This window comes from Rhizobacter sp., assembly GCF_046595475.1.
Classification (GTDB): domain Bacteria; phylum Pseudomonadota; class Gammaproteobacteria; order Burkholderiales; family Burkholderiaceae_C; genus Rhizobacter.
The window spans coordinates 55,680-112,105 of the sequence record NZ_JBKJOQ010000107.1; the positions used below are offsets into that span (position 1 = coordinate 55,680).

49 protein-coding genes (1 of these 49 only partly in view) are annotated in these 56,426 nt (G+C 65.4%); 12 read left to right on the top strand and 37 right to left on the bottom strand.

Annotated features, from left to right (window positions below; translation table 11 throughout):
* Positions 1-1,084, bottom strand: the 5' portion of a protein-coding gene (gene dbpA / locus AC30QB_RS19365; RefSeq protein WP_489547901.1) for an ATP-dependent RNA helicase DbpA. 302 nt of this gene lie to the left of the window's left edge; only the first 1,084 of its 1,386 coding nucleotides appear in the window; it begins with the start codon at positions 1,082-1,084; its stop codon lies beyond the left edge, outside the window.
* Positions 1,085-1,138: 54 nt separating this feature from the next.
* Here dbpA and AC30QB_RS19370 point away from each other — a divergent pair, with 54 nt between their 5' ends.
* Complete coding sequence (locus AC30QB_RS19370) at positions 1,139-3,388, top strand: helicase-related protein (RefSeq protein ID WP_489547902.1); 2,250 nt, start codon at positions 1,139-1,141, stop codon at positions 3,386-3,388.
* The gene (locus tag AC30QB_RS19375) at positions 3,388-4,230 is read left to right on the top strand and encodes a PA4780 family RIO1-like protein kinase (RefSeq protein ID WP_489547903.1); all 843 of its coding nucleotides are present in this window, start codon (positions 3,388-3,390) and stop codon (positions 4,228-4,230) included. Before AC30QB_RS19370 ends, AC30QB_RS19375 begins: the two co-directional genes overlap by 1 nt.
* A gap of 13 nt (positions 4,231-4,243) precedes the next feature.
* Here AC30QB_RS19375 and AC30QB_RS19380 read toward each other — a convergent pair whose 3' ends face one another.
* From AC30QB_RS19380 to AC30QB_RS19405, 6 genes are all read right to left on the bottom strand, one after another.
* Positions 4,244-4,444, bottom strand: coding sequence for a type II toxin-antitoxin system antitoxin (locus AC30QB_RS19380; RefSeq protein ID WP_489547904.1), 201 nt, complete (start codon positions 4,442-4,444; stop codon positions 4,244-4,246).
* Between the two features lie 24 nt (positions 4,445-4,468).
* A complete protein-coding gene (locus AC30QB_RS19385; protein WP_489547905.1) occupies positions 4,469-5,359 on the bottom strand; it encodes an SPFH domain-containing protein in 891 nt (296 codons plus the stop codon).
* A 136-nt stretch (positions 5,360-5,495) separates the two neighbouring features.
* On the bottom strand, positions 5,496-6,059 hold the full coding sequence (locus tag AC30QB_RS19390; RefSeq protein WP_489547906.1) for an OmpA family protein: 564 nt from the start codon (positions 6,057-6,059) through the stop codon (positions 5,496-5,498).
* Positions 6,060-6,149: 90 nt separating this feature from the next.
* Positions 6,150-6,950 (bottom strand): PP2C family protein-serine/threonine phosphatase, encoded by an 801-nt coding sequence (locus AC30QB_RS19395; RefSeq protein WP_489547907.1) that lies wholly within the window; start codon positions 6,948-6,950, stop codon positions 6,150-6,152.
* A 17-nt stretch (positions 6,951-6,967) separates the two neighbouring features.
* Positions 6,968-8,884 carry a type VI secretion system-associated FHA domain protein TagH gene (gene tagH / locus AC30QB_RS19400; RefSeq protein ID WP_489547908.1) on the bottom strand — a complete coding sequence of 639 codons (1,917 nt, stop codon included), beginning with the start codon at positions 8,882-8,884 and terminating at the stop codon, positions 6,968-6,970.
* 158 nt (positions 8,885-9,042) lie between these two features.
* Positions 9,043-10,380, bottom strand: a complete 1,338-nt coding sequence (locus tag AC30QB_RS19405) for a lytic murein transglycosylase (RefSeq protein ID WP_489547909.1) — start codon at positions 10,378-10,380, stop codon at positions 9,043-9,045.
* Positions 10,381-10,587: 207 nt separating this feature from the next.
* Here AC30QB_RS19405 and AC30QB_RS19410 point away from each other — a divergent pair, with 207 nt between their 5' ends.
* Complete coding sequence (locus AC30QB_RS19410; RefSeq protein ID WP_489547910.1) at positions 10,588-11,517, top strand: LysM peptidoglycan-binding domain-containing protein; 930 nt, start codon at positions 10,588-10,590, stop codon at positions 11,515-11,517.
* 130 nt (positions 11,518-11,647) lie between these two features.
* Here the strand turns inward: AC30QB_RS19410 and AC30QB_RS19415 are convergent, their stop codons facing one another.
* Entirely contained in the window at positions 11,648-12,436 is a 789-nt protein-coding gene (locus tag AC30QB_RS19415) for a hypothetical protein (RefSeq protein WP_489547911.1), read from the bottom strand.
* On the bottom strand, positions 12,433-13,485 hold the full coding sequence (locus AC30QB_RS19420; RefSeq protein WP_489547912.1) for a polysaccharide deacetylase family protein: 1,053 nt from the start codon (positions 13,483-13,485) through the stop codon (positions 12,433-12,435). Before AC30QB_RS19420 ends, AC30QB_RS19415 begins: the two co-directional genes overlap by 4 nt.
* Before the next feature lie 270 nt (positions 13,486-13,755).
* Between AC30QB_RS19420 and AC30QB_RS19425 the strand changes: the two genes are divergently transcribed.
* The 6 genes from AC30QB_RS19425 to AC30QB_RS19450 all read left to right on the top strand — a co-directional run bounded on the left by AC30QB_RS19425 (position 13,756) and on the right by AC30QB_RS19450 (position 19,152).
* Positions 13,756-14,256, top strand: coding sequence for a hypothetical protein (locus AC30QB_RS19425; RefSeq protein ID WP_489547913.1), 501 nt, complete (start codon positions 13,756-13,758; stop codon positions 14,254-14,256).
* Positions 14,256-14,792 carry a hypothetical protein gene (locus AC30QB_RS19430; RefSeq protein ID WP_489547914.1) on the top strand — a complete coding sequence of 179 codons (537 nt, stop codon included), beginning with the start codon at positions 14,256-14,258 and terminating at the stop codon, positions 14,790-14,792. Before AC30QB_RS19425 ends, AC30QB_RS19430 begins: the two co-directional genes overlap by 1 nt.
* Positions 14,789-16,159, top strand: a complete 1,371-nt coding sequence (locus AC30QB_RS19435) for a hypothetical protein (protein WP_489547915.1) — start codon at positions 14,789-14,791, stop codon at positions 16,157-16,159. Before AC30QB_RS19430 ends, AC30QB_RS19435 begins: the two co-directional genes overlap by 4 nt.
* A gap of 65 nt (positions 16,160-16,224) precedes the next feature.
* Positions 16,225-17,274 (top strand): hypothetical protein, encoded by a 1,050-nt coding sequence (locus AC30QB_RS19440; RefSeq protein ID WP_489547916.1) that lies wholly within the window; start codon positions 16,225-16,227, stop codon positions 17,272-17,274.
* Positions 17,275-17,288: 14 nt separating this feature from the next.
* Positions 17,289-17,564: a DUF2277 domain-containing protein gene (locus AC30QB_RS19445; protein WP_489547917.1), complete on the top strand. Its 276-nt coding sequence runs from the start codon at positions 17,289-17,291 to the stop codon at positions 17,562-17,564.
* Positions 17,565-17,574: 10 nt separating this feature from the next.
* Positions 17,575-19,152, top strand: a complete 1,578-nt coding sequence (locus AC30QB_RS19450; RefSeq protein ID WP_489547918.1) for a caspase family protein — start codon at positions 17,575-17,577, stop codon at positions 19,150-19,152.
* 17 nt (positions 19,153-19,169) lie between these two features.
* Here AC30QB_RS19450 and AC30QB_RS19455 read toward each other — a convergent pair whose 3' ends face one another.
* The 10 genes from AC30QB_RS19455 to AC30QB_RS19500 all read right to left on the bottom strand — a co-directional run bounded on the left by AC30QB_RS19455 (position 19,170) and on the right by AC30QB_RS19500 (position 28,504).
* Positions 19,170-19,631 carry a GNAT family N-acetyltransferase gene (locus tag AC30QB_RS19455; protein ID WP_489547919.1) on the bottom strand — a complete coding sequence of 154 codons (462 nt, stop codon included), beginning with the start codon at positions 19,629-19,631 and terminating at the stop codon, positions 19,170-19,172.
* 189 nt (positions 19,632-19,820) lie between these two features.
* Entirely contained in the window at positions 19,821-21,074 is a 1,254-nt protein-coding gene (locus AC30QB_RS19460) for a TIGR02270 family protein (protein WP_489547920.1), read from the bottom strand.
* Positions 21,071-22,060: a hypothetical protein gene (locus tag AC30QB_RS19465; RefSeq protein WP_489547921.1), complete on the bottom strand. Its 990-nt coding sequence runs from the start codon at positions 22,058-22,060 to the stop codon at positions 21,071-21,073. Before AC30QB_RS19465 ends, AC30QB_RS19460 begins: the two co-directional genes overlap by 4 nt.
* 35 nt (positions 22,061-22,095) lie before the next feature.
* Positions 22,096-22,569 (bottom strand): hypothetical protein, encoded by a 474-nt coding sequence (locus AC30QB_RS19470; RefSeq protein WP_489547922.1) that lies wholly within the window; start codon positions 22,567-22,569, stop codon positions 22,096-22,098.
* 54 nt (positions 22,570-22,623) lie between these two features.
* Positions 22,624-23,127: a hypothetical protein gene (locus AC30QB_RS19475; RefSeq protein ID WP_489547923.1), complete on the bottom strand. Its 504-nt coding sequence runs from the start codon at positions 23,125-23,127 to the stop codon at positions 22,624-22,626.
* Positions 23,120-23,506: a PAAR-like domain-containing protein gene (locus AC30QB_RS19480; protein WP_489547924.1), complete on the bottom strand. Its 387-nt coding sequence runs from the start codon at positions 23,504-23,506 to the stop codon at positions 23,120-23,122. The genes AC30QB_RS19475 and AC30QB_RS19480 overlap by 8 nt, the downstream gene beginning before the upstream one ends.
* Positions 23,507-23,508: 2 nt before the next feature.
* Positions 23,509-24,579, bottom strand: coding sequence for a beta-ketoacyl synthase N-terminal-like domain-containing protein (locus tag AC30QB_RS19485; RefSeq protein ID WP_489547925.1), 1,071 nt, complete (start codon positions 24,577-24,579; stop codon positions 23,509-23,511).
* Entirely contained in the window at positions 24,579-25,595 is a 1,017-nt protein-coding gene (locus AC30QB_RS19490; protein WP_489547926.1) for a DUF2169 family type VI secretion system accessory protein, read from the bottom strand. Before AC30QB_RS19490 ends, AC30QB_RS19485 begins: the two co-directional genes overlap by 1 nt.
* 15 nt (positions 25,596-25,610) lie before the next feature.
* Positions 25,611-26,165, bottom strand: coding sequence for a DUF6484 domain-containing protein (locus AC30QB_RS19495; protein WP_489547927.1), 555 nt, complete (start codon positions 26,163-26,165; stop codon positions 25,611-25,613).
* A gap of 35 nt (positions 26,166-26,200) precedes the next feature.
* Positions 26,201-28,504: a type VI secretion system Vgr family protein gene (locus tag AC30QB_RS19500; protein ID WP_489547928.1), complete on the bottom strand. Its 2,304-nt coding sequence runs from the start codon at positions 28,502-28,504 to the stop codon at positions 26,201-26,203.
* 173 nt (positions 28,505-28,677) lie between these two features.
* Here AC30QB_RS19500 and AC30QB_RS19505 point away from each other — a divergent pair, with 173 nt between their 5' ends.
* On the top strand, positions 28,678-29,532 hold the full coding sequence (locus AC30QB_RS19505; RefSeq protein WP_489547929.1) for an alpha/beta hydrolase family protein: 855 nt from the start codon (positions 28,678-28,680) through the stop codon (positions 29,530-29,532).
* A 21-nt stretch (positions 29,533-29,553) separates the two neighbouring features.
* Here the strand turns inward: AC30QB_RS19505 and AC30QB_RS19510 are convergent, their stop codons facing one another.
* The 17 genes from AC30QB_RS19510 to AC30QB_RS19590 form a co-directional block, all read right to left on the bottom strand.
* Positions 29,554-30,903 (bottom strand): tetratricopeptide repeat protein, encoded by a 1,350-nt coding sequence (locus tag AC30QB_RS19510; protein WP_489547930.1) that lies wholly within the window; start codon positions 30,901-30,903, stop codon positions 29,554-29,556.
* Positions 30,890-33,604, bottom strand: coding sequence for a type VI secretion system ATPase TssH (gene tssH / locus AC30QB_RS19515; protein WP_489547931.1), 2,715 nt, complete (start codon positions 33,602-33,604; stop codon positions 30,890-30,892). The genes AC30QB_RS19510 and tssH overlap by 14 nt, the downstream gene beginning before the upstream one ends.
* On the bottom strand, positions 33,597-34,649 hold the full coding sequence (gene tssG, locus AC30QB_RS19520; protein ID WP_489547932.1) for a type VI secretion system baseplate subunit TssG: 1,053 nt from the start codon (positions 34,647-34,649) through the stop codon (positions 33,597-33,599). Before tssG ends, tssH begins: the two co-directional genes overlap by 8 nt.
* A gap of 187 nt (positions 34,650-34,836) precedes the next feature.
* Complete coding sequence (gene tssF, locus AC30QB_RS19525; protein ID WP_489547933.1) at positions 34,837-36,714, bottom strand: type VI secretion system baseplate subunit TssF; 1,878 nt, start codon at positions 36,712-36,714, stop codon at positions 34,837-34,839.
* Positions 36,715-36,798: 84 nt separating this feature from the next.
* Positions 36,799-37,320: a type VI secretion system baseplate subunit TssE gene (tssE, locus tag AC30QB_RS19530; RefSeq protein WP_489547934.1), complete on the bottom strand. Its 522-nt coding sequence runs from the start codon at positions 37,318-37,320 to the stop codon at positions 36,799-36,801.
* Positions 37,317-38,114 (bottom strand): type VI secretion system accessory protein TagJ, encoded by a 798-nt coding sequence (locus AC30QB_RS19535; protein WP_489547935.1) that lies wholly within the window; start codon positions 38,112-38,114, stop codon positions 37,317-37,319. Before AC30QB_RS19535 ends, tssE begins: the two co-directional genes overlap by 4 nt.
* Positions 38,115-38,118: 4 nt before the next feature.
* The gene (locus AC30QB_RS19540; protein WP_489547936.1) at positions 38,119-38,637 is read right to left on the bottom strand and encodes an Hcp family type VI secretion system effector; all 519 of its coding nucleotides are present in this window, start codon (positions 38,635-38,637) and stop codon (positions 38,119-38,121) included.
* A 49-nt stretch (positions 38,638-38,686) separates the two neighbouring features.
* Positions 38,687-39,175, bottom strand: coding sequence for a hypothetical protein (locus AC30QB_RS19545; RefSeq protein WP_489547937.1), 489 nt, complete (start codon positions 39,173-39,175; stop codon positions 38,687-38,689).
* Between the two features lie 94 nt (positions 39,176-39,269).
* A complete protein-coding gene (locus AC30QB_RS19550) occupies positions 39,270-39,749 on the bottom strand; it encodes an Hcp family type VI secretion system effector (RefSeq protein ID WP_489547938.1) in 480 nt (159 codons plus the stop codon).
* Between the two features lie 93 nt (positions 39,750-39,842).
* Positions 39,843-41,336: a type VI secretion system contractile sheath large subunit gene (gene tssC, locus AC30QB_RS19555; RefSeq protein WP_489547939.1), complete on the bottom strand. Its 1,494-nt coding sequence runs from the start codon at positions 41,334-41,336 to the stop codon at positions 39,843-39,845.
* A 40-nt stretch (positions 41,337-41,376) separates the two neighbouring features.
* The gene (tssB, locus tag AC30QB_RS19560) at positions 41,377-41,889 is read right to left on the bottom strand and encodes a type VI secretion system contractile sheath small subunit (RefSeq protein WP_489547940.1); all 513 of its coding nucleotides are present in this window, start codon (positions 41,887-41,889) and stop codon (positions 41,377-41,379) included.
* A gap of 109 nt (positions 41,890-41,998) precedes the next feature.
* The gene (gene tssA / locus AC30QB_RS19565) at positions 41,999-43,006 is read right to left on the bottom strand and encodes a type VI secretion system protein TssA (protein WP_489547941.1); all 1,008 of its coding nucleotides are present in this window, start codon (positions 43,004-43,006) and stop codon (positions 41,999-42,001) included.
* Between the two features lie 91 nt (positions 43,007-43,097).
* On the bottom strand, positions 43,098-46,952 hold the full coding sequence (locus AC30QB_RS19570) for a beta strand repeat-containing protein (protein WP_489547942.1): 3,855 nt from the start codon (positions 46,950-46,952) through the stop codon (positions 43,098-43,100).
* A 36-nt stretch (positions 46,953-46,988) separates the two neighbouring features.
* The gene (locus AC30QB_RS19575) at positions 46,989-48,596 is read right to left on the bottom strand and encodes a ShlB/FhaC/HecB family hemolysin secretion/activation protein (protein ID WP_489547943.1); all 1,608 of its coding nucleotides are present in this window, start codon (positions 48,594-48,596) and stop codon (positions 46,989-46,991) included.
* Complete coding sequence (locus tag AC30QB_RS19580; protein WP_489547944.1) at positions 48,593-50,665, bottom strand: CHAT domain-containing protein; 2,073 nt, start codon at positions 50,663-50,665, stop codon at positions 48,593-48,595. The genes AC30QB_RS19575 and AC30QB_RS19580 overlap by 4 nt, the downstream gene beginning before the upstream one ends.
* Positions 50,666-50,833: 168 nt before the next feature.
* Positions 50,834-52,528: a hybrid sensor histidine kinase/response regulator gene (locus tag AC30QB_RS19585; RefSeq protein ID WP_489547945.1), complete on the bottom strand. Its 1,695-nt coding sequence runs from the start codon at positions 52,526-52,528 to the stop codon at positions 50,834-50,836.
* 112 nt (positions 52,529-52,640) lie between these two features.
* Entirely contained in the window at positions 52,641-53,252 is a 612-nt protein-coding gene (locus AC30QB_RS19590) for a response regulator (protein WP_489547946.1), read from the bottom strand.
* Between the two features lie 264 nt (positions 53,253-53,516).
* On the opposite strand from AC30QB_RS19590, the gene AC30QB_RS19595 reads away from it, so the two are divergent.
* Positions 53,517-54,323 (top strand): hypothetical protein, encoded by an 807-nt coding sequence (locus AC30QB_RS19595; RefSeq protein WP_489547947.1) that lies wholly within the window; start codon positions 53,517-53,519, stop codon positions 54,321-54,323.
* Between the two features lie 180 nt (positions 54,324-54,503).
* Positions 54,504-55,961, top strand: coding sequence for a flavin-containing monooxygenase (locus AC30QB_RS19600; protein ID WP_489547948.1), 1,458 nt, complete (start codon positions 54,504-54,506; stop codon positions 55,959-55,961).
* 26 nt (positions 55,962-55,987) lie between these two features.
* Here AC30QB_RS19600 and AC30QB_RS19605 read toward each other — a convergent pair whose 3' ends face one another.
* Positions 55,988-56,386, bottom strand: a complete 399-nt coding sequence (locus tag AC30QB_RS19605; protein ID WP_489547949.1) for a hypothetical protein — start codon at positions 56,384-56,386, stop codon at positions 55,988-55,990.
* Positions 56,387-56,426: the final 40 nt, after the last annotated feature.

Sequence of the window (56,426 nt, forward strand, 5' to 3'; positions counted from 1 at the left end):
TCATCGCCTTCTCGATGTTGCCCACGCGGCCCATCTCATTCATGCTGGCCAGCGTGAAGGCCCAGCCTTCTTCGTCGGCGCGGCCGGTGCGGCCTATGCGGTGGGTGTGGGTGTCGGTGTCTGCCGCCACGTCGACATTGATCACGGCCTCAAGCTGGGCGATGTCGAGCCCGCGGGCGGCAATGTCGGTCGCCACCAGCACGCTGCAGCTGCGGTTGGCAAAGCGCACCATCACCTGGTCGCGGTCGCGCTGGTCCAGGTCGCCGTGCAGCTCGAGCGCGGCAAAGCCTTGCCCGCGCAGCACCTGCGTGAGGTCGCGGCACTGCTGCTTGGTGTTGCAAAAGGCGAGGGTGCTTACCGGTCGGTAGTGGTTGAGCAGCAGAGACACCGTGTGCAGTCGATCGGCCTCACGCACCTCATAGAAGCGCTGGCGGATCTTGGTTTGCGCATGCTGCTGCGTGAGCTTCACCTCTTTGGGCTCGCGCATGAAGGCCGCGCTGAGCTTGGCTATGCCCTCGGGGTAGGTGGCCGAGAACAGCAGCGTTTGCCGCTGCTTGGGGCATTGCTTCACGACGGTGGCGATGTCGTCGAAGAAGCCCATGTCGAGCATGCGGTCGGCTTCATCGAGCACCAGTGTGTTGAGCGCGTCGAGCTTCAGGTTGCCGCGCTCCAGCAGGTCCATGATGCGGCCCGGCGTGCCCACCACGATGTGCGCGCCATGCTCAAGGCTTGCAAGCTGCGTGCGCACCACGGCGCCACCGCACAGGGTGAGCACCTTCACATGGTCTTCGGCCCGGGCGAGGCGGCGCACCTCTTGGGTAACCTGCTCGGCCAGCTCGCGCGTGGGGCACAGCACCAGCGCCTGCACGGCAAAACGCCGCACGTTGAGGTTGGCCAGCAGAGCCAGAGCAAAGGCGGCGGTCTTGCCGCTGCCGGTCTTGGCCTGGGCGATCAGGTCGTGCCCGGCCAAGGCCAGCGGCAGGCTGGCGGCCTGGATGGGCGTCATGTCGGTGTAGCCCAGCTGCACCAGATTGGCACGCATGGCAGGCGGCAAGGGGAGGGAGTCGAAAGAATGGGCGGTCATGGGTGATTATCGTTGGCAGCAGTTAGAGTCTCGGGGCCTTACTGCCGACTCTTCATGCCCACGACCCCGCACAAAAGCCTGCCCGACACCCACAACCTGCCCAACCCGCGCCACGGCAAACGGGTGCCAACTCACATCGACAAAGAGCAGCTCGCACGCATACGGCAAGCCGCCTATGTGCTGCCGCAGGTGGTGAAACCAGGCGACTACATCGCCGAGCGCAGCGCCGGCTTCGAAGAGCATCTCGACAAACTGGGCCTGGTGCTGCTGCAAAAAGCAGTGGCCGGCGCACGCCCCAGCCGCTGGATTGCCCCCGATCTGATGGACAGCGCGCTCGCACACCTGGACGCCGTGGGCACAGGCCCGACCGTGCGGCCGCTGATGCAAGAGCGCACTGCTGCGCTCGAAGCCCTGGGGGTGTCGCGCGACGCTGGCCGCTGGACGCGCCTGATCAGCCACACGCTGCAATTGGCCGAGCCCGGCTGGCGCGTGCCGGTGCTGTTTCGCGTGCCGGTCGATGCCGCGCCGGTGTGGGCTTTTTATCGAGCTGGCGACAAGGAAGCGTTGTTGGCCGCGCTGGGCTCACCACCCCAGTACCCGCACGCCGCCGACCTGCTGGCTTACCTGGAAGCCCTGCTGGCGCGCAGCCGCGCCCACAAGCCGCGGCACATCGAGTCTCTGCTGCCGCGTCTGCAGTCAGAGTGCGCTACGCCCCAGACCGCCACCGACATCGCCGAGCTGAAGGCCGCCTGCACGCGCGCGCAAGACCGCTGGGAGCACCGGGTGACCGAGCTTGAAACACTGGAGGGGCTGAACAGCGAGCTGGCCTTCCAGGGCTACCCCGACACCTTCGAGAAGGCGCGTCACCTGCAGCGCACGGTCACGCTTTACGTCGGCCCGCCCAACAGCGGCAAGACCCACGCTGCCTTCGAGCGCCTGGCCCAGGCGCATGACGGCGCCTACCTCGCACCGCTGCGGCTGCTGGCGCTGGAAGGTCGCGACCGCCTGGTCGGGCGCGGCGTGGCCTGCTCGCTGTTGACGGGTGAAGAAAACGTGCCCGCCGACAACGCGAGGGTGGTGTCGAGCACCATCGAAATGGTGGGCACCAACAAGCCCATCGACGTGGCGGTGATCGACGAAGCGCAGATGATCTTCGACCCTTACCGCGGCTGGGCCTGGACGCAGGCCATCGTGGCCGTGCCGGCCAACGAGGTGATCATCATCTGCTCGGCCTACGCCGTTGCGGCCATCGAAAACCTGCTGGGCCTGTGCGGCGAGCGCTGCGAGGTGCGGCATTTCGAGCGCAAGCAGCATGTGCAGATGCTGGCCCACCCCGTGCCCATCTCGGCGCTGAAGCTGGGGGATGCAGTGGTGGCCTTCAGCCGCCGCGACGTGCTGATGTTGCGCGACCAGATCGCCGCCAGCGGCCACCCGGTGTCGGTGATCTACGGTGCGCTGCCGCCCGAGGTGCGGCGCCGCGAGGCCGAGCGCTTTGCCACAGGTGAGTCGCACATTCTCGTCGCCACCGATGCCATCGGCATGGGCCTGAACCTGCCCATACAGCGCGTGCTGTTCAGCACCATGGTCAAGTTTGACGGGCAGGCCGACCGCACGCTGAGCGAGTCTGAAGTGCACCAGATCGCGGGGCGAGCCGGGCGCTATGGCATGCACGAAGAAGGCTTCGTGGGCGTGCTGAAAGAAGCCGAGCCCTCGGCGGCGCGGGTGCTGAAAGAGCTGCTGCCCAAGACGCCCCGCGCCCCGCGCGACTTCAAGGCGCCGGTGGCACCTAACGGCTGGCATGTGGACACCATTTCGTCGCGCCTGCACAAGACCAAGCTGCGCGAAGTGCTGGGTGTGTTCATGGAGCAGCTCAAGCTCGACGACGCGCACTTCGCTGTCGCCGAGCTGGAGCAGATGCTCGAGCTGGCTGAAAAGCTCGACCAGAGCGCGGGCAAGCTCACACTGAAAGAACGCTTCATCTATGCGCAGGCGCCGGTCGACACGCGCACCGAGTCGCAGGTGCAGGAGTACCTCGACTGGAGCAGCAGCCACGCGCTGGTCGGCAAGGCCGGCAGGCCCTGGTTTCTGGACGCAGTAGACAGCCACAGCCGCCTCGATCGCATGGAGCAGGCGCTGCGGTCATGCACCTTGTGGCTGTGGCTGGATCTGCGCTTCCCCGGGGTCTATGGCCACCTGGAAGAAGTGATCGCCTTGCGCAGCCTGCTCAACGACGGCATCGAGCGCCAGCTCAAAGGCAAGCGACCGTTGGCGCAGGTCAGGCGCGGTCAGCGCAGGATGCACTGATGAAGGCCCCCGCGCGGCTGCAGTCGCTGATCGAAGAAGGCCTGATCGACACCGTGGTGCGCCAGCTCATGAGCGGCAAGGAAGCCATGGTCTTCGTGGTACGCAGCGGTGGTGAAACCCTTTGCGCCAAGGTCTACAAGGAAGCGACACACCGCAGCTTCAGGCAGGCTGTCGACTACACCGAGAACCGCAAGGTCAAGAACACCCGCCAGGCCCGCGCCATGGCCAAGGGCACGCGTTTCGGCCGCGAGGCGCAAGAGGCCGCCTGGCAGAGCGCCGAGGTCGATGCGCCCTACCGCCTGGCCGCCGCCGGCGTGCGCGTGCCCAAGCCACATAACTTCTACGACGGCGTGCTGCTGATGGAGCTGGTAGCCGACGAAGGCGGAGACGCCGCGCCGCGCCTCAACGATGTGGTGTTCACCTCGGAACAGGCCTTGGCGCATCACGCCACGCTGCTGGTTGAGGTGGTGCGCATGCTGTGCGCAGGTGTCGTGCACGGCGATCTGTCTGAGTTCAACATCCTGCTCGCCGCTGACGGCCCCGTGATCATCGATCTGCCGCAGGCCGTAGACGCCGCCGGCAACAACCACGCGAGCCGCATGCTGCTGCGCGACGTGGGCAACCTGCGCAATTTTTTCGGGGGCTTTGCGCCCGAGCTGCTTCACACGCAATACGGGCCCGAGATCTGGGACCTGTACCAGCGAGGGGCCTTGACCCCTGAGGTGGCGCTCACCGGCCGCTACGAGCACCAAGCCGGCGCGGTTGACCTGGGCAGCGTGATGCGCGAGATAGACGCCGCGCGTGACGAAGAGGCCGCGCGGCGCCTGCGCATGCAGCTCTAGTCGTAGACAGTGCTCAGCGAGGCGGTTTGCGCGCCGCCGCCGCAGGGGTGCCTTGGGCCACCTTGTTGCCGGTGCGAGCCTTGAGCGCATCCCTGAGCAGGTATTCCACCTGCGCGTTCACGCTGCGCAGTTCGCCGGCCGCCAGGCGCTCGATCTCGGCCCAAAGCTGCGGGTCTATGCGCAGCAGGAACGATTTCTTGTCAGGGCTGGCCATGGGCGGAGTACTGCGTCAGCGCAATCAGTTGTACAGCGTGCCCGCGTTGACCACCGGCGTGGCGTCGTGGTCGGAGCACAGCACCACGAGCAGGTTGCTGACCATTGCGGCCTTGCGTTCGTCGTCGAGGTGGACCAGCCCGCGCTCAGTCAGCCCCTTGATCGCCAGCTCGACCATGTCGACTGCGCCCTGCACGATCTTGCTGCGCGCGGCAATGATCGCTTCGGCTTGTTGCCGGCGCAGCATGGTGCCGGCGATCTCGGGTGCGTAGGCGAGGTGGGTCAGCTTGGCGTCGACAACCACGATGCCGGCCTGTGCGAAGCGCGCCTGCAGCTCGGTGCGCAGGGCCGCGGCCACCTCGTCGGTGCCCGAGCGCAGGGTGATCTCGCGGGCGGTGTTGGCGGCGGGGTCGTTGATGTCGTCGTAGGCGTAGCTCAGCGCCAGGTGGCGCACCGCCGATTCGGCCTGGGTGAGCACATAGGCTTCGAAATCCTCGACATCGAAGCTGGCCTGCGCCGTGTCCTCGATCTTCCAGACGATGGCAGCGGCAATCTCGATCGGGTTGCCACGCAGGTCATTGACCTTGAGCTTCTCGCTGTTGAAGTTGCGCGCCCGCACCGACACCTTCTTCTTCGCGTAAAACGGGTTGGCCCAGCGCAGGCCGTCACCGCGGTCGGTTCCGCGGTAGCTTCCGAAGAGGGTGAGCAGCACGGCCTGGTTGGGCTGCAGCATGTAAAGGCCGGCCAAGCACCAAAGGCAGCCGAGCATGCCGACGCCAAACAAGGCCGCCAGCATCGGTGCCGGGCGGCTCAGCAGCAGAAAAGCCGGAAAGATGGCGAGCACCAGCGCCATGCCCAGATAGACGAAACCATTGCGCGACGAGGCAGCGCGCTCGCGTGAAGCTGTCTTCTCCATGTGACTCTCTCCCAAAGTGCTGCTCGCCGTGGCGGCTGCAGGCTTCGAGGCCGGCTGCGGACGATCCGCAGTGGCTTCAAAGTGATATCACTTTAGTATCGAGTTGTGGCGCCGTCAAGCGGCGCCGGTCACAAGCTCATTGCGTGTTGGTGACGATGGTGACGCGGCGGTTTTCGGGCGCGGCTGGCACTTGGCGGTTGAGCAGGTCGGTGTCGCCCTTGCCTTCGGCCTTGAGACGCTCGGCCGCGATGCTGTGGTTGGCGACCAGATAAGTGCGCACGCTCTCTGCGCGTTGCTGCGACAGGGTCATGTTGGCCTCGTGCTGGCCGCGCGGGTCAGCATGGCCTTCGACGTTGAAGGTGTAGTCGGCCAGGCGGTCGTTCTTCAAGGCGGCGGCCACCACGTCGAGCTGCTGCTTGGCGGGGGCAGTGAGGTCAGACGAATTGGTCTCGAAGGTGATGAGCAGCGAGGCGCTTGGTTTTTTCTTCGGCGTGATCACCGAGTCGGTGCTGCGGCTCACCTTGAGGCTGCGCGTCAGCACCGGCTCGGGTGCCGGGGTCAGGGCGTCCAGCAGGTTGCTTTCGGTCACCTTGTTGCCCTTGAGCAGAGTGGTTTCTTCGGCCCAGGTGTTGGCGCAGCTGCCGGCCAGCAGCAACACGGTGGCGATGATCTTGGCGGTGGGGGTGAGGTTCAGACGCATGAAAGGTCTCCTGGCATCAAGCTGAGCGCATGGTGACCGATAGCGGGCAAGAGGGGAAGCGACCAAGGTCACCCCGACGCGTGACTGAGGTCACCCGATGATCGGACCGGGCACGGTGTCGCCCCACAGGCTGGACATGCGGGTGATCTCGGCCGGGTCGCCGATCCACACCGCAATGGCGCTGTAGTTGTCTTGACGCGGCTGGGCGGCGAGGCGGATCGCATCGGCCATGTGGTCTAGCCACTCTTGCGGGTTCTTGGCGTTGGCAAACGAGGTCTCGATGGCGCGTTTGTCGAAGTGGTCCCACCAGCCGTCGGAGCACAGCAGGAAGGCGTCGCCGTCTTCCACCGCGACGAGGCTGTCGATCGTGTTGGGCTCAAGGCCATCGTCGGCGCCCATCGCAGCGAGCAACTGATTCTTTTTCGGGTGGGTCAGCGCTTCTTCGGGGGTGAGGTAGCCGGCGTCGACCATGCGCTGCACCACGCTGTCGTCCTGCGTCACGTGCAGCACGCGGCCGTGGCGCAGCATGTAGAGGCGCGAGTCGCCCACGTGCGTCCACACGGCCTCTTCGCGGCGTGCGTCTATCCACAGGGTTACCAGCGTGGCGTGCATGCGGTCGCGGCTGCTCTTGTCCTGCTTTTGCACCAAGGCCTCGTTGGCATCGCACACCAGCTGGGTGAGGTAACCGGGTGACGCCTGCGTGGCGGTTTGCAGGCCGAGCTCGGTCATGCGAACCACGATGTCAGAGGCGATGGCGCCGCCACGGTGGCCGCCCGCACCGTCGGACAGGACGGCGTACCAGAACGACCCGCTCTGGCCGTGGCGCATGTCGTCTTCGTTGTGGCTGCGCCCACCCACCTCGCAGCGGGTGGCGATTTCAACCTGCAGCATGCCGGTACGCCTCTTCTTCAAACAGGGTGCCGGGACGCGTCCAGCCGATCCAGCTGCTCTTCGTAGGCTTCGATGAAGGCCTTGCCGAAGAGGTCGTGAAAGTCTTCTTGCGCATCGTCGCGCACGCGCTTGAAGTGCTGCAGGTAGAGCTCCCAGAGCTTGGCGCGGCGGTTCATGGGCAGCACGCTGTCGAGCACGCTGTTGCCGGCCAGTTTGCTTTCCAGGCGCGCGGGCTCAAAGCGGTCGAGCACGCCGGTGAGCGCGGCCCGCATGCCGGCCATGGTGCCGATGGCGTGGCCGAGCAAGTCGTCCATCACGTCGTTGACCGCGACCGGGCCCATCATGAAGCCACGCATGGGCGGCTGCAGCAGTTGCTCTATGGCCGCGCCTGCATCGGGCGAAAACTTGAGCGGGTTGTTGTTGCGCGCCTGGATGGTGGTGACGTCGGCCTTCAGCTCTTGCTTGGCTGCGGCACGTACGGCCACCAGCTTGATGGTGCCGTCTATCGAGTGGTGCAGCACCTGGCCGATCACCTTCATCAGCTCAGGCGTGAGGCCTTGCGGCAGCTTGATGTCGACGCCGGCACCTTCGCAGAAAGCGGCCCACAGCGGGTCGTTTGCAGTGCTGTGCGATGCGGCTTTGGGCAGGGCGTCGAGCGGCGCTGGGGCAGAGTCGAATACCGGGCGCGACGGCTTCACGCCGGGCACAGTGCCGGAGGGCGTTTCGTCGAGCACGCGGGCCACGGGCGGCGGCTTGGGCGTGGGGATGATGACGGTGCTGGCAGGCGGCGCGGGCAGGGGTGCGGGCGGCTTGGCGGCGACCGGCGCCGGTGGCGGTCGTGCGGGCTTGACGGCCGGCGGCACGTAAGCCGCCTTCATCTCGGGGGTGTGGTTGAAGCTGGCCGGCATCTCTGGCGCCGCGGGGGCGGCCGGGCTGTTGCCGCCGAACATGGCCAACGGGTCTTTGCTTTCGCTTTGGCTGCCCGGTGCGGTGCCGGGTTTGGGGGCAGACAGGAAAGAGGCCAGCGGGTCGCTGCCCGGCGTGGCGGGTGCGTTCAGGCCGAACATGGCGTCCAGGCTGCTGCCTGCCGGTGTCGCAGGGGTGCCGAGCAGGTCACCCAGGCCGAGATCGGCCTGCAAGGCGGCGGGGGACGGGTGGGGGCTGCCGCTCATGAACGAGTCCATGGCGGTGTTGACGGGGCCAGGTGGCGGCGAGGCCAGATCGGCGAAGGGGTCGAAATCGTCGGGCAAGCGTGTGGCACTGGCGGGCGGCGCCATGGGTGCTGGTACCGGGGCGGCTGGTGGCGGAGGCACCCGCACATGCACGGCGGTGGTCGGCGGGTTGGCGGGCTGGCTGCCCATCAGGCCGGCAAATGGGTCGACAGCAGGGTCGTTGGCGCCGGGTTTGGCGGCGCTGCCCAAGAGGTCGGCGAAGGGGTTGGAGGCCGAGGTGGTGGGTGCTGATGAGGCCCTGGGGGCGGCCGTGGGTGCTGTGGTGGGCCCGGTGGTCGAGCCCAAGGGCGCCGTACGCGGCCGTGGGTTGGTGCGGGTTTCGCTGGCCGAGGCCTTGATCACGGTGCGCGCGTCGACCGGCGCTTCGGTGGCCGGCTCGGCTCTGTCGGCCACGGTGGCGCGCATGCCATAGCCGCCGACGACGATCTCGTCGCCCTGGGTGAGGGTGGCGCCTTCGCCAGGGTTGACCGGCCGGCCGTTGACGGTGATGGCGTTGGCGCTGCCCACGTTGCGTATGGAAAAAGCGCCATTGCTGAACCACACCTCAGCCTGCAGGCGCGAGATGTGGCGCTCGGGGTCAGGCAGGGTCAGGGTATTGGTGTCAGAGCGGCCGATGGTGCCGCCGCGCTCGTCAAAGTGCCCGGTGATGGCCTGGGACAGGGTTTCATTTTTCAGTGTGTGGGCGCGAATCACGAGATTCATGGGGGCTCCAGTGGCAAGGGCTGGTCTTCCTCAAGACATGGCTTGCCAGAGTTGCCTTTATCCGTTGTGCGGTGACGAATGGCAATCAACGAAAGTCATGCGGGACTGCGCGCGGTTTGTGCCACGTGCGAAATTGCCCATCTCGGTCGTTCCCGTGTTTATCGGGGGCAGACCGGCTCGGCTGGCGCGGTTTCGCGCAGTTGCTTGAGCAAAACGTCGGTGGTGCGCCCGGTCGCCGCCCAACCCAGCCGAGTCTCTTCTTCAGAGATGGCCAGGCGCGTTTTCGTGCCGGGGTTGCCATCGACCCTGACTTCGGGGTGCATGGCCGACAGCAAGCATTGCAGCTCTTTGATCTCGGCACGCGACAGGCCCCGTTGTGCGCTGGCCCAGGCGAGCGGCGGCGTGGGCACGCCTTTCAGGCTGTCGGCGAGCAGGCCGACGGCATAGGCGTAGCTGAGCGAGTAGTTGTACTTGTAGTGCGCTTCGAAGTTGGGCGAGGCCAACAAGTAGGGGCCTTCGGCGTCGTCGTTCAGGCTCAGCAGCACGAAGGGCGTGTCGGCGGGCACGCCGGGCGCGGGCTGGCTGAGCACCACACCGCGCCGCTGCCACTCGCTCAGCGGGCGGCGGTTGGCATCGAGCAGCTTCTTGGCCACGCGCGAGTAGAGCGTGCCGCCGAAGGCTTTCTCGCGCAGGGCGATCGAGCGGTTGAAGCTTGCCGGCAGCGTGACGGCCAGGGCCCAGGGGCGGCCGGGCTGCCAGCCATCGGCGCGCACCTTCTTGGCCGTGAGCATCAGGGCGTCGGGCACGCTGTGGATGATGTCGACCTTGCCGTCTTGGTCGCCATCGGCCAGCTGTTCACCGGGCTTGCCCCGGTGGGCGAGGTAGGTGGCGGGAATGAACTGCGTCAAGCCAAAGGCACCCGCAAATGAGCCGAGAAAGTCTTCTGGCGATACGTCGCCCAGGCGCAAAACCTCGATGGCGGCAAACAGCTGGCGTTGTGCGCCTTCCTTGGCGGCAGCGCTGGCCGAGACGGGGCCGCAGGCGCGGTTGGTCAGCGCGTCGATCACGCGGTAGCTGCCCTGGTAGCGGCCGAAATCGGTCTCTACCCCAAAGAAGGCCACCACCGTCTCGGGGTCGACACCGGTCTGCGCCTGGATGAATTGCAGCGGCTCACGCCATTGCGCCAACACCTCGCGCCCCTGTGCAATGCGCTGGTCGTCGACCAGAAACCCGATGTATTCCCAGGTCGGGTTGATGAACTCGGGCTGAGGCTGGCCCGGCTCGGCCAGCTTGGGGTCGTAACGCACGTCAGCCACGAATTGGTCAAAGACCTGCGGCGGGATCTGGGCTTGCGTGCGTGCCTTGGCGCGCAGCTGGCGCAGGCAGGGTGCGATGTCGGGCTCGGCGGCCAGGCAGGGCAGGCTCATCGGGCCGATCAGGCCCAGCAAAACAAGTGCGGCAATTTTCATGGTGAGGTTGATGGGGTGCCGGGCCATGCTAACTGTCATCACTCGGGTGACGGTGCCTTCTACACAGCGGCCTCATGGGCCCGTGCAGATTTGACTGGCACGCCGGCGGTGGTGATGCGGCCGTGGATGGCCCGCAAAGTTCGGCACTTTGACTGCGAAACGCCGCGCGCCGCCAGCACCGCGCCGTGGGCAAGCATGCACAATGGGCCGCTCCTGCAGCCCCCACACTTCAACATGAACGCATCTACCCGCAATCGCTCGGCGCCGGCAGTTTCTCTTGTGTTGGCTGCCGCCCTTTGCGCGGCGCTGGCGGCCTGCGGCAGCAAGCCCACGGCCCCTGCCGCGCCACCCCCTGCGCCGGCCGCCGCGCCTGAGCCGCAGCCCCTAGTCGCCCCCGTTGCGGCACCCGCCCCGCCCACGGCTGCGCAGCAGCAGCAAGCCCAGAAGGCAGCACAAGGCGCCATCGAGTTGCTGGAACAGGGCAACGAAGAGCAGGCCCGCAAGGAGCTGCAGCAAGCCCTCTCGCTGGACCCCGCCAACAAGCTGGCCCTGAGCCTCATGCGCCAGATGAGCGATGACCCGGTCGCGACGCTCGGCAAGGAATCCTTTCCCTACGTGGTGCACAGCGGCGACACCCTCTCGCGCATCGCGGGCCGCTTCATGGGTGACATCTATTCCTTCTACATCCTCGCCCGCTACAACGGCATCAAGGTGCCGCGCCATGTGGCCGGTGGGCAGACGATCCGCATCCCGGGCAAGGCGCCGCCTGCGAGCGCGTTGACGGCAGCACCTGGTCGTGCAGACTCACGGCGGGCCGAGCCTGCTGAAGCCGCCGCCCCGGCTGCGCCACCTGCTGCGGCGGAGACGGCCTTTCGCAGTGGCGAGGCGGCTGCCAAGGCCGGCATGCTCGAAAAGGCGCTGGGCGACTATCGGCGTGCAGCCGGCCTCGGTCACCCGTCGGCCACGACCCAGGCTGATGCCACGGCCAAGCGCCTGATCGACATCCATGCACGCAATGCCCGTGCGGCGATGGCCCGCCAGGACGCCGACGGCGCCATTCGTTCCTGGGATGAAGTGCTTGAGATCGACCCACGCAACGAGACCGCCCGGCTCGAAAAGCAGAAGGCCTTGCGCCTGAAAGACAAGGCCAAGGCGCCCGGCTGAGCGCCTGACTCCGTTCGGGCTGAGCTTGTCGAAGCCCGCGTGCCCCTGGGCGCAGGCACTTCGACCCGCTCATTGCGAACTGAAAGTGGGTTGTCGCGGAATGGGGAAATCTCAATAACGCTGCGCTGCCCTAACGTCGTGCCGCGCTTGCCGGCTTGGCTGGTGCAGCGGCATGCTGCGCTGCGCAACCTGGGTGCTTGGGCGACACCTGCAGGCAGCGCTTGAACACCGCATCCGCATCCTTCGCCGGCAGCGACTGCGCCTTCTTGTAGAGCAGGTCGGCCAACAGGTCTCGCGCGGCGTGGTCGCCAGGCACCGCCTTCAGTTGCCCGGCCATCAGCTCTATGGCTTCGTCGAGCCCGCCCTGGTTGGCCAGCGTGGCGGCTTGTTCCATCAGCGGCGGGTTGCCGGGCACTGATGGGTCGCTGCGCCTGTGCGCCCCTTCGGCAGGGGCCAGCGTGCGGCCGGCCTTGAGCAGATGGTCTTGCCTCAGGCGCGTGCGCTCGATGGCGCGCAGGGCCTCGGCAGCTTGGCTGTTTGTAGGCTGCAGTGAGACCACACCCAGGTAGAGCTGCTCGGCCTGGGCGGCGTCGCCATGCTTGTGCTCCTGGCTTGCGCGCGCCAGCAGCTCTTGCACCCGGGTGTCGATGCGGCGCTGCAGGCTGGCCCGCTGGGCACCGTATTCGCCGGGTCGCAGCAGGGCGAGCACTTCCCAGGCCTGTGTAGCTTCGAACCAGGCGCCTTGCTGTTCGAGGGCAATGGCCCGCTCCCATTGCTGCTTCTCGAAGGCGCGTATGCCCTCGGGTTCGCGGGCCGCGCGCACGGCGGGTGGGCCGCTGAGGCCGGAGGGCGTGCTGCTGGCGCAGGCACCCAATAGCGCGCCCAGCCCCGCCATCACAAGGCCGAGCGTGGGCTTCATGGCTGCGCAGGCGCCAGGCCAAGGGGTCGACTTATTTGCAAGCGAGCTTTGAATGCCTCGATATCGTGGGTGCCGTAAATCATGGTTCGGCGCAGCATCAGCGCCTGCCCATAGAAAGGCGTGCCGCCAGGGTTGACGGTCACGCCCAGCAGATAACGATTGCGTGCCAGCGCATCGAGCACGGTTTCATTGGCATCGCCATAGGGATAGGCGAACTGCGTCACCGGCAGCTTCAGCCGGCGCTCGATCTGCTCGCGCGGCACGCGCGCTTCGGTGTCCATGCGCTGCCGGTAAGCGGCCTCGCTCTCGTCGCGAAAGCGGTTGATCAGGTTGACGTGAGTCTTGGAGTGCGCCTGTATGTCGATCAGCCCGGTGGCCGTCATCTCTCGCATCTGCGCCCAGGTAAGGGCGTCGCCGGCGCCCACGAAATCGGTGTACAGGAAGACTGTGGCTGGAAAGGCGTGTTTCTTGAGCAGCGGGTAGGCGTAACGGTAGTACGACGCGTAGCCATCGTCAAAGGTGAGCACGACAGAGCGGGGTGGCAGGGCCTGCTGGCTGTCGAGGAATGCGGCCACGTCTTGCAGGCGCAGCACGTGGTAATCGTTTTGCGCCAGCCAGTCGAGCTGCTCGGCGAAGGCGGCGGTCGACACCGTCATGCGGCTGGTCGAGTTGCCCACGCGGTGGTAGCAGAGGATGGGAATGGTCTGGTAGCGGTCGTGCCGTACACCCGTGGCATTGGCCGGCTTGAGCGGCACGATGACCGGGTAGCCGGCATGCGCCTGGCCGCCCGAGTTGGCGTCGGCCACTTCCCAGTCGCGCTGCCCGCTGCCCAGGAAGCGCGCGGCAATCGACGCATTGGAGTCTTGCGCTTGCGGCATGTACAGCAGCCACCGATCGTTGCGCGCGAGCACCCCGTCGTTCGCGGCCGTGCTGGGCAAAGCCGCCGCCGCCGGCTCTGGCGGCGTGCTGGCGCATGCGCACACGAGCAGCGTGGTGCAGCAGACGAGCCGACGGGTGAGCAAAGGCAGGAGCACAGAGAGCGGTTGCACAGGGTGAGCGTTTGAGCTTCGCAGGTGTCGCCAGTGGCAGGCGCAGGCCGAATCTGCTTTATGAGCCTACAACAGTGTGGGTGCAATCAACGAAAGCCATGAGCGCCCCCATTACCTTTGTCATGTAGCGGGGCGTGGGCCCAATGCGACACTTTCAGGTGCAGTCGCTGACACACCATGAGCGAGTTCTTGTTGGCCAGCCACTGGGCATGTCGACTGCGTTGCCCGGCCGCCCGACTGCAACCCGCTCGCAAAGAGAGAACCTGCTCCATGAAAAACAAACTTGGCCTGCTGGCCTGCCTGCTCACGCTGAGCTCTGTCGCCTCGGTGGCCCAGGCTGAAGAAAAACGCAATGCCGTTTCCTTGTCGGGCAACATTTCGTCGGCGAGTGATTTCTCGCAGGCCAATGTGAATGCGGGCTACGAGCGCCTGCTGACCGACAAGATTTCGCTCTCGGCCAATGTGGTCTACCTGAAATCGAAATTCGGTGGCACCAGTTTTGACAGTACCGGCCTCACGGGTGGTGTGACCTACTACCTCGGGCGCCCGATGCAAAACTCGACCATGCTCGTCTACGGCAAGGGTGTGGTCGGAACCACGCATACCAGCGGAGCGGGCAGCGAGACCTTGTTCGGTGCCTTTGGCGGCCTTGAGCAGCCCATCGGCGAAAGCACCAGCTTGTTCGAGGAGTTGGGCCTTCAGCACACGAAGTTTGCTGGTGAGACGCTGAACCAGGTGGTCTTCAATTTCGGCCTCAAGCTGCGCTTCTGATGGTTGCCGCCCGCATTGTTTTTGCGGGCGCAGTGGCCGCCCTGGCGGCCGCTTGTGCCTCTCAACCGGCCTCGCCCTGGCCGAGCTGGGTCTTGCAGCCTGAAGCCGCGGGCGGCGTCTCGGCAGCCGAGTGTGTAGAGGCCAGTGGCAACCTGTCGCTAGACCGCAGCCAGGCGGCCACGGCGGCGCGGGTCACCATGGCGCGCAACCTCGAAGTCAACATCCAGGCGAGCGACGAGCTTTACACCTCGAAGACCGGCAAGCAAAGCAGCCAGTCTTTCAAGTCGTCTGCCAAGGTACTCACGGAAAAAGCATTGGCCAACACCCGCGTCACCCGCATCGAAGAGGTGACGGCTGGCAAAGGCAAGTGGCTTTGCGCCGAGGTGTCGCTCGATGCCAGCGGCACGCGCAGCCTGGTCAAGCAGGCCGTCGAGACGGCGGGCGCTGCGCCCTCGGCCGATGTGGAAGAAATGCTGCTGCAGCAGTTCCGCCGCCGCTCGGTGCCGGCGCAAGTGGTGCGGAAGAGCACGCAGTGAAACGGCTGCTCGCCCTGGCTTGCGCCGCCCTCGCAGCGCTGGCGTGTTTCAGCGCTGAGGCGGCCGCATGCAAAGTGGCGGGCGACGGTGACACCCCGCCTGCCTGGACCACGCCACAAGCCACCGAAGACCCCGCCGCCGTGAGCGCGGTGGGCTCGTCCACCATCGATGGCGACCGCCTCAGCGAGGCGCTGGCCGCAGCACGCACGCAAGCACTGAAAGAGCTGGCCGAGCGCATACGCGTGTCGGTGAGCTCCAGCGTCAAGCTCAACGACAGCAAGGTGAGCGAGGGTGGCAAGCAGGTGCTGCGCTCGTCCATCGAGTCGGTGGCCGAAGCCACCACCAGCGTCACGCTGCAAAACGTGCGTGCCGACCAGCAGTGGGTGGATGCCCGCCGCTGCCTGGCCTGGGTGCGCGTGTCGGTCAGCCGCGCTGATTTCGACCGCGCCCGCAAGCGCGATGTGCTGCTGGCGCTGGGCAAGCAGGTGAGCGCCATGCTCGCCACTGCCGAAGACGCCACCCGGCCGCTGCTGCAACGCGAGAGCTCTGCCGCGGCCGCCGCCTCATTGCTGGGCACGAATGATTTCAGTGACGTGCCCGAAGTGTCGGCCGCCGCGCTCAAGGTGCGCCTGGGCGGCGTGAACAAGATGCTGGCGAAGATGAAGCAAGACGAGGGTCGCTTGCTGGCGCTGGCGCAGGCGCATGTCGAGGCCTATGCCGACTTCAAGAGCAACACCAATCCGGTGGAGCGGCTGGCCGCTGCCGGGCGTGCGCTGCGGCCGCTGCGCACGCTGCTGGCGGCTGCGTGGGTGCCCGATGAATCAGCGATAGGCTTCGCCCCTCAAGCGCGCTTGGTCTCGCTGCTCAACGAGGCGGGCTACCCCTGCCTGTCGCGCAAGGCGGCAGACGACAAACAGCCGGGCTGCCCGCCGGCCGACGTGGCGCAGGAGCGGCAGAAGGAATATTTCGCGGGCCGACAGGTGCAACTGAGTTGCAGCCTGCGGCTCAGCGGCAAGGCGGCGCCCTGGGTCAAGGCCTGTGCGTCGCTCTCTGAATCACTGGCCAAGCTTGGGGCTCGTACCGAAGTGGGTGCCAAGGCTGACACCAAAGCGTCAACAGGCACCACGCAGATCCGCCTGATGGCCGACGGCCGCGTGAACACCCGCAAAGACCCTGAAGACAAAACCCCTGGCTACCGCTTCGAAGGGACGGTGAGCAGCCAGGTGCGTGGGCTCGACAGCCCCATCGACGATTCGTACCAGGCGCTCACAGGCTGGAACCCGGTGTCGGATGCGATGGCCACCGACATCCTCGCCATCAGCGCTGCGAAGCGCCTGGTCGAGCGCATTGGGCAGAGCTGGCAGTGATACGGCGCCTCGTCTTTTCGCTACTGGTGTGCACCGCGGCGAGTGGCGCTTGGGCCGCCGACGGCGTGCGCGTTTCGGTCGCGGCCTACATGGCCGAGCCCAAGTTCGCAGCCTACGAGAAGGTCGCACTCGCCCGCGCCGAAGAGCTGCTGGGCGACTCGAACTACGTGGTGCTTGACGAGGCCAAGGCCAAGCAGATGAAGAAGGGCTGGGTCGACCTGGCCGACCCGGGCCACGTGATCACCGCTGAAGAGTTCATCAAGCGCGCGGGCAAGTACGACATCGAGAAGTTGGTGCGCGTGGGCGTGAGCGTGAGCGTGAAGCCGGTACTGGGTTTGTTCTACACGGCCACGGCCACGGCTGAGATACGCATCGTCGACAAGGCGGCCCAGGTGCAGGCCTTCACGCTAGACGGCATGGGCACTCGCGGCATCCCGCCGTCTGATGGCCTGACGGAAGGCGCGGCGATCAACAACGCGATTCAACGCGCGGTAGATGGTGCAGCTCAGCGCGCTGGGCTGACCGTGCTGAGCCCGGCCGTGCCCAAGGCCGTGCCCTTGGTACTGGAGCCAGTGGCGACCGCGCCTGCCGAGGCCGAGCTGGCATCTGCATCGGGCGATGTGAGCGCAGAGCCGGCGTGGGCGGCGTCAGCCAAGTTCGCCAAGGAGACCTGGCGCGGCGAAGACAAGGCTTGCCTGGCCGTGTCGCCCGATGGCCAGGTGGGCGCTGTCGGCGGCTATACCTGGGCCATCAATCGGCTGGGCGGCATGTCGCGCACTTACGGCGGGCGGGTGCATTTGATCGACATCCGCCAGGCGCAGGAATTCAACGTGCACACGGTTCACCCGACAGGCACGCGAGAGGCCGGCGAAGACAGCAGCTCGGCTCCGCTGGCCTGCGGCTTCGTGGGCAACTGGCGTTACCTGGTGGTGGCCACGGGCAACGTGCTGTCGTGTTACGACGTGGAGCGCGGCACCGAGACCTGCCGGCTGCCCCTGAAGGGCGGCATCACCAAGGGCCAGCTGAGTGTGGGCCGCGTTGGATCGAGCGCCTACATGGCGCTGCAATCTGACAAGGGCAAGGCGTACTACCGCGTTGCCGTGGGCAACAAATAGGGCAAGGGACGACCATGTGCAGAAACATCAAGACGCTGTTCAACTTCGAGCCCCCCGCCACCGAGCTGGAAATACGTGACGCCTCGTTGCAGTTCGTCAGAAAGCTGAGTGGCTTCAGCGTGCCCTCGAAGGCCAACGAAGCCGCGTTCGAGCGCGCCGTGGAAGAGGTGGCCGCGTCGGCGCGCGCGCTCATCCAGTCGCTGGTCACCACTGCCGAGCCGCGTGACCGCGAAGTCGAGGCCGCGCGGGCTCGCGCGCGATCGGCCGCCCGGTTCGGCGCTCGCAACTGAGCAGCCTGGTGTGGCGCGGTTTCTCCACCTCCTGATGGGCTGCGCTGGCTTGCTGCTGTGCGCGCTGGCCAGCGCGCAAGTGCCCAAGCGCGTAGCCTTGCTGGTGGGCAATGCAGCCTACGCTGGCGCGCCCTTGGCCAACCCGGCAAACGACGCATCTGACCTGGCCGCAGCACTGAAGGCGCGCGGCTTCGACACCGTGGTGGCACTCAACAGCTCGCGCACCGACATGACGGCGCGCATACGCAGCTTCGTCGACAAGGTCGAGCCTGGCGCAGTGGCCTTGTTCTATTACGCCGGCCACGGCATGCAGGTGCGCGGCAAGAACTACATCATTCCGGTCGATGCCAAGGTGCAGTCAGAGGCCGACGTGCTCGACCAGGGCATCGAGATCGATTCCATCTTGCAGCGGCTGGAAATGAAGGCGGCGGCCATCAACCTGGTCATCCTCGACGCCTGCCGCAACAACCCGTTCACCCGCTCTTATGGTGGCGGCCTGGCGTCGATTGACGCGCCCAAGGGCACGCTGATCGCATTTGCCACCTCGCCCGGCAAGGTGGCGCTTGACGGCAAAGGCCGCAACGGCGTTTTCACCAAACACCTGCTGGCCAACATCGGCCTGCCGGGCTTGAAGGTGGAAGACGTGTTCAAGCGCGTGCGCATTGGCGTGACCGAAGAGTCGCGCGGCCAGCAAGTGCCGTGGGAGAACACCTCGCTCACCGGCGACTTCTATTTCATCGCGCCCAGCGGTGAGGCCGCGGCCATCGCGGCGCCCGATGCCGAAGTGCAGCGCATGCAGGTGGCCATGAGCACGCGCAACAAGGCCGCCTTGCTCAAGTACCTGGAGCTTTCGCCCACCGGCAAGCTGCGCCCGCAGGTGGCCGCTGCATATGAAAGCGTGATCGCCAGCGAACCCACGCGCAGCGCCGTCGAGCCCATCTATGTGCGCGACTGCCCCGACTGCCCGCGTCTGGTGAGCTTGGGGGGTACGCGTGCGATCGGCGCCTTTCCGGTCACGGTGAACGACTACGAGACGTGCGTGCGCGCCAACGCCTGCGACAAGCGCGACGTGGCCGAGCTGGGCGCCGACAAATACCCCGCCATCAACGTGAGCTGGCATGACGCGCAGAAGTACACGCAGTGGTTGAGTCAGCGCACGAAGCAACGCTACCGCCTGCCGACCGAGCCCGAGTGGGTGGCGGCAGTGGAAGAGGGACGCTACGTAGGCGAGGGCAAGGCGCGCCAGGTGGTTCCATTTGTAGACTGCCGCTCGGGCAACGGCTACGACCGCTCGGCGGCCATCGTGTCGGCATTCCCGTGGCGCGAATCGGCCTGCAACGATGGCTTTCCGCAGACCTCTCCAGTGGGCGTGTTTCTGCCCAACGCCATTGGCATGTACGACTGGGCGGGCAATGTGTGGCAATGGACGGGGAGCTGTGCCGACCCAAAGAAGCAGCCGTGCGAGAAATACGTGTTGAAGGGGGGCAGTTGGGCTTCGCCTGCGGCGGCGTTGGCGCCGTCAGCTGTGTTGTCGGCCGAGCCTGAGTTGCAGGGCAGCACGATGGGGTTTCGCGTTTATCGCGAGTGAGCGCCAGTGACGTTGGCTCAGGCGCGGAGCATGCCTCGGTAGGGGCCGGGGTCAGAGTCTCCGATGGGCACTGCGCCCGCCACGCGGCGAAAGAAGTCCACCGGTCCGACCCAGCCGGCCACTGCATAGGCATAGCCAGCGTTGCGCATGTCATGCAGGCTGGCGAGGAGCAGCGCTTCGCCTACGCCCTGCGATCGCGCCTCAGGCAGCACGCCGATGGGGCCGAACATGCCGCGCGCGGTGGCGTCGTAGCAGGCGAAGCCGATTGGGGCACCGCCTTGTGTGGCGACAAACAGGCTGACAGGGCGGTTGACCAAGGCCGCATGCGCTTCGCTCGCCCAGCCGCTGCCGAACTGCGCAGTGACCCATTCGACCAGCAGGCCATGCTCGGGGCCGAGGGGCTTGCGCACCGCGATGTCTGGCGTCACAGCGCGTGCCGCCGTGGACGGCAAGGCGTAGAGCTTGATCAGCATGTCCATGGGTTGAGTCAACTCAGCGAGCCGAGTGCATCCACAGCCACAGGGCCACTGCACTGAAGAGGGCGCCTACGATGAACCACGCTTTGGCCTGGGGAGCGATGCGACCAGCTCGCAGAGTGCGCCAACCGGCAAGCAGCAGAAATAGCGGCCCCAGCACGGCGAAGATCCAGCGCGGCTCGATATTTGGCATCAACTCACCACCTTCGCTAGCAACCGCGCCTGCCGGCTCGAAGGCGCTGCGCAATTGAACATCACGCTTCCCGGTTGCAGCAGGCTCATGTAGAAGGCCGCAGCGAAACGTTGGCGTTGTGTGTTCTTCTGCAGCACGGTAGCGCAGTGCTCGGGCGTAGGCGATGCGCCCACGACATAGCGTGTGCCAGCGGCGAATTGCGCTTGGTTCTGCTGCCACCAGGCTGTGAGTTTTTGCAGGTCGGGCCAGCGCAGGTCTTCGTCTTCGTCGAGGGCCACATCGTGATCGTCAGGGTCGCCATTGGGGCCGGTGGGCTCATCGTCGGGTGCGTCGCCGTGCAGATGATTCCAGGCGAGGTCGATGCCGGTAATGAAGCTGAAGGCTTCGCCAGCCACGCGGGCGTGCAGCTTTGATTCCATTTGCTTGAAGAGCCAAGGCATCACCTGCACATCGCTTGACCAGCCTGCTGCAAAGATGAGAGTGCGCGTGTCGGCGCCCTGTGCAGCGAGCTGCTTCACGAGCTTGCGCGCGGTGGTGTTGTCGCTGGTGAACAGGGCGATCGCCAGCGCTTGCCGCTGGTGGGGGCCAGGCTTCAGCGCCAATGTCTGCACGCAACGCAAGGCCTCGGCCCGGTCGCCCAGCAGCACTGCAGAGCGTGCCGCGCACAGGGCCACAGCGGGTACCGCATCAGCAATATGCGCCAGGCAGGCCGGCAGCAGGTCGATTCGACCCAATTCGCCCGCTGCGCGCAAGGCGCATGCACGCAGTCGCGGGTTCGGGTCTTGCAGTGCTTGGACAAGTGCAGTCCCCGGGTCGACCCGATGCTGCGCGCACGCCACCAAGCCGAGCCAGCGGGCGGCAGGCGAAGGGCTGGCGAGCAGAGGCCCGGTCAGGCCGCGCAGGAGCGGCGCCGCAACCCAGCCGAAAGCTGATGCGAGTGCGCGAGGGGCATCAGGCACGGCATCGAGCAAAGACAGCAAATAGTCGATCTGAGTGGCATCGCGCCGCTCAATGGCGAGGACGCAGGCTACGAAGAGCTGCCCCACGCCAGGTACGTCGAGCGTTGCGCGACTGAGCGCCACAGCGGCGTCACCGGCGATCTGAAGTCCATCAAGGTGGGCCACCAAGCGCTCGTCGGCTCGGGCCAGGTCTTTGAGTTTCACGTGGGGTGCGCGTACAAGCACGCCGCGTACCGAGCGCAGTGAAACCGCGTCGTCGAGATGCTGTGCGAGCACCGGAGCGATCACGGTCATGCGGCAAAGCCCGGGGCAACGACACCTACGCGGAAGAGCCGGTTGTTGATCGTGCTGTAGAGAATGAAGAGGGTGAATTCCGGTTCGTTCCAGCTGGCGGTACCGCTGAAGTCTTCATCGTCCTGAGAATCGGGCGCTCGGCCCAACTTCTGTGCTGCCATCTCGGGCGAATCGTCGAAGCTCAGCCCGCAGGGGAGCGAACCGAGCCAGCCGCGCCCGCCGAGCTCTCGTTCGCGCAGGAAGGTGATGCTCGACAACAGCGTGTCGTCTGCGTTGCGGGCCTTGCGTTCCTTGGGTGCTGAGAAGTTGACGATCAGACCGTAGGGATTGCTGAAATCGGCTTCACCAGAATCGCGCACCTCGTCGATGTGTTTGCTCAGACCCAGCGGCCTCAGCTCCCGGCTCAAGGCCGGGTCATCGAGCGGGCTGCCAAAGAGGGCGACCAGACTGTCGGGCGAAGGCACTGCCGCCAGCGCATAGGGTAGGGGCGGCAGCGGCGGCTCAGGCAGCATGCACAGCACCACGGCGATGCTCTGCTCGCCCTCCACATAGCCGACGGTGATGCGGGCCTCTGGGGTGTCCCAGGTGTCGCGCGTGTGCGAGTGAAGCGTAGCGTCGTAGGGCGACATTTTCTTGCGCACCGCCGCGCGGCCGTCGGACTGCTTCAGCCCGAACGGTAGCTCGCCCGCATATGGGCGCACGCCTTGATGCTCACCGTAGAAATACAGCTCAGTCAGCAACATGGGGCGCTGGCCGTGGGCGGTTTCGTCCTGGCCCAGCCAGGCTGCTTCGTCGTCGAAACCGAACTCAATGCCCTCCCGCGAGTTTTTCACCCACGACTGGGTCTCCACGACCGGGCCATCGGAATCGTCTTCGTCGATCTTGACGGCGGGGCGGTTGCGCACTTGGTAGTGCACGAGTGCCGCCTCCACGGCAGGATCGGTTTGGCGAGCGCCCAGTAGCGAGAGCAAGTCTTGAGGGTTCATGGTGCGATCAGTGCTGACGGCGTATCCAGCTGAATCTAAAACTCAACACCCGGCAGGGTCACTGAAAACGTGTTGAGCGATTGGCAGTCTTTGGGATAACGGGCCACGACTTCTTGCTGCTGGCTGGTCCAGATGTCGACTGGGTGGCGCTCGCCGGTGGTTGTTGGCTTGCCTAGCAGTTTGCGCACGGCATCTTGCGACATGGTGGCCGCCACACCCAGGGGCAGCTTGCCCGCGTAGAGATCGCGCCCCTGAGATTTGCCGAGCTTGGCGACAACCCCGCTCAAGATCAAGGGACCTTCGCCGACGTCTTGATCTTCGAGTTTCTTCAGCGAGGCTTCGTCGGTCAGGATGAGTTCGAGCCCGTGGCCTTTCAGCTCGAGCTGGACGCTGGTCTCCTCGTCATCGAGCTTAGGCAGCTTCTTGACTCCCGCGGCTGCAAGGGCGGCCTTCAACTGCGGGTCATCCTGGCTGGTGCCAAATAGTTTCATCCAGGCTTCAAAGTCCATGTTCACCTTTCGTTGTGTCGGATTCAAGGGTGATGATGTTCGGTCTATCTGGCGCTAGCTCAGACACTCGTCAATCGTGTCCTTGATGAGTTTGTCATGATCTTGCGCCCTGACTTCCTTGGCGGCTGCTCGGTAGGCGTCTGCGCAAGCGGCTTTTGGAGGCCCGTCGAGCTTCTTCTGGATGCGCGCCAAGTCTTTGTTGGCAGCGCTGTTGAGGTTTCCGGAGTCGGTTTTGATTTGCGCTTGGGTGTTGCGAGACCCGCAGGTGCGGCTGGTGCTGCGGTGAAGGCTCTTGGGAATGGCGATGGTCAGCGCACGGTCCTTGAGTCTATTTTTGACGCACTTGCGGACTGCCTTTGAGACACCCTTCATGTCTGGAGAGTTCTGCGCCGCATGGTTCATTGCCGCATGAGACGGCACGTGGTCGCGCTCAAACTTCGGCGCGGCCCGCTTCTTGTTGAGCTTCGAATAGCTACCGACCTCACCGCACTTCAACCAAGGCTTGGTCGTCGGCGCCTGTTTGTTCTTCGAGGTGAGGGCATTTTTTTTCTTAGCCACCGTTGTTGCCCATGGTGTCGCCCAGCAGCTGGACGTTCTTGCCTTCGAACTTCACGTCCATCGACCCCGGCGCGATGAACTCGGTGGCGCCTTGCGTCACAGAAGAGATCAAACCGCCACCCGTGCCTTGGCTGGCCACGTCGGGTGAGGGCTGGCTCATGTAGAACGAGCCCTTGATCGCCACTTTCTTGCCTTCGATCTTCACGGTGGAGGTCGCTTCGTCGAGCCGGTCAGCCGAGCGGCCGATGTTGGGCAGCGGCGCGGGGATGAACGGTGCCGGTGGCCCGGGCATCTTGCAAACGTTGGGCACGTCGGCAGGCGACATGTCCATGCTGCCCTCGGTGACGGGCGTGTTGGGTGGGTTGACGCCGACGCTCATGATCAGGCGAGTGAAAGGGTGACGGCCGAGCGGTAGCCGGCGTCGGAGCCGGCCCACAACAAGGGGTAGAGACCTTTGGCGTAGCCACGCTGCTTGGAGGCAATGGCCAGTGCCAGGTACAGCGGACCTGAGGCTGCGCCCACGTCGCCCCAGCAATCGGCGGGCGAGAGGTAGTTGTTCGCGTCTGCGAAAGCATCCTGTGTACGCAGCTGCGCAAAGGCGAACTCTTCATTGCGAAAGCGCTCACCGTTGAGATCGCAATAGCTGAGGCTGATTTCCTCCTGCGGCAATTTCTGGCCTTGTGTGGCCGTGGCAATGGCCGCCGTGAGCCCCGCGCCCACGCACGGCTCGGTGGCACGCAGCGGGTGAGGCTCTACGGCAGTGGCGGCAGCCCTGATCTTGGCCAGCACCGGCAAGCCGGCGCCTGTGGCCACGGCCTCGCGCACCAGCAGGCAGGCGCCTGCCGCTTCTCCGGGTGGAAAGCCGCCCCGGATCTGGCTGCTCTTGAGCCGACGGTGCAGCTCTAGCGAGCGCATGGTCTGTGCGTCGTGGTACGAGTCGACACCGATCACCAGCACGGCTTGGCGTTCGCCTCGCTCCAACCACTGGGCCGCGGCTTGAAGTGCCATCAGGCCGCTCGCATGGCCGCGCGACAGGGCACGCACTGCGTCGCGTGGCAGCTGGAGGTGGTGGGCTTGTGCATCGGCCAGCGCGGCCTCGATGTCGGCGCTCAGCCCGGGGCGCGGCTCGGGCAGCGCGAGCAAGCACGCGTCAGGCGTGATAGCACCCGCCGCGGCCATGGCTTCTGCGCCTGCGGCTTGCAGCATGGCGAGCAGGCGCTGGTCGAGCGGTGTGTCTGGCGCAAGCGTGGGGTCGGACGCAAACGATATCGGCTCGCCCCCGCTGTCAACAAAGCTCGAGTGCAATGCGAGCCCTGAGATGCCGCCGCGCACGGCGGCGGCCGTGGTGGCTGCGTTTGTGCCGACCGAAGTGCGCGCGCCCACGCCAACCACGCAGATTTCGTCGGCGCTACTGCGCGCCCAGGAAGAGACCTTGATGGGTGAGCTGCTCATCATGTGCCCCACTTTTCGAGCACCAGCGTTTCGTCCAACTCGTCGGCGTTGCGGTTGCACACCAGCGAGGTTTGCCAGGCCATCATCACGCGTGGCGCATTGGGCTCGATGACGACGGAGCAGAGCTGCCCAGCGTGATCCATGCGCTCGCTGCCGAAGCGGGTGCGAAAGACCAGGCTCAGGCGTGGCAGCTCGAAGGCCAGCGAGCCGCTTTCAGACATGCCTGTCACTTCGATCTGCTCGCCGCCGGTGAAATAGGCGCTGGCCTGCTGATCTGCGGGCGAGCAGTTGTGATATCGGGTGTTGAAGTCTTCAGCCCAAAGGGGAAAGCGATCGCGGCGCCAGGCATCGTCATATGTGCCTGCAAGTTGGCGGCGCGGTGACCAGGCGCAGTCAACCACGTTCAAGCCAGCCGGCGCAGGCCTGTCTTTCCAGCCACTGATGAGCTGGGCGGGATATTCGACATTTGGTAGCGCCAGGCCTTCGCAGTTCTCGACCCGCGCAGCAAAGCCGGCGCCCACGGGGTTGCGGTCTTCGAGCCTGTGATCCTCAGGGTTTGAAGCCGAGCGATCCCAGCCGCCATAGGCGCGCTCGTAGGTGAGTGGCATGCGCTCAAAGGCCTTGGGCTCAGACATGCGTGGACCGAGCAGCCCGGACTCCCACACACGGTCACCGGTGACGCGCAGGCGCTTGTGCAGTGGGCCTGCACGCAGCGAGACTTCCATAGAGGTGGCGAGGCGGCCTCGGGGCGCGACGGCCTCGCCTTGCACCAGCACGTCTGTGGTGGCCTTCAGGCCAGCCAGATCGGCTTCGTACTTGAGGCTACTCGTTCCGAACTCGCCATAGGGCAGGGCGACCTGATGCACCGGCTGATTCTCGGCAGCCAGCTGGCAACGACCGTCGGGCCCGATGTCGAACGTGGCTTTCACCACCACCAGCCAGATCTTGTTGCCGTCTTTGTCCATCACCCAGCCATAGTCGGCGGCGAAGGGGGTTTGATTGGCGACGTGCCACATGGCGCTTGTTTCGTCTCAGTTCAATTGAATGGAGCCGCCTTTGACGCGGTTTACCCCGGTGGATCGGCTCGAGACGTAGTTGCCTTCGATCAGCACCTTGCCCGCTTTGGTGAGCGTGATGCTGGCCTCGCCGCACCGCAGCACCAACTGCTCGCGTGCCGAGACGACCATGCGCTCACCGTCTTGCTCAAGCTCGACAAGGCCGGGCGCATTCAACCCCCGATGCGATTCATCATGCAGAACGCCCATCACGATGGGGAGCGCCGGGTCGCCGTTTTCGAACGAAAGCACCACGGTCTGACCGACGTGCTCACCGCGCAGGTCGACCACTGAGCGAGCGTACGCGGCGGTGCTGCCGGCGCAAAGCACCAAAGGCGATCGCCCCGTTTCAGCGATGGCCACCAGCGTGCCGGTTACCACACCCGGCAGGGAGTTGGATTGCAGCCGCGCTGTGCGCTCGCGCAGCAGCGGTGCCAGTACGTCGGCTTCTTGCGCAGAGGCAAGCGGTGCCAGCAAGTCAGCTGTGCCTTGCGCGTCGGGTGTATCGAGTGTCTGTTCTCTGCGGCCCATGAGCCACCTCGTTTCTGAAAGTGGTTGGGATCGCGTCAGTTCTGAAGAATCTTCGAGCCCTTCATCACGATGTCGCTGCTGGCCTTGGCGTTGATCTTGCCGGAGCCTTCGATCGTGATGTCCTTGCCCTTGATGGTGATGGTGCCGTCTTTCTTCATCGTGATGCTGGCACTGCCGGTGGTCAGGGTGATGGAGTCGGCCGCGGTGAGGGTGAGGTTCTTGCCGACGGTCAAGGCATCGTCTTCACCGACCGACGTGGTGCGGCCCTTGCCAACCGTAGTAGCTTGCGCACCACCCACGCTCACGCTGCGGTCTGCGCCGATGTCACTGCTTTGCTTGCCGCCGACCGAGTTGGTTTGGTCAGAGCCGATCGTGTTGCTCTGGTTCGCGCCAACGCTGGTGGATTGGTTCGCACCGACGGAGATGCTTTGCGCGGCGCCTACCGCGATTTCCTGCGCGGCACCGATGGCAACGCTCTCGTTCACGCCCACCGCGCGGGTGCGCTGCAGGGCAACCGTCTCGGTCTTGCTTGCGCCGATGGTGACGGTGCGGTTCGAGCCAATGGTGATGCTCTCGTTGGCGCCAACCGTTTCGGTGCGGTTCGCTCCAATGGCGATGTCTTCGTTGGCACCCACGCTCTCGTTGCGGTTCACTCCGATCGTGATTTTTTCGTTGCTGCCGACGCTCTCGGTGCGATCGACCCCGATCGTGATGGTCTCGTTGTTGTCTACCGTCTCGGTACGGTCATGCTTCACATGCACCGTCTCATCGTGGTCGATGGTCTTGGTGCGGTCGTGCCCAACCCAGTGCGTCTCGTCGTTCTCGACCTCGATGTCTTGATTCTTCTCAGCGTGTATCCAAAGCTGCTCCGACCCCGCCTTGTCTTCGAAGCGGATCGCGTTGGCATTGCCATACCCACCACCCTTAGATGAGCGCGTGAGGATGCCGCTCTGCGTGGCATTGGCTGGCAAATCCCACGGCGGCATCTGCTCGGCGTTGTAGACGCGGCCGGTGATCAGCGGCTGGTCGGGGTCGCCTTCCAGAAAGCCGACCACCACCTCTTGCCCAATGCGCGGGATGTGGATGGCGCCGAAGTTCTTGCCGGCCCACGGGTGCGACACGCGCACCCAGCACGAGCTCTTGTCGTTCTTGGTGCCGTAGCGGTCCCAGTGAAACTGCACCTTCACCCGTCCGTACTTGTCGGTGAAGATCTCTTCGCCGCTTGGGCCGACAACCACCGCGGTCTGCGGGCCCTGCACAAACGGCTTGGGTGTGCGGCGGGGCGGGCGGAACTGCTGCTGCGAGGGAATGGCTGAAAAGTGGCAGTCGTAGCCGCCGCCACTGCTGCCCGATTCCTGGGTGTTCACGTGGGCATGCACCGTCAGGGCGGTGATGAGGTACTCGGCGTTTTGATCGTCGCGCGGGTGATGGCTCAGCTTGAGCAGGCGGCCCACTTCGATGCTGTGGCCGTTCGACGTGCCCTGCAGCGTTTGAAACCGCGTCTGCATTTCATCCATGCGGTCTTCGGCCAGCTGGGTGCCATCGGCGCCTTGAACGTAGTCACCCTGGAAGTCAAACATCTCGTAGTCAGCGAGGTCATGGCTGCGAGAGGTTTGCTTGTCTACCTTGAGGGTGGTCGAGGGGCGCTCGAAATCGTAGCTGGTGAGCACGGTCTTGCCGGTCTTGACCTCGCGCGAGAACGTCCAATTTGAGACGTACTCGGTGCCCGGAAGTGCGCTCGCCGCGCCTTCGTTGTAGGGCAGGGTGTCGTGCTCGGGCACGGCATCGTGAGCGCTTTGCGAGTCGACAAGAATGAGCTTGTGCTGCCCATCGGCATGCTCGAAGTACCAGTAGATGCCTTCGTGCTCCAGCAGGCGCGAGACGAAATTGAAATCACTTTCGCGGTACTGCACACAGTAGTTCCATTTGCGGTAGCTGCGGAAGAGCTTGAATTCGAAACTTGCGACGCTGTGGTCGTCGAACACCTTCTTGACGATGTCCGGCACGCTCATTTCTTGGAAGATACGGCAGTCTGACGTGCGCGTGAGGAACCAAAGCCACGGCCTCACAGTGGCCTGGTAGCCGTGGTGGCGACCGCGGTGCGAGCCGGTGGCAAAGCGTGTGACATAGCCGTTGAAGTAGCGCTTTGCGTCATTCGCCAGCTCGACCACGATCGTGACCGACTTGCCAAGCAGGTCTTCGGGTGAGAGGTCGGGTGAGGGGCTGATGAGGGTGAGCTGCGTTTCGTCCAGCATGCTCAGGCCCGCAGAGACCGCCATTGATTCGAAGATCAGGTCTGTGGCAGGAAGAGGCGAGGTGAGTGTGATGGGCGCTGGCATGCTGTGGTGTCCAGAAGACGAACTCTCCGATGAGGCACCGCCAGATTAGGCAGCCCCCCCGTTGCCGTAAAGCGACGAAAGTCATGTGCGGCGCGGCTCCGCGCGCGAACTTTGGTCACTCGACCTCGCCTTGGCGAGCGCGCTAAGGTGACCCGCGCAACAGGAGGCGTTCCATGTTCATTTGCGTTGACGGCTCAGGGCCCTTTTCGGGTGCTGAGTACCGGTCCGAGTTTGCCAACAGCTATCTGGCGCAAATCGTGCGCCACAACACGCAGGCGTTCGCGCGTCGCGCCATCGGGCCGAACATGCTGGGCTTGCGTCAGGTCACGCCCGAGAGTCTGGTGGGCGTGATTCGCCGCCGCTACGACGAAGGCGCAGATGACGCCGCCGACACCACCGTGTTTCTTGGCGGCTACAGCCGCGGCGCGGCCACTGTCGTGCACGTTGCCGCGCTGCTTGAGAGCGAAGGCATCACCGTAGACGCGATGTTCCTGTTCGATGCGGTTGATCGCAGCCCGTGGATCGGCGATTCACTGCCCGATCACAACGTAGACGTCGTGCCGGCCAACGTGCTGCGCACCTATCACGCGCGGCGCGATCCGCATGGTGAATCGCGCATGTCCTTTGATTCGACCGCCACCAGAGCAGCAAGGCCTGGCTCCTACGAACAGGCACTCTTCATGACCACGCATGGCGGCATGGGCGGCTGCCCGTTTGGCTACACGGGGCTGGAGACCGGCCGCTGGACACTGGGCGACGAGTACGTGAACCCCGCCACCACGGCAGCCCGCAGAGACTGGATCCGGCGCCATGGCGTGCTCTGGGAAGACAGCCTCGAGGTGGCTGCCGCACTGGCCACCGGCGACCCGTCCGATGGCGTGAGCGCCTTGACCATGGCCCAGGAAGAAGCCGGCTCGGCCGCCTGCGTACGCTGGATGTGGCCGCATCTGTTGAGCCACGGGGTTGTCACGGCCGGCTCTACGCCTGTGCCGGCCACGCGTCGCGGGCACTTTGAAGAACGCTACTGAAGCTTGGCTTCCTAGGGCGATTCAGGCGTGGGCTGCGGCGACCAGCCAGCCCACTACCGGTTTGCCGCCCTCAGAGCGTAGCGTCTCTTTGCGCACGACCAGCTCGCGCAGGCCGGCGCCGCTTAGCATCTCGCACACGTAGTCGCGCTGATGCGCATACCGACCATGAGGCTGCAGGTGGTAGGGTGAACCTTTGTCGGTGGGCTGTGCTTCGACGGTGAACACCAGGTGCCCGTTCGGCCGCAGCGACTGCGCCGCGGCCTGCAGGGCATCGCCGAGCTGGCCGAAGTAGCAAAAGGTGTCGGCGCAGATGAGTGCGTCCCAGCGCGCCGAGTGGCCTCGCAGGTGGGCCACCAGCTCGGCGTGGTGCAGGCTGTCGTACACGTGGCGCCGCTCGGCCTTGTCGAGCATGCCTTGCGACAGGTCGCAGCCGCTCAGGTCGCGTGCCCAGTCGCGCACCATGGGTCCGCACAGGCCTGTGCCGCAGCCCAGGTCGTGGATGTCGAACTGCCGTGCCGGTGACGGCAATAGCTCGCGCAAAAGGTCGGCTACCAGCTGCGGCGCGCGGTAGCCGAGCGCCGTGAGGTTGGCGTCGAAGGTGGCCGCAAAGGCGTCGAAGGTGCGCTCTACATAGGCATCGCTCGCGCGCTCGGGCACGGTGCCGCCGGAGCACGCCGCGAGGTGGTGCTTGATAACGGGGTTGTCGGGGTCGCTGGCCAGCCATTCGCTGTACAGCTTGGCGGCTTCGTCGAGCCGGCCCAGGTTCACCAGCGCCTTGGGCACTGCGTTGCGTGCCTGCAGGTGGCGTGGCCACAGCACGATGGCGCGGCTGTGGGCGGTGAGTCCTTCGTCCACCCGGCCTTGCTCGAGCAAGGTGAGCGACAGGTTGTACCAAGCCTGCGCAAACTCCGGGTTGACCTCGATCGCACTTCGGCACAGCGCTTCTGATTCAGCATGCTCGCCGCGCTTGCGCAGCATGGTGGCGAGGTTGTTGAGCGCATCGATGTTGTCGGGCCGCATCGCCAGGCTCTGGCGATAGGCGGTGATGGCCTCGTCGAAACGTTGCGTCTCAACCAACACATTGCCCAGGTTGTTCAGTGGCCCGGGCTGGCCCGGCAGGCCGGCAATGGCCTGGTGGATGAGCGCGAGCGCCGCTTCGCTGTGGCCGCGCGTGTGCTCCAGCACGCCGAGAAAGTGCAGCGCATCCGGCTGGCCCGGCCAGCGTTGCAGCACCGAGAGCAACACCGGCTCGGCGTCGTCGAGCTTTTTGTCACGCAGCAAAATGACGGCGCGCTGCAGCATCTGGCGCTGCGCCAGGCGCGCGGCACCACTGAGAGGTCTGGCGGTCGGCTGCGGTTTAGTCGAACCCATAGGCGAACTCGCCGGCATCGACCGTCAACGCCACCTTGCCCAGCGGCTTGCCCGAGGCCAGGCGCGTGAGGTACTCATGGCTGATGCGCGGCAGCACGGTGTTGGTGAGCAGGGCATCGATCACGCGGCCTCCGCTTTCCACTTCGTTGCAGCGGCTCACCACGAGTTTCACCACTTCGTCAGTGAAAGTGAAGGGCACGTCGTGGTTGGCTTCCACGCGCTTCTTGATGCGGTTCAGTTGCAACCGCACGATCTGGCCCATCATGGTTTCGCTGAGCGGGTAGTAGGGGATGGTGACGATGCGGCCCAGCAGCGCGGCCGGGAACACCTTCAACAGCGGCTCGCGCAGAGCCTTGCCGATGGCCTCGGGCTCGGGCATCAGCTCGGGGTCTTTGCACAAGCTCATGATCAGGTCGCTGCCCGCGTTGGACGTGAGCAGGATGATGGTGTTCTTGAAGTCGATCATCCGGCCTTCGCCGTCTTCCATCCAGCCTTTGTCGAACACCTGGAAGAACAGCTCATGCACGTCAGGGTGGGCTTTCTCCACTTCGTCGAGCAGCACCACGCTGTAGGGCCTGCGGCGCACGGCTTCGGTCAGCACACCGCCTTCGCCGTAACCCACGTAGCCAGGGGGCGAGCCTTTGAGCGTGGAGACGGTGTGCGCCTCTTGGTACTCGCTCATGTTGATGGTGATCACGTTTTGCTCGCCACCGTACAGGGCCTCGGCCAATGCGAGCGCGGTCTCGGTCTTGCCCACACCCGAGGTGCCGGCGAGCATGAAGACGCCTATGGGCTTGCTCGGGTTGTCGAGCATCGCGCGCGAGGTCTGGATGCGCTTGGCGATCATCTCCATGGCGTGGTCTTGCCCGATCACGCGCGCACCCAGCAGCTTGGGCAGGTTGAGCACGGTCTCGATCTCGTTGGCGGCCATGCGGCCCACGGGTATGCCGGTCCAGTCACCGACCACGCTGGCCACGGCTTGGTAGTCGACGGTGGGCAGGATCAGCGGGCTTTCGCCTTGCAGCGAGGCCAGCTCGTCTTGCACGCGCTTCAGCTCGGCCAGCGTTGCCGCGCGGTCGGCATCTGACAGTTTTGGCGTGTCGACCTCGGCAGCGGCTTCAGCTCCCTTTTCGAGCTTGCTGCCTGTGCCCTCCACCGGCTGCACGGAACCGCGCAGCTTGGCGCGCAGGTCTAGCAGCTGATCGACCAGCACCTTCTCGGCTTGCCAACGCGTTTGCAGCTTGTCGAGCCGCGCGCGCTCGGTGGTGAGCTGCTGCTCGACCCCGGCCGAGCGCTTCTTGGTGTCGATGCCGATCGCGTCTTCGCGGCCGATGATGCCTTGCTCGGTTTCAAGCGCTTCTATGCGCTTCATGCAATCGTCGACCTCGGCCGGCGTGGCGTGCAAGCTCACGGCCACACGGGCGCAGGCGGTGTCGATCAGGCTCACCGACTTGTCGGGCAATTGCCGGCCCGGGATGTAGCGGTGCGACAGCTTCACTGCGGCTTCTAGGGCTTCGTCGAGGATCTGCACCTTGTGGTGCTTTTCCATCGTCGATGCCACGCCGCGCATCATGAGAATGGCGCGCGGCTCGTCGGGCTCGTCGACAGTGATGCTCTGAAAGCGCCGTGTCAGCGCTGGGTCTTTTTCGATGTGCTTCTTGTACTCGGCAAAGGTGGTGGCGCCGATGGTGCGCAGCTGGCCGCGCGCCAATGCAGGCTTCAAGAGGTTGGCGGCATCGCCGGTGCCGGCTGCGCCGCCGGCCCCCACCAGCGTGTGCGTTTCGTCGATGAACAAGATGATGGGCTTGGGCGAGGCCTGCACTTCGTCTATGACCGAGCGCAGGCGCTGCTCAAACTCGCCCTTCATGCTGGCGCCGGCTTGCAGCAGGCCCACGTCGAGCACGCGCAGCTCTACGTCTTTCAGCGAAGGCGGCACGTCGCCGCGCGCAATGCGCTGTGCAAAGCCTTCAACCACCGCCGTCTTGCCCACGCCGGCCTCGCCGATCAGGATGGGGTTGTTTTGCCGGCGGCGCATCAAGATGTCGACCACCTGGCGTATCTCGTCGTCGCGGCCCACGATCGGGTCCATCTTGCCGCCGCGTGCCTGCTCGGTCAGGTCGGTGGTGAACTTCTTGAGCGCTTCTTGCTTGCCCATGGCTGCAGGCGCGATGGCACCGCTGGCTTCACCGGGTGCGGCGCCGCTCTCTGTGGCGGCCTGAGCTTCTTCGGGCGAGCCGCCCAGCAGCTTGTGAAAGTTTTCGCTCAGGTCGTCGATCTGCACGCGCTCAAACTGCTTGCTGATGGACAACAACACATTGCGCAGGTTCTTGGTCTTGAGCAGGCCAACGATGAGGAAACCGGTACGCACCTGCGTGCCGCCAAACATCAGCGAGCCGTAGACCCAGGCGCGCTCGACTGCGTCTTCAACAAAGGTCGACAGGTCGGTAACCGACGAAGCACCCCGCGGCAAGCGGTCTAGCGATGTCTGCAGGTCAGACACCAGGTTGGACGCGTCCATACCGTAGTGCTTGGCAATGCGGTGCAGGTCAGAGTCTTGCGTCTGCAAGATCTGGAACAGCCAATGCTGCAGCTCCACATACGGGTTGCCGCGCAGCTTGCAGAACACGGTGGCGCCTTCGATGGCTTTGTAGGCCAGCGGGTTGAGCTTGCCGAAGAGAGCGGAGCGACTGATTTCAGCCATGGTGTTTCCCCTTGAAGGATGAAGCCGGGTTCAGGCGAAGCTCGCCGCGGTCGGGATGAGGTGTTTTGCGGCCCAGCCAGGTGGTGCGGCCGAGTGCAGCTGTGCGGCCCATGCCCAGGGCGGGCACCTCGCCGCCCTTGAGTACGAGTTGCACGTCCCACAGCATGTCGAAGCCCAGCAGCTGGCGCATCCAATCGCGCAGCTCCGCGAGCGACGGCTGGCCGGGCAAAAACTGCTGATATTGCGCGAGCGTTAGAGGGCCTATGTGCAGACGCAGCTTGTACTGGCGGTCCCACACCTTGGCACCGGCCACGACCGACACGCCCAGCGGTGCGCTGCGTCGAGCGCCCGGGCGGCCGAGGCGGCTGCGGTCTACGTCGCGCAGCGGCATCCAGTGGCCGACATAGGGCTCGACGCGCAGGGGTACACCGAAATACTGACGCAGCACCTTGGCAATGGACTCCGGGTTGCGCGTGGCGCGGGCGAGATGACCGGCGGAGTAGCGCTTGGCCGCGTCGGCCACGGCGTCGCCCTGGCGCAAGGTGGCGGGTGCCTGGCCAAACAGCGCGCTCACCCACTTGGCAAACTGGTCGTCGCTCGGCCGGTCAGCTTGCACGGCCGGCTGGCTCTGGGCCCAGGCACGGTAGAAAAGCAGCAAGGCGCGATGGTGAAACACATCGGCAAAGCGCGCGAAGGTGGGGTCGGCGTGGTTGCGCAGCCGGTCACGCGCGTACTCGGTGATGTGCAGCGGCAGCGGGCCCATGGGCCCGAAGAGGCCGAAGAAGCGCGCGCCCAGGCGGGGTGGTTTGCGGCTGTCGGTCTTGAACGACATCAGCGCAGCGGGCGCGAAATCAAGCTCCGGGTCTTGGCCCATGCGAATGGGCTCGGCACTCGGGCGCAGCGCACTGCCCAGGCGTGGCGAGCCGGGCGAGAGCGATTCCATCTGCCGCAGCACGGCGTAGAAGTCGTGCGCCCAGGGCTCGGCCGCAAGGCTCGCGAACAGGCGCTCGCGGCGCTCGTGGAGTTGGCGGGGGTCGGTGCTCATGCAGCTGAGCTCGAAGACTGGGCGCCAGTGAAGAGGACGCAAAGGGCGCGAAGGGAAGACGCAAAGCTCGCAAAGAATGCAAACCAGTCTCTTCTTGGCGTCCTTTGCGTCTTCCCTTCGCGTTCTTTGCGTCCAAAACAAGCTTGTCCGCTGTCGCGGGATTGCAAGACTGAGATGTCCGGCGATGTCATAGCACGGCGTGGGAACCGATGCGCGGCTTGTTGCGCATGATTTCGCCGCGTGAGGCCGAGCGCAGCACGGTTTCGCAGAAGCTGTTGGCAGCCGCATGCCGTGCGAAGAACCGATCGAGCACGTTGCCCAGCAAAAACGCACTACTGCCCTGAAAACCCAGCTCATCGACCAGCGCCGTCACCTCCACGCCACAACCAAAAGTGAGCGGGCCGGGGAAGGGCAGGCGGCGCACGACCGACTTGGCCTCTACCCACTGAATGCTCTCGATCTGCTTGGCCCAGGCCACGTCTTGCTCGGGCCCGTGCAAGGCGAGCAGAGTGCGCAGCGCGGAAGCTGCGCGTTTTGGGTCCTCGCCCGCGATGCTCAGGTAGTTGAGGGTGAGCAGGCTGACCATCGACCAGCCGAGGTCGCCACGCGCCATGCGCTGCACCGGCCGCGTCGGGCCGCGCAGCGTTTCGATGCGCCCTGCGGGCCCAGCCGCATCGAGCACCCAGGTGGTGGCGCTGCCGGGCAGCAGGGTGGGCAGGTCGCGGTTGGTGACCAGGGCGCTGATTGACAGCTGGCGTATGTCTTCGCGGTAGGGCGCATTTTTGGGGTCGACCAGCGAAAGGAAAGCCTCTTGCCCGACATAGGCCGAGCGTGGCCCCTCTTGGCGCTGGCGAGCAGACATCATGCGCGGCTCTCGGCGCACGGTGTAGTAAGCGCCTTGGCTCTTAGCCGTCTCGTGAAAGCTCGCATAAAGCGGCATGAAGCTCTGCTCGGCCACCTGGGCAATGCCATAGCCGGTGACAGCTTCGAGCGTGTGGACTTCGTAGTCCATGGGCCGCGTGCGGTCGGGCACCACGTGGTGCTCCCAGTTGCTTGTGCCCGAGGTCGCGAGCTGAATGCGATCCAGCCGCTTGGGGAACAGGTTGACCGCGGGCGTACAGAAAAGCGCGAGGCTGCCGGCGTCTACCAGCGATTCAAGAGCGGCCTCCCCGCGCGAAAACAAGATGACGATCTCGGCTTCGGCGCTGTCGAGCAGGGCCAGTCGGCGTGCGAGATCGTTGACTTCGAAAAACAGAAAGCGCTGCGGCATTGCGGCCAGCTCTTGCAGCAAGCGGTGGCCACTGAAGCCGCGCAAGGTTTCGGGCAGCAAGGCATGGTCGTCGTCGTAGCCGACGGGCTTCAGCGAGTCGCCATCAGAAAAACCTGAAGCCGGGCTGCGGCCTGCGCCGGAATGCACCCAGGTGCCCACGGTGCTGCCCAGCGCCAGCTCGTGCAGGCGGAAGGCCACGTCGTCAGGTGCCGAAATGAAGAAGGGAAGTTTGTCGAGCTTGAGCTGCTTGAACTTGAGCCCGCCGTGCAGCTTGAGCTTGATGCGCAGCCCGCCGCGCAGCTGGCGCGCCACCGGCAAGTGGGCCAGCGGCAGGTCGGGCGCGTGGCTGAAATACTGCACCGAGTCGATCTCGATGGGCCACAGCGTGACCTCGTGTGCAGTACGAAATTCGCAGCGCGTGCCCTGGCCGCGCGCCAGCTCACTGGTGAGCGCGCTGCCGCGCTTCAGGGTGAAGCCGCGCGCCAGATTGGGGTCTAGCGGGTCGGGCCGCATGCGCGCGATCATCATCGACGGCACTGGCGACAAGAAGCCGGGGTACACGGTCTCCAGCAGGTGCTGCACGAAGCGCGGGTGCTCGGCGTCGATCTTGAGCTGGATGCGCGCGGCCATGAAGGCAAAGCCTTCGAGCAGGCGCTCCACATACGGGTCGGACACTTCGAGCCCATCGAGTGAGAGCCGTGCCGCGATCTTCGGGAACTCGGCCGCAAACTCGGCACCCACTTCGCGCAGGTGGGTGAGCTCGTCGTTGTAGTGGCGCAGGAGGTTAGGGTCCATCTCAGTGCCCGCCCGGCCGCCCGAAGGGCGCTGAGCGCCCCCCCGGGGGGCAGTGAACGAAGTGAGCGTGGGGGTGGTTCATCGTCAGCTTTTCCGGCGTGAAGGACCGCTGCTGCTCGCGTCACGCACCTCGACCTGGCCGGCTTCGAGGTCGACCTGGGTGCGCAGCAGCAGCTCCAGCGGCACTGGCTGGGCCCACATGAAACCGTGGATCTCGAACTCGATCACGTTGTGGGTGTCGAGCACGCTGGAAGATTCGAGCGCTTTCACTTCTAGCGAGTCTTCCATCACGCGCGGCTCGAAGCGCAGGATGGCCTGCTTGATGGTGCGCTCGAGCACGCTCACGTCTATGCGCGAGGCCAGCTGGCCCGACATGGCGGGCAGCCCGTAGTTGAGCACTGAGTCGGCGGCCTGCGGGTATTGCGCGGCCACTTCTTTGCTGAGCGGCTGCACCGAGTTCAAGAGCCAAGACAGGTCACGCAGCACCGCCTCGCGGATCTGCGACTTGTTCATCATGCGGGCGTCGTCGGCTTCGACGTTAGATTGCGGCGCCAGGTCGGTCAGGCGATCCAGCAATGCCGGTTGCAGCCGATCTCTGAGGTTCATGTGGCGAGGGTCAGCTTGATCTCTCTCGCTTCGAGCAGGCCGAGTTCGGCACTGCTGGTGGAGAGGATGCGCTGGCCCAGCCCCGCGTATTGGTCGGGGCCCAGCTCCAGCCATTCGGTGGCACGCGCCATCTTGAGCTTGCCATCAGGCTGCTCGCGTGTGCCGGGGTAGCAGGTGGGCACGAGGGCGACCGAATCGCCGCCATTGCTGAAGGTGAGGTGTATGGGTGTCCAGACCATGTCGCGCAGGTCTTCGGGCGCGTCGACGGTGATGGCCGACAAGGCGCTGAATGGCACCCAGGTGTAGCGCCCGTTGAGCACCACTTCGAGCAGCGGGCCAAGTCGAGAGTCGGCGTCAGCAATCCAGTCGAAGGCTTCGCCGTTGAGGCTGCCAGCGGTCGCAGGGGCTTGCTCGAAAGCATTGGCGCGCAGGTGCTGCGCTTGGGCATGCTGGCCTTGTGCTTCCTGGGCCAGGGCTTCGATCAGCATCGCCACCCAGGCGGCCGGTTGGCCGAAAACCACGGGCGTGGTCTTGCCAGCAAATACCGAGCCGCGCACGGCTTCGCATTTGATGGCTTCGCGGTAGGTTTGCACCATGGCCAGCGTGCCATGGTCGAGCTCGCCGCACACGTCGAGTTGAGCCATCGCGCGCTCCCACTGGCCCAGCACGCTGAGCAGCTGGAACAGAAAGACGCGCAGCTTGGCGTCGCCCGGCTTCTCGCGCACTTGGGCTTGCAGTGCCGCCAGGGCTTGGGCAGGGTCGCCGGCAGCCAACAACTCTTGAGGGGTGGCCATGTCGTCAGGTGGGCAAGATTTCGTCTTGGAAGCTGGTGCCGCCGCCGCGCTGGCCTGCGCCAGACTGCAGCTCGTAGCTGACATCGACCTTGGTGAAGGCGAAGGTCACGCGTTCGACTGCGTCACCGCTTTCGCCGCACTCGATGTCGTACGAATGCACGCGCGCGTTGCTGAGCTTGACGGTGAAGAAGTCGCGCTGGCCTTCACCGGCCTTGCGCATGGCCAGCTTGGCTTCTTTGACTTCGTCGTTGGTGGCCAGCACCGACATCAGCGCGGTCGACGACGAGTCGATGCGCTTCGTGACGGTGAGGTTCTTGTAGCTGCGCCGCCCGGTGGCTTGCGCCGAGCCGAGCGCTGCGCTGGCCGACAAGCCCCAATTCCAGCCGTGCACGACGATCTCGTCCTTGTGATCGATGGATTGGCTTTCGCCTTTTAACTTGCCTGCGCGTTTGGTCTGCACGCTCAGGAAGACGTCAGCTCCCGAGTGGCTGCTGGGGTCGCGAGAGTTTTTTTCGGCAGGCATGGCATGTGTCCAAAGGGGGTTGATTCAAACGCCGCAGCGAGCGCCGGGTTCAGAGGCTGCGAAGCGGCCCGGTTCTGGCGCCGGAAGGTTCGTGCCGGTAGTAGTCGCCGTCGTACTTGCGGTCGTCGAGCCAGCCGTACACCGTCTCGGGCCCTGTGTTGCGCTGGTTTGCGACCGCTCCATCCACTGGCGCGTACAGCACCAGCGCCATCTTGGAGCAAAAGGCTCGGCCGTTTTGACCCTTGGCCACCAAGCAGGCGTGAATGCTCACGGTGTCGAAGTAGGGCTTTAGCGGGGCCAGCTTGCTCAGGTTCCAGGGCATCAGGCCCTCCTTGCCAATCTGCAAGTAAGCAGGCGCGCCATGGCAGTAAATCATCAGGTTCAGCGAACCGCCTTCCTTGTGCTCTTCGCACCAAGACTTGCTGTCCGACACCATTTCGGCGACCGGCGTGCTGGGGCCAACCAACATCACGGTGGCGTCCCACGGCGCGACGTCATTGGCGTCTATGCGGTTGTCTTTCCAGGTCAGGGTCGGCATGAATCAATCTCCAAAGCGAGCTGTCGGGGGGGAGCCCGCGCGACCCTGATCGGGTCTCGCGGCTTTGCACCTCCGCCCCGTTGGTGGAACGGGCTTATCGCGTCTCGGTGGTCGCGGTGTTCCAGCCGAACTTCACTTCGCCACCCAGACCGCCCTTGTCATCCTGGGCCTTGTAGGCGAACTCGACGTCTTTGTACGACAGACTCACGTTCTCCAACACGTCGCCGCCTTGCGCTCCGCTGGGCTGAACGCTGCTGATGAAAACTTCTTTCAAGGTGATGACCAAGAAGTCTTTCTGCCCTTCGCCAGCTTTGCGTGCCGTGAGTTTGGCGTCCTTGAAGTGTTTGCCACCTACGCAGTGCTTGGCCAGCACTGGAGAAGACTTGTCGTACTGGTGAACGAAGTGAAATTCACCGGGTGTCGCCTTGCCTTTGCCGGAGCCGCCGCCCGAGCCTGCGCCAGACGCCTGGGTCACACCCCAGCTCCAGGACAAGACCTCGATCTCGCCCTTGTGATCTTTGTGGGTGGCTTCGCCGTCGACGCCATCGAACTTGAAATGAAAGTCTGAACTCATGATGAAAACTCCTTGGGTGGTATGAAGAGAGAACTGCCTGCGCTGGTTGTGACGCTGGTGGCAAAAGAACGCTCGATCGATCGTGGAAAGTGATTACTGCGCCTTGTTCGAGGGCAGCTTGGAGACAAGACGCAAAGACACCGTGAGCCCTTCGAGTTGGTAATGGGGCCTCAGGTAAAACTTTGACGAGTAGTAGCCGGGGTTGCCTGGAATTTCTTCCACAGTCACTTCAGCCGCCGCGAGTGGCTTTTGTGATTTGGTGGTTTCCGACGAATTGGCGGGGTCGCCATCGACGTAATTCATGATCCAGTTGTTGAGCCACTTGGCCATGTCTTCGCGTTCCTTGAAGGAGCCCACCTTGTCGCGCACGATGCACTTCAGGTAGTGCGCGAAGCGGCAGGTGGCGAAGAGGTAGGGCAGGCGTGCTGCCAGGTTGGCATTGGCCGTGGCATCGGGGTCGTCGTATTCGGCCGGCTTCTGCAGCGACTGGGCGCCGATGAAGGCAGCAAAGTCGCTGTTCTTGCGGTGCACGAGCGGCATGAAACCGTTCTTGGCCAGCTCGGCCTCGCGACGGTCGCTGATGGCGATCTCGGTTGGGCACTTCATGTCGACGCCGCCGTCATCGGTGGGGAAGGTGTGCGTGGGCAGGCCTTCGACCGAGCCGCCCGACTCGATGCCGCGAATACGCGAGCACCAGCCGTACTGCTTGAAGGAGCGGTTGATGTTGACCGCCATGGCGTACGCCGAGTTGGCCCAGGTGTACTTGGTGTGGTCGGCGTTGGCGGTGTCTTCTTCGAAGTTGAACTCTTCGACGGGGTTGGTCTTGGCGCCGTAGGGAATGCGCGCCAGGAAGCGCGGCATGGCCAGGCCGATGTACTTGGCGTCGTCGCTCTCGCGCAGCGAGCGCCAGCCGGCGTACTCCGGCGTGGTGAAGATCTTGGTCAGGTCGCGCGGGTTGGCAAGCTCTTGCCACGAACCCATTTGGGCGAGCGCCGGGTCGGCGGCCGCGATGAAGGGTGTGTGTGCAGCGGCAGCCACCTTGGCCATTTCGCCCATCAGCTCCACGTCTTGGGGGCCGTGGTTGAAGTAATAGTCGCCGACCAGGCAGCCGAAGGGCTCGCCGCCGAACTGGCCAAACTCTTCTTCGTACACGCGCTTGAAGATGGGGCTCTGGTCCCACGCGGTGCCCTTGTAGCGCTTCAGCGTCTTGCCGAGTTCGGCCTTGCTGATGTTCATCACGCGAATCTTCAGCTGCTCATCGGTCTCGGTGTTGTTGACCAGATGATGCAGGCCGCGCCAGGCAGACTCGATCTGCTGGAAATCAGCGTGGTGCATGATTTGGTTGATCTGCGAGCTGAGCTTTTCGTCGAGCTCGGCGATCATGGCTTCGATTGAGGCCACGACATCGCTGCCGATCAGCTGGGTCTTGCTCAGCGCCTGCTGCGCGAGCGTGAGCACCGCGGCTTCGACGGCGGACTTTGCTTCGTCACTCTTGGGTTTGAATTCTTTGTTGAGCAGGCTGGCGAAATCGCCGCCCTGGAATTCAACGCCTTGCAACGCGGTGGATTGACTTTGTGCTTCTGCCATTTGGGTTCTCCGTGGGTTCTGTTACGGCGTGCGGGGCGGCTTACTCGGCCTTGGGCTCGTCAGCCGCCTTCTTGGCCGTGGCCAGGCTGGCAAGCAGCGCTGGGTCGGAGATCACCTTGGCCAGCAACTCTTCAGCGCCGGTCTTGCCATCCATGTAGGTGATGAGGTTGCTCAGCTGCTGGCGTGCGGTCAGCAGTTGGTTGAGCGAGTCGACCTTGCGTGCCACGGCGGCGGGCGAAAAGTCGTCCATGTTTTCGAAGGTGATGTCGACGCTCATGTTGCCTTCGCCGGTCAGGGTGTTGGGCACCTGGAAGGCGACGCGCGGCTTCATCGATTTCATGCGGCTGTCGAAGTTGTCGACGTCGAAGTCGAGCAGCTTGCGGTCGGCCACGGGGGGCAGCGGCTCGGCTGGCTTGCCCGAAAGGTCGGACAGCACGCCCATCACGAAGGGCAGCTGCACCTTCTTCTCGGCACCGTAGAGCTCCACGTCGTATTCGATCTGGACACGGGGGGCGCGGTTGCGGGCGATGAATTTCTGACTGCTGGTGGCCATGTGGATCTCCTTCGGGCTGGGGTTTCAATACCTCCGTTCGCACTGAGCTTGTCGAAGTGCCCGCACTACGGCGCGCATGGGCTTCGACAGGCTCAGCCCGAACGGAATCTCATTCATTCAGATTGCCGGCGATGTTTTCGATCTGGTCGATGCCGGCCGGCGCCAGGTCGCGAATGATGTCGAGAAAGTTCTTGCCCATCAGGCGCTTGGCGCGGCGTAGGAGCAATGGTGCGGGGTTGGTGGGCTCGTTGCGCTCCAGCCATTCGCAGGCGCGGTCTAGGCTGCGCATCACGTCTTCCCGGGTTTGCAGCGGGCCTGAGGCAGCGCGTGGGGCAGCACCGGTTGCACCGCTGGCGGCGCCGACGTCGGATTCAGATGCCATGGCACCACCTTCAGCCTGGGTGGCCACGTTGGCCAGGGTTTGCGTCAGCACGCGCAAGGGGCGGAAGTCGGGGCCTTGCGCCGCGCTGACCTTGTTGCCCAGGACGGTTTCGATGCGCATCACTTCGGCGTGCACCTGCTTGAGGGCCGCCAGCACGCCTGCGCTCTGGCCTTCGGCCGCCTGCACGGCTTGCACCGCGCCATCGAGCGTGGGCGCGGTTTCGTCGGAGCGGGGTTCTGCCTTGCCGGCTGCCAGCTCCAACTGGCGCACCGTGAGCGCGGCGCGGCCGGTGCCGACCAGAGCGGCACGCAGGTCGGCCAGGCCGCTTTCGGCATCGACCAGCGGAGCGAGGGCATTGAGCCGCATCGTGGGGTCGTTGTTGTCGTCGGCGTCGAGTGCGGGATACACATGGTCCCAGTGGCGTTCGAGCAGGCCGGCGATCAGCGAGAGCGCGCTGGCGTAGGCCACCACACCTTGCTGGCGGGCACCGGCACGGGCCAGCAGCACGGCCACACGCACGTCGCGGGTACGGCGGGCCAAGTCGGTGGCTTGCTCTTGCACCACGCGCCAATCGGGCTCTTGAGCGGCAATCACGGTGTCGCCGAACTGCTGCTCAGGCTTGCCTTGTGCCGCTTCGCCGAGCGACAGGAAGACGGGGTCGTATTCCAGGTCAGCGCCGCAAGGCGTGTCTTCGCCGAGCGAGGCCAGCAGGTCTTCGACGGGCAGGGCGTTCATGTGAGGCTGCGTTGGAGTTGAATCACGATGGGTTGGACTTTATGGAGCGCGGCGCCTGCCCACATCAGCCGAAAGTCATCTAGGGCAACGCTCAGAACGCCGAGCACTGGCCGCCGTCGCTGACGTTGAGGCAACCCGAGAGTTGCGGCTGGTTGCGCACCTTGCCCCACTCCGAAGCGAGCGGGTCGCTTTGCTTGTCATCGGCGAGGCTGCCGCGGATCACCGAGGCGGCCGTGCAGATGTAGGGCTGGTCAAGGTTGCGGCCATACACGTCGGAGGACATTTCAGACTGGAAGGCTGCCTGCAGCATGTGCCGCGTGATGCCGGGCTGCAGCGTGAGCGTGGAGGGGGTGAACGTGAGGTTGTAGCCCAGCGGCGAGGCCAGGTTGCCCTGGCCGATGGCATAGGTGGTGGCGCCGCTGGGCGTGGCGGCCAGCGTGCCGCTGAGGGCACCGGCAGCGGTGTCGCCGTTCAGCAGGCCGGTGGTGACATAGGTCAATTGAGGCAGGGCCAGGTCGACGTAGCCGGTGAGCGGGTTGGCGGCCACGCTGAGCGTGGGCTGGGTCGGGTGCAGGAGCTGGTTGCCGCTGGTGGGCAGCGCGATGTTGGACACGCTGCAGGTGGTGGTGTCGCCGAACACGCAGCCGTAGAGGTTGGTGGCGGGGCCGGCGACCGGTGCATTGATCACTGTGGGCGCCCAGACACGCCAGCGGCCAGTCGCGCTGGTGCTGAGGCTGGCGCCGGTGGCGAAGGTCACGCTGCCGGGCGACACGATGTTGAGCTGCGAGGCGCCGGTGCCGGCCATGCTGATCGACTGGTTGATGAGCACATTGCCGGCGGTGGACTGCAGCAGCGCGGTGTTGCCTCCGGTGCTGCTGGTGATGGCCAGCGGCGTGAAGGCGCCGGTACTGGCGTTGAAGGTGGGCGCGCTGGCTGCGTCGACTGTGATGTTGCCCGGGGTGAGCACGGTGAGCGAGGCCGGTGGGTCGAACGCGAGCACGCCAATCTGGTTGGTCGTACCGCTCAGGTTGACGTTGCTGGCCGCACCGCCGCGTATCACCAGGTTTTGCGTGGTGATGCCGGCGGTGCCTTGGGTCACGTTGCCTGCGGTGAGCAGGCCGAGGGTGCCCACGGTGTTGCCGTTGCCCAGCGTGATGCCTTGCGAACCGGTGCCTTCGTTTTGCAGCGTTACCGCCACCGTGGGGTGCTGGGTGAACGCGCCGGCATCAACGTTGATCAACCCGGTGTGGGCCTGCGAGCCGATCACGAACCCGCCCCCCGAGGAGATACCGCCGTTGCTGGGGCCCGGCAACCGCAGCAGGTTGGTGTTGACCACGAAAGTGCCGGCCCCGGCGTTGGAGCCGGTGGTGAGCAAGGTGATGGGCGTGGCCACCTGTTCGGTGATGAGCCCAGAGGCGTCTACCCCCAGCGGGCGGATGTTCACACCATTGGCGGTGAAGATGTTGGGGCCGATGCCCGACGTCATGTCGAGCGCGCTCGACGCCACCGTGGCCGAAGCGCCGATCACCACGTTGGCGCCGGTCGGGCGGCCGCCCGCGGTGGGTGCATCGGAGCTGATGACCAGGCCGGTGTTGCCGCTCGGTTGCACCTGAATGCCCGGCGCGACGGTGGTGCCTGCGGCCTGGCCTGCGAACGTGATGGTGCCGGTGGAACCGGTGTTGGCCGAGATCTGCACGTCGCCCAGGCTCAAGCCCACGGCGCTGCCGCTGGCGGTGCCAGCGTCGCCACGGCCAGCCAGAATGAGCGAGCCGGAGCCGAGCTGCAGGCGCAGGGTGCCGGTGTCCACGCCCACCTGGGCGCTGGTGGCCGTGTCGGTCCGCACGGCCACGCCGCGCACGGTGATGTTGCCGCTGGCGGTGGTGATGTTGGCGCCGTTGAGCAGCACCGCCGTGCCATGGCTGGCGCGGCCGTCGACGCTGAGGTTGCCCACGGTCATGTCAGTGTCGAGCGCCACACCGGGCGCAAGGCCAATGACACCCGACTCGCCGCGGATCGCGACGTTGCCCACGCCAGCGCTGCCGCGGGTGTCGATGGTGGTGCGGGACACGGCGACGCCGGCGTTTTGAAAATCTCCGCGTGCAAAGCCGGTGGACGGGTCGGTGCCGCCGCTTAGCGTGAGGCTGCCGCCGCCAGTGGAAATGCGGCCGCCCAGCAGGCTGATGCTGCCGCTGCCGTTGCCGTCGAGGTCGCTGTAGAGGTTGACGCTCACCGGGCCAGCGGCGCTGGCGTCGATGATGGCGCCGTTGCTGACGATGTTGTTGTTGGCGCGCAGCGTGAGGCTGGTGGGTGCCGTGCCGGTGCTGCGGGTGATGGTGGTGCCGGCGGCGATGGTGATGTCTCCGGCGGCCGTCCCGCTGCCGCCGGCGGCAGTGGAGATGTCGATGCTGGTGCCGGCATCGAGCGCGGCTGACAGGTCGGAGGCGCGCACGTTGGCGCCCGGCCCGGTCGGGTTGAAGCTGCCGTTGACGGCCACGGGGCCCGCGTTCGAGATGGTCACGTCGAACGGGTCCAGCGTCCAGGCGCCGGCCCGGCCGCCAGCGGCGCGGGCTCGCGCGTCGATGGTGGCCGACTGCGTGATGCCTGATGCAGGGTTGCCCAGGTTGGTGGTGAGCGCGATGCCCGAGGTCTCGATGCTGCCGCCGTCGCCGCGCTGCGTGCCGCCGCGGGCCTGCAGCGTGCCGTAGACCTCGGTCACGCCGTAGTCGATGCGTGCCACCGGGCCGGTGGCGTTGGGGTTGAGGAACAGGGCGCGCACGGCGATCGAGCCGCCGTTGCCTGCCTGCGTGGCGTCGGCTGACACGCTGGTGCCCTGCTCGATGGCGATGGCGTGCGTTTGTGCGTTGCCGATGTCGATGCGGCCGCCGCCGCTGCCGCCTTCGGCCAGCACGCGCGGGTGGGCCACGTCGCCGCGCTGCAAGCGGATGTCGCTGCCCTGCAGATTGACCTGCCCGCCGGCACCGCCCGTGCTGGAGGCGGTGATGACCGCACCTTCGCCGGCGAGCACCGAGCCCGTGGCGCCAGCAGCGATGTGCACGCTGCCGGCGGCGCCTGTGCTCGCATCGGCGCTCACCAAGCCGGCGATGGTGATGGTGTCGCCGCGAGAGGGCTCTTCATTCGGTTGCGCACCGATGACAATGCTGCCGCCCTGGGCGATGGTCTGCGAGTTGAAGCCCACTGCAATGGCGCCAGTGCGTGCTGCGACGGGTTGTACTGACAGCACCTCGACGAAGCCGCTGCTGCCGACCGGCCGCAGCGTGGCGCCGGAGCCGACGCTCAGGTTGATGTGCCCGCCGGGTGCAGAGATGCTGCCGTTCTGCGTCAGCTGCTCGCCGCTGAGCAGCACGATGGAGCCGCCTTCGTTGACCTGGATCTGTGGCCGGTTGCGGTCGGCCGCTGCCATCACCTGAACGCTGCTGGCGCCCCCGGTGAGCTGGATGTCTTCACCGCTCATCAAGCGCGCGTAGTTGTTGGCCGACATGCTGCTGTCGAGGTCTAGGCTGGTGGCCACCAGCGAGCCCACGCTGACTTGCGCGCCCGGCCCGAACACCACGCCCGCTGGGTTGACCAGGAACACGCGGCCATTGGCCGACAGCGTGCCGTAGATCTCGCTCGCACTCGGGCCGTTCACGGCGGTGCCGGTGACGCGGTTGACCAGCACGCTTTGTGCATTCGGTTGCGCGATGTTGACCCGTGCCTGGCTGCCGATGCTGAAGCTTTGCCACTCCACCAGCCCACGGTTGCTGGCGCTCGTGGTCTGGGTGACGGTGAGCGCGTTGCCGCCGGGTGTGCCGACGCTGGCATTGATGACCGCGCCGCCCGGGCGCAGCACCGGCAGCTGCGTGGGCACAGGCTGTGCAACGGCATCGAAGGCGCCGAGCGCGAGCAGGGCGGCGAAAGCGATCGGGGTGTGCTTGAGTGCGCGCATGGCGTGCTCCTGGGTATGTGTGTCTAGAACGTGTGTCTAGAACGAGTGCTGAATTTGCACGAGCAAGCGGGCTTTGGGGTTCTCGGATTCCGAGAGCACCGGCTCCTTGCCGCGCAACCCAAGGCTCGCCTTCAGCGTGAAGAGCTCGGGGTTGGTGTACTGCACGCCCAGGCCATAGCCGTGGATGGTGCGGGTGTTGTCGCCGGTGAGGGCATCGGGTGTCTTGCGCAGGCGGCCGTGGCCCCAGTCGTAGAAGAGATACGAGCTCCATTGCGGGCCTATCCAGTAGCGCAGCTCGGTGTTGAGCAGCGCGCCGAGGTCGCTAGAGCCTTCGGCGGCCGGGTAGGCGCGCACGCCCTTGTCGCCGCCGAGGGTGAACTTCTCGGCGTTGTCGAGGTTCTTGTTGGCCCATTGGCCGGCGCCGCCGACGAAAAGCGACAGCGTGCGCGTGAGCGACTGCAGGCGGGTGGCTTGCACGCTGAGCTTGGTGAAGTTGCCGTGCGGCGTGGTGTCGGTGGGTGCGGTGCTGCTGTTGTCGGTGAGCTTGCCGAGTTGCAGGCCCACGCTGCCGCCGTTGTAGCCACCGCCGCGCCAAGTGCTGCGCGATTCGAAGGCCAGGGTGAACTCGGCGGCACGTATGGTCTTCTCAGACGAAATCTCGGTGCCCACGTCGTCCGACAGCTTCTTGTTGACCAGGCTGACCCGGCCCACCAGGTTGCCGTCTCGGCTGCGCACGAAGGGGTAGGAGAGCGAGGCGTCGAACACGTCGGCTTTGCCGGTGGCGTCGAGCGCCTCGAACTGCTCGCCGAGCTGGTAGCCCACGCGCGAGTAGCCGATGCCCGCACGCCAGGGCGTGGCGCCCAGGGGTGCTTCGTAGCCAAGGCGGCCGACCGTGGTGCCCGCGCCGCTGGAGGCGAGCAGGCGCAGGTCGAGGTTGTCGCCAATGCCGCCTGGGTTGTTCCAGCGCAGCAAGGTGCCCAACCGGTAGCGGCCGCTGACCGAAGAGCCGTGGTTGTCGAAGTCGACGCTTGCGTCCCACCACCGGCGGCGCTCGGTCTGGATGCTGACCTTGTACTGGCCTTCGTCACCGGTGGGCAGCAGTGTGGTCTTGGCGGAAACGCCTGGCCAGTCGTTGAGGGTGAACATGGCACGGTCCAGGGCCTGCAGGTCCAGCGGCTGGCCGGCACGCACGCCGGCGCGTTCGAGCACGGCAGAGGCGCGCGCGGCCGACACGGGCGGCGGGCCCAAAGGCTCGACCACCACCCGCTCTACCTGTGGCTCGACGATGGTGATCTGCAGCACGCCCTTCGTCAGGTCTTGCGGGGGGTAGCCCACCCCGGCCATGCCGAAGCCGCGCTCTTCATAGGCACGGCGCACGGCCGCCGATATGACGGTGAGCTCGGTGGCATCGATCTCTTTGCCGACAAAGGGCTTGACCAGCTCTTGCAGCTCTGCGGTGGGCACTGCCTTGGTGGGGCTGAAGCGCACTTCCTTCAGCACAAACGTGCCCTGGGCGGTGCTGCTGCTGACCACAGCCGAGGCGGCACCTGCCGGAGCGGGTGGCGTGTTGCGCAGCGGTGCGTTTTGCGCTTGCGCAAGCGAGACGCAGCCCAGCAGCAGCGGTATGATTTTCAGGGCGTTCATCGCGCCACCTCGCTGCCTTGGATGACGAGCCGGCCATTGCCGATCACGTTGAACGGGGCCCAAAAGAAGGGGTGGGCAAAGCGCCGGTTCTTCTGCACTTCGAGCTGGGCCATCTGCATGCTGGCCATCAGGTCTCGGCCGGCAGCCAGCTCTTTGTACAGGCGGCCCATCAGCAGGTCGGTGGAGTCGTCGGCCACGGGCCAGAGCGAGGCGACGATGCTGTTGGCGCCGGCCGACAGCAGCGAGCGGGTAAAGCCGATGATCTCGTCGCCGCGGGCCACACGGCCCAAGCCGCTTTCGCAGGCTGACAGGGTGATGAGGCGCACACCACGCAGGTCCAGGGGGTAGATCTCGCGCGCTTCGAGCAGGCCGGGCTCGGTAGAAGTGGCCGCGAAGAGGATGCGCGAGAACAGCGGGTCGACGTCATCGAGCTCGGCATGCGCCGCCACATGCACGATGTTGGCCCGGTTGGTGCCCGCCTTGAAGCGCGCCTTGGTGGCCTCTTGCTGCACGAACACCTCGCTTTGACTGAAGAGCTTGGCCACTTGCTGCACCTCGCGCTCGGCGCCGGGCAGGGGCACGTTTTTGTCGGTGGTGGGGTTGCCGAAGCCCAGCAGCACGGGTGCGGGCGCGCTGCCGCGCGTGAGCAGGCGGGCACCCACGGCAGACGAAGGCCACACCGTCAGCGCGCTGCGCTCGATGAGGTAGCCGCGCCCGTCGTGCAGCGCCTGGAAGGGCAGGTAATGCAGGGGGCCGTGCGGCACCACGAAAAGCCGCAGCACCGGGGTGAGGTCAAGGTCGCTCAGCAGCAGCTTGTAGAGGTTGACTGCGAGAGTGGTGGTGTCGCGGCGGCGCTCGATCACGCTGCTGCGGAAGTTTTCTACCAGGGCGGCGAGGCCCACTTGGCCTTGCGCGATCACCGAAGCCGACATGCCGGTGCGTGTGATGAGCCACGCGATGCTGCGGTTTTCCAGCACGTGAAATTGCAGCACCGCTTCGCCGGAGCCCAGCGTTTTTTGCAGCTCTTGCAGCGTCACGCGGTGGTCGGCCAGCGAGTCGGCCGCGCGGTCACGGATGGAGTCGAGCAGCTGGCGCGAGCGCGAGGCTTCAGAGAGTGTCCACGCGGCCTCGAAGTCACGCGTGCTGATGCTCAGGTCTAGCGCGGTGTCGAACACCTTCTGGATGTCGCCGAACAAACCGGTCTTGAACTCTTCGCTCTGGAACTTGCCGCGCAGGCTGTCGGCCAGGCGCACGGTTTCCAGGTACGACTTGAGCGCGGCGGCTTGGTCACCGCGCTTGAGCTCGACGCGGCCTATGCCTTCGGTGGCCCACAGCCGGTTGTAGAGCGCATCGGGCGAGCCAGCGTCGGCGAGTATCTGCTTGAACAGCGCCAGCGCTTGGTCGGCCAGGCCGGCAGCAAGCAAGGCGTTGGCGCGGCTGCGGTCGTAGAAGCTGCCGAGCTTTTGCGCTTCAGCGCGAGGGAGCAGGTCGAGCTGCTCCAGCGCCTCGCGCGGGCGGCCGGCAGCGGTGTAGGCGTTGGCCAGTGACACCACCACCAGCGGGCGAAAGCGCTCGCTGGCCAGCGACAGGCTGCGCTTGTAGGCATCGGCGGCGTCGCCATAGCGCGCGCGGCGCACGGCCACGTCGCCCAGCACCTTGTAGGCTGGTGCGTGGGCTTGCTGCGGGTTCTTGGGCTTGAGCGCCAGGGCGCCGTTGGCGAAACGCTCGGCTTCGTCGAGCAGGCCGGCGTAGTTGTAGGCGATGGCCAGGTCGCGCTGGGCGAGCGCGCGCAGGTCTTCGTTGTCGGTGGCGCTGCCCAGGTGCAGCGCCTTGCTGGCCGCGCGGATGCTTTGGCGGAACTCGCCTTGCTCGGCCAGTGCGATAGAGCGGCCGCAATAGCCGTAGCCATCGAGCTTGATCACGTCGCGCTCGTAGAGCGCGCGGCCTTCGGCGCTCAGGGCGAGCAGGCCGTTGGCGTCGCGGTGTCGGGCCAGCGCATCGCGTGCCACGGCGCTGGCGGGGGCCAGGGCGTCTTGGGCCAGCGCGGGCAGGGCGAGAGAACAAAGCACCGTACAAGTGCCGATCAAAACTGCTTTACGGAAGGCCCACACAGGCTTGCCCCTTCAATACATATAAATCGGTCGGTCGATCGTAGTTGCGCATCATCGCTTCACAAGTGACCAAGGTGAAGCATGCGCGGCTTAAGCGTCCTGAATGTGAAAGCTGGATGCGAACCCCTATGGCACGCTGCGCAGCACTGCATACAGCTCGCGCGTGCGAACGGGTTTGAACAAGACCTGGTGACCACTGCTGTGCACGCGCTTCACTTCGTCGGGGGAGGTGTCGCCGGTGATGAGCAGTGCCGGCAATGGTGCGCCATACACCGACCGCACGCGCTCGATGGCGTCGATGCCGTCTTCGTCATTGGCCAGGCGCAGATCAGACACCACGATGTCGATCACCCCCGCGTGGCGGCGCACCTCGGTGCAGGCCTCTTGAATGGTGGCGGCGGTGAGCACGTGGTAACCCCAGGTTTGCAAGAGCTCGCTCATGCCCGCGCGTATGCTTTCTTCGTCGTCGATGAGCAGCAGGGTGCGGCTCGAATCGATGGGCGAGGGCACGGTGTCGGCGGCCACGAGCATGTTGTCCATCTCGTCAAATTCGGTCGCCTTGATGAGGATGCGAAACCCCGTGCCGCGCCCGGGCCTGGACACCACTTCGAGCTGATGGCCCATCAGCAGCACCAGGCGCTTGACGATGGCCAGGCCCATGCCCAGGCCACGCGAGCGGTCGCGCCCCGAGTTGCCCACTTGGTAGAACTCGTCAAACACCTTGGGCAGCTCTTCTTCGGAGATGCCGATGCCGGTGTCCCACACCTCGATGCTGACGGCACTCTCGCGGGTGCGCGCCACCACCACGATGCCGCCCTCTTGCGTGTAGCGGATGGCGTTGTGAATGAGGTTGCTGAGCACGCGTTCCAGCAGATGCGGGTCGCTCATCACGATCTTGCCGCCGGCCTTGAAGCGCAGGCCCAGGCCCAGCTCTTCGGCCTGGCCGGCACAGTGCATGTGCAGCACGCGAAAGAGGTCGCGTATGGGAAAGGGCTGCAAGTTGGGCTCGATCACGCCGGCGTCGAGCTTGGAGATGTCGAGCATGGAGGTGAACGACTGTTCCAGCGCGTCGATGGAGCGGATCATGTTTTTCACCAGCGGCTGCAGCGCGGTGCCAGCCAGCTTCTTTTCCAGCGTGGCGGTAAAGAGACCCAGCGCATGCATGGGCTGTCGCAAATCGTGGCTGGCCGAGGCCAGAAAGCGGCTCTTCTCGCGGTTGGCTTGCTCCACCAAAACCACCTGCTGGCGCAAGGCGCGCACCAGCGCGTCGTTGTCGAGCTTGGTTTGCAGCTCTTTGATCAGCAGCCGGTGCCGCGCCAGTGCAAAGAAAAGACAGGCGCCGAAGAAGGCCGCCGCCAGCGGTGCCACAGCCTGCGTGGGCGGCGCGGCCGTGTAGAGCATGTAGGCCGTGAGCGGCGCGAGCAGGGGCAGCAGCCACAGGAAGATGGCGCCGCGGTGCGCCGCCACCACGTGCGCGCCGGCTGCGGCCAGAGCCAGCATAGGCAGCACCAGGGCCAAGGTGGGCGTGAGGCGGGGGTCGACCAGCACAAAGCAAGGCGCGAGCCCCCAGCTCAATGCGCACAGAAACGTCACGGCCAGGTAGCGGCGTAGCCAGCGCGGCGCCTGCGCCAGTGCGGCTCGCCCAGCGCGCTTGAACGACCAGACCAACCAGGCATGCAAAGCCTGGCTGACGTGCACCAGCGCGGCCCACACCCACACGCCCGGGCCGGGCTGCCACCAGATGGCAAACGAGAGCCAGCAGGCCAAAGCCAAACCCACCGATGCGCCCACCGCCATGTCGCCGTGGCGAAACAGGCGCATCAGCTGAGAGGCGCGCGTTCTTTCTCGCCTGCGCTCAGACCCTTCGTCGGTGGGAGCGTCGGTAGACCCGGCGGCCGCGGAAGGCGAGAGCTGAAACGACACTGAGCCGGGGTTACCTGAACAGGCTGATCAGGTGCGAGCGCGACTTGACGTCGAGCGCCAGCAAGATCGTCGACACATAGTTCTTGATGGTGCCCAGCGACAGGCCGGTGGCGGTGCTGATCTCTTGGTTGGAGCAACCCGACAGCACCAGCTCCAGGATCTCGAGGTGGCGCGGGCCCAGCTCGGCCACGCGGTCGTAGCGCGACGAGCTCGGAAAGCGTGGGAAGCCCCCGGCGTTGCCGCTCTGGGTGGCGGCCAGCAGGCCCATCACGGTGTCGCACATGGCACCGGGTGCCTGGCCCTTGGTCACGTAGCCCACGGCGCCGAGCGCACGCACCTGGCCGATGACGAATTCATCTTGCGTGCCGCTGATCACGGCCACCCGGGCTTGTGGGAAGGCTCCGAGAAACTGCTTCAGGCCCTGCAGGCCCTTGCAGTCGGGCATGTTGAGGTCGAGCAGCACGAGTGCGATACCGGGCTCGGCGCGATAGAGCTCCATGGCGTCGTGCAGCGTGCTGGCTTCGAACAGTTGCAGGTTGGCGTTTTCGACAGCGGCAAGGCTGGTCACGATACCGACGCGCACCAGCGCATGGTCGTCAACGATCAGGAGTTTTGACATCATGCGCGCCGGCTGATCGGCGAGATGGTTTCGCGGTGCCAAAGCGGCGCCGATGGAAGCTGTCGCGGAAGGCAACATCTGGCTCATGCGTATGCCTCTTGGACGATGTGAAGGCCTATTGTCAATTCAAAACGACCAGTACTTACATCCCTAAGAACACGCATGCGGGTTCACCCTGGGGTCTGCCACGGCTAACGTCGCAGGTTGCCAACGCATTGCAGCCCTGTGAGATGCTTGCGCGGCTCATAACGGCGGGAGGAAGAAGACATGGGTTGGATCAGCATGGCCGTGGCGGCCGCTTGTGGTGCGCTCGCGGCGCTGCTTGCTGGTGCGCTGCTGCGCGGCCGTTCGCAAAGCATGGCTCACTACGCTGCGGTGTGGGCGGCTTTCGCTGTGGTGTTCTTTGTGCCATCGCAGCAGTTGATCACACCGGCGTTACAAAGCCGTTATGACGTGAGCCGGCTCGATGATTCGCTGTCTCGCAACGCCTCTTTTGCCGCCATCAAAAAGCATGACCCGCAGACCTACATCCGCATCACCTCAGAGCTGAGCCAGGGCCTCTTGCAGGGCAAGAGCCACGCCGAGTTGATCGACCGCGTGCGCAGCGAAGTGACTACCTTGGTGCAAAAGCGCTTGCCCAAGGCCTCTGACGAAGCCGCCACCGACTACATGCGGGTGATGGTGCAAGAGATGGGCGAGCTGCGCCGACACGGTGGTGACCTCTGCTACCGGTTTTTGTTTGCCAAGTCGGCGCAAAGCCTGGACCTGCGCAAGTACGTCTCGGCCAACACCATCGAGGCCGATGATGCCGCCCTGAGCCAGGTCGTGCGCAGCTCGACACTGACGCCCCAGGCTGTGCCGGCGCAGGCCGAGGTGGCAGACGGTTTGCGGCCGGTGTTCGAGGTGCTGGCGGCGCGCTACGGGCAAGACCTGGCCCTGCTCCAGAACCCGCTCGCGCCGGGCGCAGACCCCGACAAGCTTTGCTCCATGAGCATCGACATGTACACCGTGATCCTGCAACGGCCGGTGGCCGAGAGTGGCAGGCTCATCCGCTACCTGATGGGGCAGACCTGAACCAGCGCGTTCGAATCTCTTTGCACGGCAAGGCACGGCAAACCCACCCGATTCCGTGTCTATAAGGTAAATACCTTAGAGTAGTTTGACCCGAATGCCGCGATCGTGGAGGCTGTCGCGCGCGGGTGCTGCCGTATCCTGTCGCTTTCTCATCCTTAAGCGCCACGAGCAGAGAAATTCATGTCGATTGAGCACGTTGATGTACTGATCGTGGGGGCCGGCTTGTCGGGCATCGGCGCGGGCTACCACCTGCAGGAAAGCTGCCCTGGCCGCAGCTACCTCATCCTGGAAGGGCGCGATTGCACGGGCGGCACCTGGGACCTGTTTCGTTACCCCGGCATACGCTCCGATTCCGACATGTACACGCTGGGCTACTCGTTTCGGCCATGGACCCATGCCAACGCCATCGCCGATGGCCCGACCATCCTCAATTACGTGCGTGACACGGCGCGAGAAGCCGGCATCGACAAGCGCATACGGTTCAACCACAAGGTAAAGAGCGCCAACTGGTCGAGCGCCGATGCCCGGTGGACCGTCGATGCCGAGATTGGCGCCGCGGGTGAGACGGTGCAGCTCAGCTGCAACTTCCTTTTCATGTGCAGCGGCTACTACAGCTACAAGGGCGGCTACACGCCCGAGTTTCCCGGCATAGCGCGCTTTGCTGGCCGCGTGGTGCACCCGCAGAAGTGGACGCCCGACATCGAATATGCCGGCAAGCGCGTGGTGGTGATTGGCAGCGGCGCCACCGCGGTGACCCTGGTGCCCGAGATGGCCAAGCAGGCGGCCCATGTGACCATGTTGCAGCGCTCACCCACCTACGTGGTGTCACGCCCTGCCAAAGACCGCATCGCCAACGGGCTGCGCCGCTGGCTGCCGGCGAAGACGGCGTACCACATCACCCGCTGGAAGAACGTGCTGCTGGGCATGTACTTCTTTCGCCTGTGCAAGCGCCGCCCCGACTTCGTCAAGAAGATGATCGTCGACGGCATCCAGGCCGCCATAGGCACCAAGACCGACGTGGCGAAACACTTCACCCCGAGATACAAGCCCTGGGACCAGCGCCTGTGCCTGGTGCCTGACGGTGACCTGTTCCGCGCCATCTACACAGGCAAGGCTTCTGTGGTCACCGACCACATCGACACCTTCACCGAGAAGGGCATCAAGCTCAAGTCGGGTGCCGAGCTTGAAGCCGACCTGGTCGTGACCGCCACCGGCCTCAACCTCAACGTGCTGGGCGACCTGTCACTCACCGTTGACGGCAAGACGCTAGACCCGGCCAAGACCTTCAACTACAAGGGCATGATGTACAGCGACGTGCCCAACATGGCATCGTCCTTCGGCTACACCAACGCCTCGTGGACGCTCAAGTGCGACCTGACCTGCGAATACGTGTGCCGCATCCTCAACCACATGGCTAAGCATGGTTACCGCCAATGCACGCCGCGCAACCATGACCCGAGCATCACCGCCGAGCCCTGGATCGACTTCACCTCGGGCTATGTGCAGCGCTCGCTCGACATCTTCCCCAAGCAAGGCTCCAAGGCGCCGTGGCGGCTGCACCAGAACTACGCGCGCGACCTGTTGGCCTTGCGCTTTGGCAAGGTCGACGACGGTGTGATGGAGTTCAGCGGGGCTTAGCCAAGCCGGCGCCGGGCGAGGGAGCCTCAGTTGCGAAAGCGCGGTTCTTCCAGCGTGCCAAAGCGGCTGCAGGCGCGGCAGGTGGTTTGCTCGGGGGCCTGCAGCAGGTCGTCCCAGCCGATGGGCTCGCTGCAGCTGTCGCACAGGCCATAGCGGCCACGCCCGAGGCGGCGCTCGGCTTCTTGCACTGCAGCAAGCGCCTGCTCGGCGATGCGGATGCGGGCTGTGGGCGCGTCGGTGGTGTCTTCTTCGGCTGGCTCAACCGCGTCCGAGGCTGAGGCTGACAGCTGCCGGCGCTGCGACTGGATCAAGCGGCCCAGATAGATTGACCGCTCTCGCAAGCGGCTCTGGAACAGGGCCATCAAGATCATGTCAGGGCCGGCGGCGCCTGAATTGGGGGGCAACTCGTTGCTTCCGCTTGTCATGCTTGTCTCCAGCAACGCTAGCGTTTTTCATCAGAGTGCA

Bases quoted from the DNA above. Each gene is read 5' to 3' on its own strand.
- AC30QB_RS19430 (WP_489547914.1), top strand. From the start codon at position 14,256: ATGGTTGCCGCCCGCATTGTTTTTGCGGGCGCAGTGGCCGCCCTGGCG.
- AC30QB_RS19545 (WP_489547937.1), bottom strand. From the start codon at position 39,175: ATGCCGACCCTGACCTGGAAAGACAACCGCATAGACGCCAATGACGTC.
- AC30QB_RS19445 (WP_489547917.1), top strand. From the start codon at position 17,289: ATGTGCAGAAACATCAAGACGCTGTTCAACTTCGAGCCCCCCGCCACC.
- AC30QB_RS19465 (WP_489547921.1), bottom strand. From the start codon at position 22,060: ATGAACCCTCAAGACTTGCTCTCGCTACTGGGCGCTCGCCAAACCGAT.
- tssB (WP_489547940.1), bottom strand. From the start codon at position 41,889: ATGGCCACCAGCAGTCAGAAATTCATCGCCCGCAACCGCGCCCCCCGT.
- AC30QB_RS19480 (WP_489547924.1), bottom strand. From the start codon at position 23,506: ATGAGCGTCGGCGTCAACCCACCCAACACGCCCGTCACCGAGGGCAGC.
- AC30QB_RS19460 (WP_489547920.1), bottom strand. From the start codon at position 21,074: ATGACCGTGATCGCTCCGGTGCTCGCACAGCATCTCGACGACGCGGTT.
- AC30QB_RS19590 (WP_489547946.1), bottom strand. From the start codon at position 53,252: ATGATGTCAAAACTCCTGATCGTTGACGACCATGCGCTGGTGCGCGTC.
- AC30QB_RS19370 (WP_489547902.1), top strand. From the start codon at position 1,139: ATGCCCACGACCCCGCACAAAAGCCTGCCCGACACCCACAACCTGCCC.
- AC30QB_RS19380 (WP_489547904.1), bottom strand. From the start codon at position 4,444: ATGGCCAGCCCTGACAAGAAATCGTTCCTGCTGCGCATAGACCCGCAG.
- tssE (WP_489547934.1), bottom strand. From the start codon at position 37,320: ATGAACCTCAGAGATCGGCTGCAACCGGCATTGCTGGATCGCCTGACC.
- AC30QB_RS19600 (WP_489547948.1), top strand. From the start codon at position 54,504: ATGTCGATTGAGCACGTTGATGTACTGATCGTGGGGGCCGGCTTGTCG.
- tagH (WP_489547908.1), bottom strand. From the start codon at position 8,884: ATGAATCTCGTGATTCGCGCCCACACACTGAAAAATGAAACCCTGTCC.
- AC30QB_RS19535 (WP_489547935.1), bottom strand. From the start codon at position 38,114: ATGGCCACCCCTCAAGAGTTGTTGGCTGCCGGCGACCCTGCCCAAGCC.
- AC30QB_RS19550 (WP_489547938.1), bottom strand. From the start codon at position 39,749: ATGAGTTCAGACTTTCATTTCAAGTTCGATGGCGTCGACGGCGAAGCC.
- tssH (WP_489547931.1), bottom strand. From the start codon at position 33,604: ATGGCTGAAATCAGTCGCTCCGCTCTCTTCGGCAAGCTCAACCCGCTG.
- AC30QB_RS19415 (WP_489547911.1), bottom strand. From the start codon at position 12,436: ATGAAGCCCACGCTCGGCCTTGTGATGGCGGGGCTGGGCGCGCTATTG.
- AC30QB_RS19595 (WP_489547947.1), top strand. From the start codon at position 53,517: ATGGGTTGGATCAGCATGGCCGTGGCGGCCGCTTGTGGTGCGCTCGCG.
- tssG (WP_489547932.1), bottom strand. From the start codon at position 34,649: ATGAGCACCGACCCCCGCCAACTCCACGAGCGCCGCGAGCGCCTGTTC.
- AC30QB_RS19390 (WP_489547906.1), bottom strand. From the start codon at position 6,059: ATGCGTCTGAACCTCACCCCCACCGCCAAGATCATCGCCACCGTGTTG.
- AC30QB_RS19510 (WP_489547930.1), bottom strand. From the start codon at position 30,903: ATGGGTTCGACTAAACCGCAGCCGACCGCCAGACCTCTCAGTGGTGCC.
- AC30QB_RS19405 (WP_489547909.1), bottom strand. From the start codon at position 10,380: ATGGCCCGGCACCCCATCAACCTCACCATGAAAATTGCCGCACTTGTT.
- AC30QB_RS19425 (WP_489547913.1), top strand. From the start codon at position 13,756: ATGAAAAACAAACTTGGCCTGCTGGCCTGCCTGCTCACGCTGAGCTCT.
- tssF (WP_489547933.1), bottom strand. From the start codon at position 36,714: ATGGACCCTAACCTCCTGCGCCACTACAACGACGAGCTCACCCACCTG.
- AC30QB_RS19570 (WP_489547942.1), bottom strand. From the start codon at position 46,952: ATGCGCGCACTCAAGCACACCCCGATCGCTTTCGCCGCCCTGCTCGCG.
- AC30QB_RS19455 (WP_489547919.1), bottom strand. From the start codon at position 19,631: ATGGACATGCTGATCAAGCTCTACGCCTTGCCGTCCACGGCGGCACGC.
- tssA (WP_489547941.1), bottom strand. From the start codon at position 43,006: ATGAACGCCCTGCCCGTCGAAGACCTGCTGGCCTCGCTCGGCGAAGAC.
- AC30QB_RS19395 (WP_489547907.1), bottom strand. From the start codon at position 6,950: ATGCTGCAGGTTGAAATCGCCACCCGCTGCGAGGTGGGTGGGCGCAGC.
- AC30QB_RS19585 (WP_489547945.1), bottom strand. From the start codon at position 52,528: ATGCGCCTGTTTCGCCACGGCGACATGGCGGTGGGCGCATCGGTGGGT.
- AC30QB_RS19410 (WP_489547910.1), top strand. From the start codon at position 10,588: ATGAACGCATCTACCCGCAATCGCTCGGCGCCGGCAGTTTCTCTTGTG.
- AC30QB_RS19540 (WP_489547936.1), bottom strand. From the start codon at position 38,637: ATGCCTGCCGAAAAAAACTCTCGCGACCCCAGCAGCCACTCGGGAGCT.
- AC30QB_RS19605 (WP_489547949.1), bottom strand. From the start codon at position 56,386: ATGACAAGCGGAAGCAACGAGTTGCCCCCCAATTCAGGCGCCGCCGGC.
- AC30QB_RS19485 (WP_489547925.1), bottom strand. From the start codon at position 24,579: ATGAGCAGCTCACCCATCAAGGTCTCTTCCTGGGCGCGCAGTAGCGCC.
- AC30QB_RS19490 (WP_489547926.1), bottom strand. From the start codon at position 25,595: ATGTGGCACGTCGCCAATCAAACCCCCTTCGCCGCCGACTATGGCTGG.
- AC30QB_RS19500 (WP_489547928.1), bottom strand. From the start codon at position 28,504: ATGCCAGCGCCCATCACACTCACCTCGCCTCTTCCTGCCACAGACCTG.
- AC30QB_RS19495 (WP_489547927.1), bottom strand. From the start codon at position 26,165: ATGGGCCGCAGAGAACAGACACTCGATACACCCGACGCGCAAGGCACA.
- tssC (WP_489547939.1), bottom strand. From the start codon at position 41,336: ATGGCAGAAGCACAAAGTCAATCCACCGCGTTGCAAGGCGTTGAATTC.
- AC30QB_RS19505 (WP_489547929.1), top strand. From the start codon at position 28,678: ATGTTCATTTGCGTTGACGGCTCAGGGCCCTTTTCGGGTGCTGAGTAC.
- AC30QB_RS19575 (WP_489547943.1), bottom strand. From the start codon at position 48,596: ATGAACGCCCTGAAAATCATACCGCTGCTGCTGGGCTGCGTCTCGCTT.
- AC30QB_RS19375 (WP_489547903.1), top strand. From the start codon at position 3,388: ATGAAGGCCCCCGCGCGGCTGCAGTCGCTGATCGAAGAAGGCCTGATC.
- AC30QB_RS19385 (WP_489547905.1), bottom strand. From the start codon at position 5,359: ATGGAGAAGACAGCTTCACGCGAGCGCGCTGCCTCGTCGCGCAATGGT.
- AC30QB_RS19470 (WP_489547922.1), bottom strand. From the start codon at position 22,569: ATGGACTTTGAAGCCTGGATGAAACTATTTGGCACCAGCCAGGATGAC.